The sequence below is a fragment of the Methylobacter sp. BBA5.1 genome, assembly GCF_000746145.1.
GTDB classification, from domain to species: Bacteria; Pseudomonadota; Gammaproteobacteria; order Methylococcales; family Methylomonadaceae; genus Methylobacter; species Methylobacter marinus.
Genome location: NZ_JQKS01000018.1, coordinates 56,870 through 114,540 on the forward strand (window position 1 = coordinate 56,870; position 57,671 = coordinate 114,540).

Consider the following 57,671-nt stretch of genomic DNA (forward strand, 5'->3'; position numbering starts at 1 on the left):
CCAGCCCCTGCAATTCAGTCGCATAACGGCCATCCAGGCGGTTTTTTTTGCCTTTTTCTATCGCCTCAAGATCCCTGACGATAACGCGCAGCGGTTTCAAACTCCAGCGCAATACGGCAAACTGGATAAAAATCAGGACCAATCCTATCGCCAGCAGCCAGAATCTCAAAGCCGCTTTAAAACGGTCCACCTGGCCGCTGACAAACTCGGCATCCTCAGCGACCGTGAAGGTAAATTCGCGCTCGACATGAGCCCGACTTTCCCAAATCACATCATAATGAAGCGCGTAGTAACGCCCCTGTTCATCCAATAAAAAAGCCGACTCACCCGCGCTTAACTCAGCTGGCGGCACAACGGGATCCAGGCCGATTGCCGAAGCCGAATGCCAAACCGGCGCGGGCTTTTTCTTTTTTATTTGATGAATAAATCCATAAAGACCCGAACCCGGATTGGTAAAGCGCGGTTCGGGCAAATCCGGCGGCATCACCAGTGCTCCGGAATTTTTAAGATCGGCAGCGGATAAAAGTGAATAAACCTGAACCTGTAACCTTTCTTTTAATACCTGTTCGGCGCTTTCGCGAAAGCTCTGTTCAAGGACGATAGCCACCAGTGCAAAGAAGGCGGCCAGCACCAATCCCGCGGAAACCAGCAATCGAAAGCTTAAAGATCTAGTTTGCACTCAATGCCTTTGAACAAAAAATAAGAGGCGAAAGCGCATTAGGCGCCTTTGCTGCAAGATGAAATCTAAGAGGAAATAACCGGCACGCGATAACCCCGTCCACGCAGGGTCTCAATGGGTTTTAACGTGCCGTCGGGATCGAGTTTTTTTCGCAAGCGGCCAATGAAGACTTCAATAACATTGCTGTCGCGTTCGAAGTCTTCATCATAAATATGCGCCGTCAGAACGGATTTCGAGACGACTTCGCCTTTACGGAACATCAAGTATTCCAGCACCTTGTACTCATAAGCCGTCAATTCCAGTTTTACCCCGGATACGGTGACTTCCTGGGCCACCGTATCCAGCTCGATATTGCCATGGGTTAAAACAGGATGCGCCAGCCCGGCGGAACGTCTGATCAAGGCATTGACCCTGGCAAGCAACTCCTCATAATGAAAAGGCTTGACCAGATAATCATCCGCGCCGGCCTCCAATCCTTCCACCTTCTCCTGCCATCGGCTTCTGGCCGTCAAGATCAGAATAGGGACCTTGATATGGCTTTTACGCAAACGCTTAATTAATTCAATACCGGAAAAATCGGGAAGCCCAAGATCAATCACAGCCGCGTCAAGCGGATATTCCTTGCCCATGTACAAGCCGTCGCTACCCGAATGGGCGATATCGACGGCAAAACCTTTATCCGCCAGGAACGCTTGGATTTGCTTGCAAAGCGTTACTTCATCTTCGACAACAAGAATACGCATATTTTTCTTCTTTTTACTTAACGTGCAATCAACCAACCAATTGACCGGTTTCGGCGTCGATCAGATAATGCTGAATACGTCCGTCAGGCGTTAAAACCTTAATCACATGCACTTCCCTTCCGTTGATTATTTCAGTTTGAGCCCCAAGCACTCTTTTATCGCCCTTTTTAATGATTTGTTTGGTAGCCTGGTCCAGACTGACGCGCGCCAGCATGACAGCGCTTTCCGCATAACAGATATTGGAAAACGACAAGACCAGTACAAGCAGTTTAATCAAATTTCTCATGGGCGATCCAGAGCTTAAGTTATTATTTAAACCATTGTTAAAAGTAACCGTGCCCGGACTTTTACAATCGGGAAAATATATAGAACGAAAATGAAGTTTAAATGACTATGCTGAATCCGAACTGAACCCGTTACTGTAATGATATTCCTTGAACCATACTGCCAATAGCCTGCCCGAAAGAAGCCCCCAGTTTACCCGCAATCCTGTCAAGCAAGCGATCCGGCTGCGTAAAATCAACCTTATGCTCGACACCGATAATTTCCTTGGCAACATAATCATCACTGCCAAATGCATCGACGACGCCCAGTCTGACGCCTTCCTCGCCAGTCCAGACCAGGCCAGAGAAAAGTTCAGGCGTATCTTTCAACCGGTCGCCGCGACCGGCTTTAACCGCGCTGATAAATTGCTGATGAACCTGATCCAACAAACTCTGCATATAGCGTGTCTCGTCTTCCTTGGGCGGCGAAAACGGATCAAGCATGGCTTTATGCGTGCCTGCCGTCAACAGTCGGCGCTCGACGCCCAGTTTCTCCATAACGTTAACAAACCCGAAGCCATCCATGAGCACACCTATGGAACCCACCAGGCTGGCCTGATTGACAAAAATCTTGTCGCTTGCGGAGGCGATATAGTAGCAACCCGAGGCGCAAATATCACTGACAACGGTATAAACCGGCAGGTCGGGATGATCTTTCTTTATCTTTCTGATTTCTTCGTAAACATAAGATGATTGCACCGGGCTGCCGCCAGGCGAATTGGCATGCAAAATAATGCCTTTGGTATTTTTATCTTTCACCGCATTTCTTAAACTTTTGATAATGCTCTCGGCATCGACGTCCTTACCTTCCGCAATGATGCCGACTACATCAATCACGGCCGTATGCTCCTTGCCGTCACCGCCCATATCCTGTTTGAGGTTCGGATACATGAACATGACTAATATGGCGCACAGATACAAAAACACCAGTGACTTGAAAAAAATACTCCAGCGTCTGGCTCTTGTTTGTTCCGTTACGGCAGCTAAAGCTACTTTTTCAAGGACTTCACGCTCCCAGCCGGCCTCTTGTTTAGCGCCCGTTTCAATTTCATTGACTTGTTGATTTTCCATTACTTTATTAACCTCCAATAATAGCTAGTAATTCCGCCGGCTGTCGTAAGCATGTCAACGGCTGATATTGTTGCAATATGGTTTTTGAATGCGCTCCGCACGATACGGCAATTGAAGAAATCCGCGCATTGAGCGCCATTTGCATATCGTGAATTGAATCGCCCACCATTAACGTCCGCTCATTGGCCGCTTCCATGTGCCGGATAATGTCCAGCACCATGGCAGGATCGGGTTTTGAAGCCGTTTCATCGGCACAGCGTGTGATATGGAACAAATCTTCGGTTCCTGTCGCCTGCAGCGCCCGCTCCAGCCCGGCGCGGCTTTTTCCGGTGGCCACGGCCAGTTGAAAGCCCATCCGTTTCAACTGCACCAGCATCTCGTAAACGCCTGCAAATAAATCATCGCGGCCGATCTGTCTGGTGAAAAACGCCTGACTGTAGCAGGCCATTAATTGATTGCGGGTTTGCTCATCGGTTCCCGGAAACAGGGTCTGTATTGCATTTTTAATGCTTAAGCCAATCACATCCCTTGCCGCTTGCCGTTCCGGAATAGTGCAATTACAACACTCCGCAGCCTTTTGCAGACAATTGACGATCCAATCAATGGAATCGACCAAAGTGCCATCCCAGTCAAATATAATCAAATCAAACCTGTTCTTCATGGCTTAACAATTCCTCCAGATTTTGCGGCAGAGGAGCAAAAATTTTGAGCAATTCACCACTGACCGGATGCTGGAATTTCAACTTTTGCGCATGAAGAAACAGACGCTTATAGCCCCTGCCTTTAAATGCCTTGTTCACATCATCCAGGCCATAACGCTCGTCACCGACAATAGGATGTCCCAACCAGACGGCATGAACCCGTATCTGATGAGTACGCCCCGTTTTCGGCGAGGCCTCAACCAATGTCGCATTTCGGAATAATTTCAGACGTTTGAAAACCGTTTCGGCCTGCTTGCCGGACTGACTGACGACTACCATGCGTTCGCCGCCTTTGTTGACATTTTTTTGCAAAGGCGCCGTAACCACGGCCTGTTTTTTGGCCCACTGGCCAGCCAATAACGCCACATAGGTTTTATGAACCTTATCATCACGAAAAAGTTCATGTAACTTACGCAAAGCACTACGTTTTTTCGCTATCAACAGGCAGCCGGAAGTATCCCTGTCCAGTCGATGCACCAACTCCAGAAAATGAGCCTCAGGCCTGATCTGCCTGAGACCTTCGATAATCCCCGAATTAACGCCGCTGCCACCATGAACGGCAAAGCCCGAGGGCTTGTTCAAGATTAAGAAGGCATCGTCTTCAAACAAGATATTTTTTTGCAAGGCACCCTTCAGATTCTGCCCGACAAACATTTCCTCGGCCTTTTCCGCGACCCGAACCGGCGGAATCCTGATGATATCGCCAGCTTCCAGGCGATACTTAACGTCCACGCGCCCTTTATTGACCCTGACTTCACCTTTACGAACAATCCGATAAATGCGGCTTTTAGGCACTCCTTTCAAGCGGGCAATTAAAAAATTATCCAATCGTTGATCGCTATTTTCTTCTGTAATTTCGACAAATTGAACTTTTGGCGCGCTTTGTTCTTCAGTATTCATGATATAGATGATACCAGCATCTCGTTATGATTGATTCTTTAAATTGATGTAGAACGATAAGGTTGCTATATTAAGCAAGTTTTAATATAAAAAACATACTTTTGCCAGGCGTATTTTTCAAAATGCAACTAAGCCGGCAACCCAAACTGAAGATTAAACAGCCGTTTACAATGCTGAGTCTTCGAATAAGATTTTCGGGTAGCGTTCGACCCATGACGAACGATTTATAACTCCTGTTTAAGACAGAATTTACAGCAAGACTGAAAAAAAGAATATTTGTTTGCTTAGTAGTTGTCCGTGCCAATTATCGTTGCCTTCACATCTTGAAGGTCAAGATACCAGTAGCAACGCCCAGATAACGGAAAACAAAACCGTAAAAAAACAAGTTTGACGCGTTATTGGCAGAATGATCACTCTAGTTTGACTTTACAAACCTACTTAGCGCTATGACCCGAACCCAGTCTGATCAGTAAAATCTGATAATGGAGCAGGAAACCACAAGGATAATTGAATGAAAAGAATGCTTATCAATGCCACGCAGGCAGAAGAACTGCGAGTTGCTTTGGTAGACGGTCAAAAACTCTATGATTTTGACATAGAAGTTCCTTCTAAAGAACAAAAAAAGTCCAATATTTACAAAGGTATCATTACTCGAGTAGAACCCAGCCTCGAAGCAGTATTTGTTAATTACGGCGCTGAAAAACACGGCTTTTTACCCTTTAAGGAAATTTCTCCCGCCTACCGACAACCCCGCGACGGCGCGGAAACCGAAGGTCGCCGCCCAGCCATTAAAGACTTGATTAAAGAAGGCCAGGAAATTCTGGTTCAGATTGAAAAAGAAGAACGCGGCAATAAAGGCGCCGCCCTGACAACCTATATCAGTCTGGCCGGCACCTATCTGGTACTGATGCCCAATAATCCGAAAGCCGGCGGCATTTCGCGCCGCATTGAAGGCGATACCCGCAGCGAACTGCGCGAAGTCATGGCGGCGCTGGACATTCCGGATGGCATGGGCCTGATCGTACGTACGGCCGGGTGCGGCAAAAATGCCGAAGAGCTGCAATGGGATTTAAATTACCTGTTGCAGTTATGGGAGGCCATAGAACGTACTTCCGGCGAACAAACGGCGCCGTTTCTGGTATTCCAGGAAAGCAATGTCATCATTCGCGCATTGCGTGATCATTTGCGCGGCAATATTGACGAAATCCTGATAGACAACGAATCCTCGTTCAAGCTGGTGCAGAAGTTCCTGAAACAGGTCATGCCGCACTTTTTGCCGAAAGCGAAACTGTATCAGGACTCTGTCCCCTTATTCAGCCGCTATCAGATCGAATCGCAGATCGAAATGGCCTACGGCCGCGAAGTACCTTTACCTTCCGGGGGCTCGCTGGTAATCGACCATACCGAAGCCCTGACCTCTATCGATATCAACTCGGCGCGCGCCACCAAGGGCAGCGATATTGAAGAAACCGCGCTCAACACCAACCTCGAGGCGGCTGATGAAATTGCCCGCCAGCTCAGATTGCGCGACCTGGGCGGTCTGTTCGTCATCGACTTCATCGACATGATGTCGAATAAAAATCAGAGATTAGTAGAAAACCGTCTGCGCGATGCGCTGAAAATTGATCGTGCGCGGATTCAGACCAGCCGTATCTCGCGCTTTGGCCTGTTGGAAATGTCCCGGCAGAGAATGCGCCCATCTCTGGGCGATTCCACGCAACTGCCCTGCCCCCGCTGTAAAGGCCAAGGCACTATCCGCAATGTGGAATCGGTAGCGCTGTCCGTGCTGCGTATTCTTGAAGAAGAAGCCATGAAAAAAGGCACGGAAAAAGTCATCGCTCACCTGCCGATCGAGTGCGCCACATTTCTGCTGAACGAAAAACGCCATGCCATTGAGCAAGTTGAATCGAGACTGAAAGTCGGCATTGTGATTCTGCCCAGCAAACATCTGGAAACACCGGCTTATGACATCGAGCGGATCAAGGAAAAAGATGCCCCCGAAGAAAAACCCAGCTATCAGCAGATAAAAGAAGAAGAAATCACGATTCCGGAATTTGCCCAGCAATTGAAGCCAAAGGTTGAGCGGGCGGCGATTAAAGAATTCCTGCCGGACTCACCCGCTCCGATGCAAAACAAAAATTCGTCCGCCAGCCTGATCAAGCGCTTCTGGTATAAACTGATTGGTCCAGGCATAGAACCCGAGAAAAAAGAAACCTCAACGGCAGCCCCTGAAAAAACCAGAGGTTCCGACGAAGCCCAGCCAAGTAGAAGCCGTGACGCCAGGCGCGCGCCCCGTCCCACCCGGAATGGACGCGCTGGACAAGGCAGAAACGGCAAGCGCGGTCCCGATACCGCACCGCCCTCGGTTGAGACAAAAATTGAACCGGTTAACAGCGAGTCTGTCGCCGAACCGGAAATCGCAGACCAGCCCGTTGAGGCCACTACGCCGGAACAGCAACCGCAAAAGCCATCCAATGGCAGAAGCAGGAGAGGCCCTAATCGCAGAAGGCCGCGCAATCCTAACTACAAACGACCTGAATCCAATGGCAATGGCGACGCCAGTGCCTCTTCAGACGAGATGCCTAAAGAAGCCAAAAGCGAGTCGCGGCCTTATGATCATGACTTTGCCGAGAGAAACGAGAAAGCAGAGCGTCCCGAATCTCAAACGCATAATGCTGAAAATCCCGCTAAACCGGTTTCAGAGACTCCGAAACCGGCCGCTGAACCGGCGGCAAAACCGGCCAAACCCGTAACGCAAGAGTCCGGAACCGACTCTTAATTCATTCCAGCAATATTACGCTGCCGTGGAGCTTAAACATTGAAGCTCCACGGCAGATACTATCTGTATTTCACCTCTACCGCGCTAGCGCATTGCAACCGCTTCAGGCGCAAAAGCAGTTCATCCGTTGCCTGCACGCGCCATTCGTCACCGAGGCGCAGCGTCGACTGAGCATAACGTGATCTATAATTGATCAGCACCGGACAGGCGCCGCCCTTGAAAGGCGTCAATACCTCTCCTAAGCTTCGGATGAAGACGCCATCATTTTCCTCTGCCTGCCATGTTAGCTGAATCCCTCTGGCGAAGGCATCCCTGGCCTGATCCATGCTGTAAAGTTTTTCTACTGTCAGGCGCAATGTTCCCAGATAATCATCAATCGCCAACGGGCCTTCGGCAACCAGCAGCGTATCGCGCGCAAAAATATCGCGGTATTTTTCGTAAATATCATTAAACGCGGCAATTTCGAGCCGGCCGGACCTGTCGTCAAGCGTCGCAAAGCCCATCATTTTCCCCTGCTTGGTCTGACGGGTTCTGATTTCCACGACCAACCCGGCGACACGCGCCTCCATCTTGCCTCTCATGCCTCGCTGGGAACCGGAACGTTCGACTTTCTCAACCAGACTGGCTATTTTCCCATGCGTGAACTCCCTCAATTCCGACTCATACTGATCAATCGGATGCCCTGTCAGGAACAGACCCAGGGTTAATTTTTCCGCAGCCAGCCGATCCTTTTCGGACCATGGCTCGACAGTGGTGGAATAAGCTTCGGTTTCCTCGACATTATCCTCGGCATTGACCATCAAACCGAATAGATCATTCTGACCCGTTTGCGCCATTTTGCCGTGCTGCTCGGCCACTCTTAAAGCCGTGGACAGTTCTGCCAGATGGCCGGCCCGGTTATCGTCGAACTCATCGAACGCCCCGGCGCGAATCAGCGCTTCCAGCACGCGCCGATTGACTTTTCTTAAATCGACGCGCTTGCATAGATCATACAGGCCGGTAAACGGGCCGTTTTCGTCCCGTTCCTTCAGCATATCGTCAATGGCCGCCTGGCCGACGCCCTTGATGGCGCCGATACCGTAGACGATGTGCCCCTTGTCGTTGACGGTAAAACGGAAATTGGACACGTTGATGTTAGGCGGACAGATGGTCAGCTTCATCTGCCGGCATTCTTCGATCAGCACCACCACCTTGTCGGTATTGTCCATATCCGAGGACAATACCGCCGCCATGAAAGCAGCCGGGTAATGCGCTTTCAGCCAGGCCGTCTGATACGCCACCAGCGCATAGGCGGCCGAGTGCGATTTGTTGAAACCGTAACCGGCGAATTTTTCCATCAAATCGAAGATATAGGTTGCGATACTTTCGTCGATCTGGTTAGCGACGGCGCCCTGCGTGAACACTTCGCGCTGCTTGGCCATCTCTTCGGGCTTTTTCTTACCCATCGCGCGCCGCAGCATATCGGCGCCGCCCAGAGTGTATTGCGCCATTTCCCGCGCAATCTGCATCACCTGCTCCTGATACAGGATAACGCCGTTGGTCGGCTTCAGGATCGGTATCAGCAAGGGATGCGCGTATTCGGCCTTGGCTCCGTGCTTGACGTTGATGTAATCGTCCACCATGCCCGATTCCAGAGGTCCCGGCCTAAACAGCGCCACCAGCGCGATAATGTCGTCGAAACAGTCCGGCTTGAGCTTCTTGATCAGCTCTTTCATACCTCGGGATTCGAGCTGGAACACGGCCGTCGTCTGGGCATTTTTCAACAACTCGTAGGATGCCGAATCATCCCTCGGAATGGTCGTGATATCGACCAACGGTTCGCCGGCCTGCTGTTTCTTCTGATTAATCGTCTGCAGCGCCCAGTCGATAATCGTCAGCGTGCGCAACCCCAGAAAGTCGAACTTAACCAGACCAACCGCTTCCACGTCATCCTTGTCAAACTGCGTGACCAGATTGCCGCCGCCCTGCTCGCAATACAGCGGCGTAAAATCGGTCAGCTTGGTCGGCGAGATCACCACGCCGCCCGCGTGCTTGCCCGCGTTTCTGGATGTTCCTTCCAGGGCGCGCGCCATGTCGATCAGCGTTTTGACTTCTTCTTCTGTGTCGTACAACTGCTTCAGGTCGGGGCTGTCTTTCAGCGCCTTTTCCAGCGTCATGCCGATCTCGAATGGGATCAGCTTGGCCAACCGGTCGACGAAGCCGTAGGAAAAGCCCAGCACGCGCCCGACATCGCGGATAACCGCCTTGGCCGCCATCGAACCGTAGGTAATGATCTGCGCGACGTGATCGCGGCCGTAATGACGCGCCACGTAATCGATCACCTCATCGCGCCGGTCCATGCAGAAATCGACGTCGAAGTCGGGCATGGAGATACGTTCCGGATTCAAGAAACGCTCGAACAGCAGATCGAACTCAATGGGATCGAGGTCGGTGATTTTAAGCGCGTACGCCACCAATGAGCCGGCCCCCGATCCACGACCCGGCCCGACCGGAATCTGATTGTTTTTCGCCCACTGGATAAAATCGGCAACGATCATGAAATAGCCAGGGAACCCCATCTGGACGATCACCTTCAGCTCAATGTCCAGGCGGTCGTAATAGACCTGGCGGTTTTCCTCATCCGTGCCCTTGCCGACGGCCGGGTATTGCACCAGGCGTTCCTCCAATCCCTTCTTGGCTGAATCGATCAGATGATCGCCCAGCGATACGCCGGCCGGTACCGGAAAATCGGGCAAAAAGTTCTTGCCCAGCGTCAGCTGCAAATTGCAGCGCTTGGCGATTTCGACCGTGTTTTCCAGCGCCTCGGGAATATCGGCAAACAGCGCCTGCATTTCCTCACTGCTGCGCAGGTATTGCTGATCGGTATAATCCCGAGGCCGGCGGGCATCATCGAGCACGCGCCCCTGGTTGATGCAGACCCTGACTTCATGTGCCTCGAAATCCTCCGGGTGTATGAATCTGACGTCATTGGTCGCCACGACCGGCAGATCGGCGGCCAGAGCCAGCTCGACGGCCGCGGCGATGTAACGCTCCTCATCGGGCTTGCCGACGCGCTGCAATTCCAGATAAAAGCACTGGTCGAACAACGCTCTCCATTGCTCGGCCAAGCGTCTGGCCAGATCCTTGTTTTCCGCCAGCAAGGCCTTGCCGATGTCGCCGCTCATGGCTCCCGACAAGGCAATCAAGCCGGCATGATTGGCTTCTATCCACTCCTGTCTCAGCATCGGCACGCCCTGGTGCTGCCCTTCCTGATAGGCTTTGGAAATGAGTTCGGTCAACGTGATGTAGCCTGCGTGATTGTTGACCAGCAAGGTCAGCCGGTAAGGCGTGGCAGGCTCTTCCGGATTGAATATCAGTACGTCCGAACCTGCAATCGGTTTGATTCCCTGCCCCAGCGCCGCCTTATAAAATTTGACCAGCGAGAACAGATTGGTGTGTTCGGTCACAGCGGCGGCCGGCATGTTCAATTCGGCCAGACGCTTGACCAATGGCTTGATTTTGACGATGCCGTCAACCAGGGAAAATTCGGTATGGAGCCTTAAATGAACAAATGCAGGTTGCATGGATGGTTTTGTCAGAATCAGGTGTAAGTAGAAAGTATGTCAAAGCCGTAAAGCGAGGCTAGACAGACAAAAATCTTGAACAGCAGAACATCATTTTTTGTTACCACGAAATGCGCGAAGTTGTTTAGCTGACTTAAAGCCGGCGGCAGGCATGCCTTTTTGCAGCCGGGTATTATACACTTTCGGGCCTATGGAAGCCTTCAGTTTCAGCAACAACCGGACAAAATAGCCGCACCGAGCATACTGCAGAGTTATTCACAAAACCTGTGGATAACTCTGTGGATTGATTGTTTTATTTGTCGCTTAATTACCGTTTTTATTACAGTTTTGTTAAATTGTATAAAAATAAAACAATGCGGTAATCTTATTTTTATCAATGACTTACAGATCAATTCCCCATATGCTGGTGCCTAGACAGGCACGCGCTAAGTCATTGATTCAGCCTGTGGGCAACTAATATTGACTCAAAACCATGCTGATGCTGATCAAGCGGTGCTCTGTATAAAGTGAATTCGGTTTTATTACAGCGTCTCAGGTAAGATGGGCGGATGCGGCCTTTCCTGGGCGAAACTCCGTCAGTCAACATCCGGTCGACCGCTTTTCCAGTTATTCACAAAACCTGTGGATAACTCTGTGGATTGATTGTTTTATTTGTCGCTTAATTACCGTTTTTATTACAGTTTTGTTAAATTGTACAAAAATAAAACAATCCGCTAATTTTATTGTTATCAATAACTTACAGGCCAATTCCAAACATGTTGAAATCTAGATAAGCGCAAGCTCTAAGTCATTGATTCAGCCTGTGGGCAACTAATGTTGAGTCCAAACCATTTTCATCATCGGCAGGTTTTACCCTCGTTCATCCCAAGCTTTGTCCATACGTTTTGCTGAAACGGGATAAGCCGTCTTGAGCTGCTGCGCAAACAGCGAAACCCTGAATTCTTCCAGCATCCAGCGGTAATTATCCTGCTCCGGAATGACGGGTTCTTTCTTGGCTTTCTTCTCGACGTCTTTCCAGTAACGCGTCCAGTAGCGGCTGATCTCCTGCAGCTTTTGCGCACTGTTATCACGTTTATCGATGCGATAGAGAATTGCCTTTAGATAGCGGGGCATGGCTTTAAGCTGCTGGAACGGCGTTTGACGGACAAAGCCCGCATAGATCATAAACCGCAATTGCTCATTGATATCCTGAACCATCGGATCATTGGCGTTGAAGCGTTTTAGCTGTGCTTTGACAGCACCGTACAACTCCATGATCTCCATAACGATTTTGCCGGCCTCATTGCCAAATCCGACCAGCTCGCCCTTGTGCTGTGTTAAGCTTTGCTCGAAAGCCTGCTGTGCGCGTATCGTCCTGCCTTCGACAAATGCCGTGTACAGGATCAGATAGAGCATATCGTCTTTATAGGAAGCCGCCGCCTCTGCCTCTACGATCGGATGCTTGGGCAACTGGTTATAAGTTAACTCCGCAGCCGCGGACTTGGGCAGGTTTTTGACGACATAAGTGCACTCCTTGCGCAGATAAAGCTGGAACAGGCGCATGAGCCCTGCCTGGTGCTGGCGCGCGGCTTTTGACTCGGTGTCGAAAATGCGTACGCCGACGGCATCGCCTTCATCGACAATGGCCGGATAGCCGACAAATGCCTGCCCTTTCTGCATGAATTGCCAGGTCTCGGGCAGATCGTCGAATGCCCATTGTATGCAGCCGGTATAATTCAGTTCGTCGGCGGCCAGCTGATCGAAGCTTTCGCCGGCCGTCTGCGTGTACTTGCCTTGCAATTTTTTCAGATCGCGGCCGTAGTCGAGCAGTTTGCCTTCCTCATCGATGACTCTGAAATTCATTTTCAGGTGCTCGGGCAACATGTCCGAATTCCAGGCATTGAGCGGTATCGCTTCGCCAGTCAGCTTTCTGAGCCGGGTACTCAGCCACTCATACAGCGAGCCTTTAAAATCGGGCTCGATTTCAAGGCACTGCTTGACGGTTTCCGGCACCGGCACGAAATGTTTTCTCAGGTTTTTAGGCAGCGATTTGATCAATGCGACCAGTTTTTCTTCCAGCATACCCGGCACCAGCCAGTCGAAAGGCGCCTGCGAAACCTGATTCAGCTGATGCACGGGGATGACGGCCGTGACGCCGTCTTCGTCATGACCCGGCTCAAACCGGTATTGCAGCGCAATCGTCAGGTTGCCCACTTTTTTACTGTCGGGAAAATCCCACTCGCTGACCTGATTGTCCTGCCCGCGGGTCAGGTCCTCCCGGGTCAGAAACAGGATTTTCGGATTCTCCCGTTCGACGGTTTTACGCCATTGATCGAGCGCAATGCCGCTGACGATATCGGGCGGCAGCTTCTTGTCGTAGAACTGATACAGCCATTCTTCATCCTCGATCAGATCGACGCGGCGGCCCTTATGCTGGATGTAACCGACCTCTTCGAGCAGTTTCTGGTTGGCGACAAAGAACGGCGCATTGCTATGGTAATCCTGGTCGACCAATGCCGAGCGGATAAAGATCTCGCGCGCGGCCTTGGGGTCGACGCGCTCGTACGGCACTTTGCGGCCGGCCTGCAAGGTCAGGCCGAACAACAGGGTACGCTCATAGACGGCGCTGCGCCCGGCTTTCTTTTCCCAGTGCGGATCGTAATAGTTACGCTTGATCAGATGCCCGGCGCACTGCTCTATCCATTCCGGCTCGATTTTGGCGACATTGCGCGCGTAGACCTTGCTGGTTTCGACCTGCTCGGCCGCCATGATCCACTTCGGCCGGGCTTTATGCAGGCCCGAACCGGGAAAAATGAAGAACTTGAGGCCTCTGGCGCCCAGATATTCGTATTGCTCGTGGCGGAAACCGATATTCGACAACAGTCCCGGCAATAACGCGCGATGAATTTCCTCATAGCTGGCTTCGACCATATTCGGCTTCATTTTCAGTTCGCCCTTGATCACCTGCATGATCTGCGCATGGATGTCGTACCATTCGCGCATGCGAATGTAGGACAGGAAGTTCTCGGTGCAGTATTTGCGCAATTTATTATTGGACAAATGCTTCTTCTGCTCTTCGAAGGTATTCCAGATATTCAGGATCGTCAGAAAGTCCGAATCCTCCTTGCGAAAGGCCGCGTGCTTGGCTTCGGCCTGATGCATTTTATCGGCCGGCTTTTCGCGCGGGTCCTGAATGCTGAGGGCCGACACGATAATGGCCACTTCGGTCAGACAATGCTGCTTTTCGGCCGCGATCAGCATGCGCGCCAGTTTCGGGTCGGTCGGGAATTTGGCCAGTTGCCTGCCGATCTCGGTCAGCTTGCCCTGCTTGTCGAGCGCGTTGACTTCATGCAGCGCATTCTTGCCGTCGCGGATCATTTTGTCTTCAGGCGGCTCGATGAACGGGAACTTCTCGATATCGCCCAGATTCAGCGACGTCATCTGCAGAATGACCGACGACAGGTTTGTGCGCATGATTTCCGGCTCAGTGAACAGGGGCCGAGCCAGATAATCGTCCTTCGAGTACAGCCGGATACAGATACCCTCGGCGACACGGCCGCAACGGCCCGCGCGCTGGTTGGCGCTGGCCTGCGAGACTTTCTCTATCGGCAGGCGCTGGATCTTGCTGCGGTGGCTGTAACGGCTGATGCGGGCATGGCCGGTGTCGATCACAGAGCGGATACCCGGCACGGTCAGCGACGTTTCGGCGACATTGGTCGCCAGCACGATGCGGATCTTGCCGCCTTTGGGCTTGAACACGCGCTCCTGTTCGCTGACGCTGAGCTTCGAATACAGCGGCAGGATTTCATACTGGGTCGGATGATGCTTTTTCAGTGAATCGGCCGTCTCGCGGATTTCGCGCTCGCCGCTCAGGAAGATCAAGATATCGCCGCGGATATCGCGCTGCAGTTCATCGACGGCATCGAGGATGGCCTGCTGCAGATCGTCGCTGGTTTCATCATCCTCTTCCCGCTGCTCGATCGGGCGGTAGCGAATCTCGACCGGATAGGTACGCCCCGATACTTCGATGATCGGCGCATTGTTGAAATGGTTGGCGAAACGCTGCGGATCGATCGTGGCCGAGGTAATGACCAGTTTCAGATCGGGGCGCTTGGGCAACAGCCATTTCATGTAGCCCAACAGGAAATCGATGTTCAGGCTGCGCTCGTGCGCTTCGTCGATGATGATCGTATCGTATTGAGTCAGGTAGGGATCGTTTTGCGATTCGGCCAGCAAAATACCGTCGGTCATGAGCTTGACCAATGACTCGGCATGGGTCTTGTCGTTGAAACGGACCTTGTAGCCGACGGATTTGCCGATCGGCTCGCCCAGCTCTTCGGCGATCCGGTCGGCGACGGTGCGCGCGGCAATGCGCCGGGGCTGCGTGTGGCCGATAAAGCCGGAAGCGCCGCGCCCGATCGACAGGCAGATCTTCGGCAATTGCGTGGTCTTGCCCGAGCCGGTTTCGCCGCAGACGATCACAACCTGATTGGCTTTGATCAACTCGGCGATATCGTCTTTCTTGCCCGTGACCGGCAGATCGGGAAAATTGATCGCCGGAATACTGGCCAGTCGCTTGTTGCTCAGGGCTATTGATCTGTCAATACGGTTTTTCAGCGCACTAACGGGTTCAAGCGGGTCCTTGCCTTTCTGGCAGTCACTGCGCAACCGGTCCAGTTGCCGCTTGAATCCATGCCTGTCCTGGCTCAGGCACTGAGGTAATCGGGAGATGAGTTGTTTAATCAGATCGAGAGTGGACATCCAGAGCAATCAAGGCAAATAAAGCTATTATATGATATCTGCCGTGTTTTGAATTTCAACAACAAACAGAACGCGGCCCGGGGCGGCCGCAAGCATTGGCAAAACAGAAACAAGGACTTAACTTTTCTTGCAGACCGTATTGTAGATCTTGAAGGACAGTATCGAGGCGGCCAGCAGCAGCGTTATCGCGTTAGCGAATATGATAGCCGAGTCGGCAATATAAACGCCGTAGATGAGCCAGCACAGCACGCCTAACGTAAAGATACTGTACATGCTCAAAGACAGCGACTCCGTGTCTCTGGTTCTTATCGTCAAAATGGCCTGCGGCAAAAATGAAGCCGTAGTCAGTGTTGCAGCAATATAGCCAATAATTTCAGGCATCACTATCATCGATGTGGTTCTCTAATTGATGTCAGGTTCTCTATAAATTTCTGGCGCGCCGTATTTGGCAATGCGTGACCGGATAACAGCCCACTCTATCGGGCGGTTTTAAATAACCACGGTCCTGTTCAAATCAAAATCCGGCACCGTTTTTTTTCCGGCATAACCTCTGGGGTTACATAATATTCTGGCGTCGGCTATTCGATAATCCGACGTACTGTGAACGTGCCCATGAATCCAGGCGGCAATCTCGTATTCATACAATAAGGGCTTTAAGTCATTGCAATAAGCCAGTTTTCTCACGGCATTCGGTGAATCATTCCAACTCCATTGGGACGGCGCATGATGCGTTATGATAACGGTTTTGCCTGAAAACGGCTTGGCTAATTCGCGCTCCAGCCAGGTTCTGGACTTTTGATGCAATTGCGTAAAAACGGTGCTGTCAAATGGTTTTTCAGTAAACCTGATTTTCCTGAAATCGTTGAGCGTTTCGCCTAAAAGCCCTGCTTTTTCCTCACCTTCGACAAACAGATCGGTCCACATTGTACAGCCTAAAAAACGCACGCCCTGAAATAAAAGCCGGTTATTCTCGAGAAACTGCACGTTGCTGCCCTGGCATTGCTCTTTAAGCATTTGCAGCGTTTCCTGATGATCATGACCATAAAATTCATGATTACCGGCAATGTAAATCACCGGTTTTTTGAAGGATTTCAGCCATTCCAGGCCTTGCGTATAAACTCCGATATCCCCCGCGGCAATGATAATATCGGCATCATTAACCGGCGCTCGTAATGCCCCGAATTCCAAATGTATATCAGAAAAATAATTTATCCTCACGATTTAATCTGCTCAATATCCTGTATAAGAGTATAATTTACGGTTATTCTTTCAGATAACCGTAACCTTTTCCATAAAGATTTTATATGTCTATTAGCCCTAGAAAAATCACCAAGCAAGTTTTAATCGGCAATGTTAAAGTCGGCGGCGGCGCGCCTATTGTGGTTCAATCGATGACCAATACCGATACGGCCGATGTTTCCTCTACCGTTAATCAAATTATCGAACTGGCCACGGCGGGTTCCGAACTGGTCCGCATTACGGTTAATTCAGAAGAAGCGGCTAAAGCCGTCGCTGAAATTCGCAATCAACTGGACCGGAAAGGCTGTGACGTACCGCTTATCGGGGATTTCCATTTCAACGGCCACAAATTACTGGAAAAGTACCCGGACTGCGCTGAAGCATTAAGCAAATACCGCATCAATCCCGGCAACGTCGGCCGCGGAAAAAGCCGCGACCCGCAATTCCAGCAAATGATCGAGTTTGCCTGCCGCTACAACAAACCGGTCCGCATCGGCGTCAACGGCGGCAGTCTCGACCAATCGGTCCTTACCCGCTTGCTGGATGAAAACAGAAACAAACCGAATCCGGAAGAATTGCCGGCCATCACTCGCGAAGCGATCATCATCTCGGCACTGGAAAGCGCGGCCAAGGCCGAAGAACTCGGCCTTGGCAAAGACAAAATCATCCTGTCCTGTAAAATCAGCAATGTGCAGGAATTGATCAGCATCTATCAGGAACTGTCCAAACGCTGCGATTACGCCCTGCATCTGGGCCTGACCGAAGCCGGCATGGGCTCGAAAGGCATCGTCTCTTCGTCCGCCGCGTTATCGGTGCTGATGCAGCAGGGTATCGGCGATACCATTCGCATCTCCCTGACACCTGAGCCCGGCTCGGCAAGAACCCAGGAAGTCATTGTCGCCCAGGAGATCCTGCAGACGATGGGCTTTCGCTCGTTTACGCCGCTGGTCATTTCCTGCCCCGGCTGCGGCCGCACCACCAGCGATTATTTTCAGAAGCTGGCGCTGGAAATTCAAACCTACCTGCGGGAAAGCATGCCGGTCTGGCGCAATCAATACCCGGGCGTTGAAACCATGGAAGTCGCGGTCATGGGCTGCGTGGTCAACGGTCCCGGCGAAAGCAAGAACGCCAATATCGGCATCAGCCTGCCCGGCACCGGCGAATCACCGGTAGCGCCTGTTTATGAGGACGGCGTAAAGACAGTCACCCTGAAAGGCGACCGGATTGCTGAAGAATTTCAGGAAATAGTGCAACGTTACATCGAATCGCATTACAGCGCCTGAGACGCGTCGTTCACCGGCTGAATAATAGGTTCAGCCGGTGTCATTAATCAACCTTCCTGACCGTCGATCCGGGCCGTAGTCAGGATCGGTGCGTAAACGAATACGAACAGCGAAAACGCCGCCAGCCAGGCTAGCGTCGATGCGTACACCAGGATGCCGTACCAATCCGGCAATGCTATCGGCAATAAAACCCTGAACAAGGCCGCCAGATTGATTAGCACAAATCCGATCGCCATGGCATTGGAAACGCGAAGCGCCCGGCCGGTATGACCTAGCGATACCCGCGCCATCATACCCAACGTCAATACCCCGATGCCACCGACGGTAAAGGCGTGCAAGGCCAAAGTCGACGCAACCAGCCCGTAAGCGGAAAACGCCATCAGCACAAAGCCTAAAATAATCCAGCCATAACCTATATAAAGCACCCACAATAACGGCACATACCAGATGCGCCGCACGTACCAGCCCGATACCCTGGCAATGTTGATAACCGCGGCCAGCACTGCTGTCGATGCCAATACCGCGCCCGAAATATTAAACAACTGCAAGCCGAATACCAGCGCCGCCATCCCAATCGACAGCGCATCCATTACCGGATTTCTTAAAGCCAACGTTCCCGGCAAGCCTCGCTCCGTGAAAAAAGGAAAAACGCGGCCGGCAATAACCAGAATCATGATAATGATAGTCGCGACGACTATCTGAATACCCAGCCATGCACTGCCGCTCATCAGACCAAGAACCTCCGCATGCATCAAGCCGTTACCCAGCGTCAACAGCAGCAAAAGCCCGATAAAAATCAGGTTCCTGTATTGCCCAACCTGCAGGATCGGCTTGCTGACCTGGTACGCGAGAGCCGGCAGAAAGGAAAAATCGATCAAGGCAATTAACGCATCCGGCAACAGGCCGGCATAAAACGGCACGATGCGCCCGTATAGCCACAACAGACACAAGCCGGCCAATTGGTCGCCGGTCGATGTCGGCCGGCCTGTCCAGTTTCTGACGGCCGTCAATAAAAACCCGGCAATCACGGCGACGGAATAACCGAGCAGCATTTCATGCGCATGCCAATAAGTGTTAGCAAAATAATTATCCAGCGTTAATTCGCCTTTGAAAATGGCATTCCAGAGCACGATCAGAAGCAGCGCCGATAAACCGGCCAAGCCGAAGAAAGCCCTAAATCCCAAGGCAAACAGGGGATAATCGAAGATAGCAGGTGATTTCATGTTGATCAATTTTCCAACCAGTCCAGTTCAGCATTCGAGAAACCCGCAATTATACGCATTTCTCGGTTAAATGGGCCTTTTGGTTTGCCACCTTTATAGTATTGACCGATTAATTCCCGATATTTCGCCTCGGGTTCAAAGCCCTGTTGCCGGCAGACAAACTTGAACCAGTAAGAACCCAACCGCACATGCCCCACTTCATCAGTTAGAATCCGCGTTAAAATCGCCACGCTGTTGTCATCCCCCATTTTATTGAACTTTTCGATGATGGCCGGGGTGACATCCAAGCCGCGCGCTTCCATGCAGCGAGGGACCATGGCCAGTCTGGCCAGTAAATTATCGGCCGTATCCGTGGCATGCTCCCATAGGCCGCTATGCGCCGGCAGATCGCCGTAATCGATGCGCATGTCCCGGAGATGAGCCCGAATCAACGCGAAGTGTTGCGCCTCCTCATCGGCAACGCGCAGCCAGTCCTGATAGAATTGTTCCGGCAAGCCACGGAAACGATAAAGCATATCCCAGGCCAGATAAATAGCGACGAATTCGACATGCGCGATGGCATGAAAAAAAGCCATAATGCCATCGGCATTAGTCAATTTTCGTTGTGGCATATTGCGTGGCGCCAGCAAACGCGGCCGTTCCGGAAATTTTACATTGGCTATAGGCAACACCGGCCGGTCCGGGCTGACACTTAATCGTCCTGCTTGTAATAATTGCCAGGCTTCATGCGTAAGCATTAACTTTTCGTCAATATTGGTCCGATGCAAGCATGCTTCGGCAAACTCAAATATGTTTCTCATTAAATGGCAGCGAAAGAATGATTAAAATTTTAGATTTCACTTTGTTGGTGGCGTATTGCCTGCTTATTTACTGGCTGTCCGATCGCCCCTCTCTGCACACGCCCCAGTGGTTTGCCCATCAGGATAAGCTCCATCATGCCGTCGCCTATTTCGTCATGTCCCTGCTGGCATGGCGCAGCCTCAGACACTGGGTCGGGCACCCTATTATACTGGCTGTTCTGGTAGTTGCCTTCTGCAGTTTGTACGGCCTACACGACGAGTGGCATCAGTCTTTTGTCAAAGGTCGAACGTCGGACATCGTGGACTGGATCGCCGATACCACTGGCGCGGCCATGGCTATATTTTTACTCTATAAACTACGCATACTGACATGAGTTCGGCTAAAATATTGATTTTTTATCCACGTTTATATTTCCATGTCTAAAAACATTCGCATTGAAAGATGTAGCGGCAAAGCCCTGGAACGCTATATTCCCGAACTGGCCCGGTTAAGAATTGAAGTGTTTCGGGATTTCCCCTATTTGTATGACGGTACTTACGAATATGAAGAAAAGTACCTGCAGACTTATATCAACTGCCCGGAGAGCGTCATCGTGATCGCATTTGACGGCGATAAAGTGGTCGGTGCATCTACCGCGATTCCGATGAAATACGAAACGGATGAACTTAAAAAACCGTTTATCGAGCATGGCTACAATCTGGACGAAGTGTTCTATTGCAGTGAATCAGTGCTGAACAAGAATTATCGCGGCCTCGGCATCGGCGTGCGCTTTTTCGAGGAAAGGGAGGCGCATGCACGGGAACTCGGCGGCTACAAGCATATCTGTTTTTGCTGCGTGGAACGGCCGGCCGACCATCCCCGCCGTCCGGCCGATCATGTGCCGCTTGATAAATTCTGGAACAAACGCGGCTATGTCAAACATCCGGAATTAACGACGACCTACAGATGGAAGGATCTGGACGACGTCGAAGAAACCCCTAAACCGATGACATTCTGGCTGAAACATGAAAGTTAAGATCGCTACCGCCCAATACGACATCAGTTTTCTGGAGAACTGGCGGAATTATCAAGCCAAGATTGAGCGCTGGGTGGCCGAAGCCGCCGGGCAAGGCGCGAAGATTCTGCTCTTCCCCGAGTATGGCAGCATGGAACTGGCATCGCTGTTTTCAAAGGAGATCTATTCATCGCTCAACAAGCAATTGGCATCCATGCAATCCTTGCTGGACGATTATATCGGCCTGTTTCGGACATTGGCCCAAAAGCATGGCTGCTATATCCAGTCCGGTACTTTTCCGGTGAGAATCGAATCAGGCGCTTATCGCAACCGGGCTTATCTGTTCATGCCCGACGGCCGGTTCGATTACCAGGACAAATTGATGATGACTCGCTTCGAAAACGAGCAATGGTTGATCAATAGCGGCGAAGAGCTAAAGTGTTTCGATACCGAGTACGGAAAAATCGCGATCAATGTCTGTTATGACAGCGAATTTCCGATGCTGGCGCGTAAACAGGTCGAAGCCGGAGCCAATCTGATACTGGTGCCCAGCTGCACGGACACGCTTGCCGGCTACCATCGAGTCAAAATCGGCTGCCAGGCAAGAGCCCTGGAAAATCAGTGCTATGTCGTGCAATCCCCGACAGTAGGCGAGGCGCCCTGGTCCGAGGCGGTCGATGTCAATATCGGCGCGGCGGCAGTTTATACTCCCGTGGACCGTGGTTTCCCTGATAATGGCATTCTGGCCATCGGTGAACTCAACAAACCCCAATGGGTCATGGCTGATATTTCTCTCAATGCCTGCGAGACCGTCCGGCAACAAGGTCAAGTCTTTAATTACCGGGACTGGCCATCGCAAAAAGCATTCAGCTGATTAAAAAATCGCTTCGAAAGAATAGCCGTTTAATTCCAGGATTTCTTTCAGCCTTTTCAAGGAATCCATTTGAATTTGTCTGACCCGCTCCCGTGTCACGCCCAGCTCTTGAGCGACCTGCTCAAGAGTTGCGTTTTCATAGCCGCAAAGGCCGTACCGGCGACAGATCACCTCACGCTGCTTTTCGGGCAGCTGGAACACCCAATGGGCAATATTCTGCTTGATGCCGTCTTCCTGTAATTTTTCGGTCGGCGACAGGCTTTCGGCATCTGAAATCGATTCCACCAAAGGTTTATCGAAATCCTTACCGTAAGGCATGTCCACCGAAGTCACCCGCTCATTGAGTTTGAGCATTTTTTTAACCAGACTGACCGGCTTGTCGAGGTGCTCGGCAATATCCTCGGCTCTCGGTTCATGATCCATCACCTGAGTCAAATGATGCTGTGCCTTGAGGTAAACATTCATTTCCTTAACGATATGAATCGGCAAGCGGATCGTGCGAGTCTGATTCATGATGGCCCGCTCGATGGTCTGCCGGATCCACCAGGTGGCGTATGTTGAGAATCTGAAGCCTCTGTCAGGATCAAATTTCTCAACGGCTCGGATTAGCCCCAGATTACCTTCCTCTATCAAGTCCAGTAACGGCAAACCTCTATTCAGATAGCGACGGGAGATTTTGACCACAAGGCGCAAATTGCTTTCGATCATGATATTGCGGGCTTGTTCATCCCCCCGCAACGCTTTCTTTCCATAGTATTTTTCTTGATCCGCGGTCAGTAATTGCGATTTACCCAGTTCATTCAAATAGAATCGCGTCGCATCGAAACTATTATCATTATGAGCCTCCATGGAAATGGATTCTTCATTCCCCATGACCTCGTCAAGCACTGGATCTGCCTCCAGCTCGTCTTCAAATGCTATACAGATTTCGTCGTCCAATACATCACACATTTCTTCCTGCATATACCCCCCTTTTTGGCTAGTCGACCTAAGCCGAAGTACCATTATTTTTTTGGTAAATAATTTAATGGATTTACGGATTTTCCATTTTTTCTTATTTCAAAATGCAGCGAAGCTTGCTCGGCTCCGGTTTTTCCGACATAGGCGATAGCCTGGCCTTTTTTTATGGCTTGTCCTTCCGAAACCAGCAAACGGCTATTATTGGCATAAGCACTTAAGTACATTTCATTGTGCTTGATAATCAGTAGATTACCATAGCCAATCAGGCCCTTTCCGCTATACACAACTTTTCCAGCTTCGGCAGCACTGACTTTCTGTCCTGTTTTTCCATTGATATCAATTCCTTTGTTACCCGACTGAGTAAAGTTCCTTATGATCCTTCCCTCAATCGGCCACTGCCAGTTCAACTTTAACACTATTTTCTTATCGTTTGAAAAAATAGGCTTTTTTTGTGAACTACGTCCTGTTTTTTTGACAGGTTTCTTATTCGACACCTTTTCAACCGGCACCTTATCTACCTGACCGGAATTGAATAGCTTTAGTTTTTGGCCAACCAGTATGGTATAGGGCGGCACCAAGTAATTCCAGCGCGCCAGACGTTGATAGCCATGGCCGGAACGCAAGCCGATCGAATACAGCGTATCGCCCTTTTGTACCACATAGTAATTTGTGCCGGCGGGGATGGATTTTACCTTAGCTTTCGCCTCGGCCTTGCTTGCCGCGGACTTGGTCTGGTTTTCAGAAGAATCGATACCATGGGATTTAACCGGCGCAAAATTTTCATATTCCGAACAGGCGCTCAATAAAGACACCAGCATCAGTTTTACGATATGAATCGGCCGGGTACGACGGGAATGCATGCGTTATCGGGCCAGCAAAATCTTTTTTGCCTGGTTTATTTTCGCCGCCAGGTAATCGGAACCGCCCCGATCGGGGTGCAGTTTCTGCATCAATTTGCGGTGAGCGGCGATGATTTCCTGCTTGGAGGCCCCCATTTTCAGGCCCAGCACTTCATAGGCCTCCTCAATCGACATTCTCCCGGGAGCGCTTGAAGGCCGCTGGCGTTGCGATGTGCCTTGCCTGGCGGCATTAAACTCGGCCCATAACCTGTGCATTTGAGGGGCATAATGCAGCAGCACCGGCATCAACCTGAACATGAAGGCAATGGCGACGCCTAACAACGCAAAAAGCCAGGTTAAACGACCGGTCGCGCCTAAATAAAGCAAGAACATGCCGATAACGCCGAGAGCGGAAAGCTTAATGTAACGGGCTGCTTGGGCGGGCGGCGTTTTTAAAAACTTACGCAGGACAAAAAATGAAATAATGATCAGCAATAAAACCAGATAAATTCGAATCAATGTTATCTCCGGGATTTATATCCGTTATCAAACCGCTATTTCTTAGTGGTTAAATGAATAATACCTTAGAATAGGCCTTCTCACGATAACAGCCTGACTATTTGATTTCATGCAGAATGCCAAAATTCCAATTCTAGGTTTCGCAGCTTTTAGCGGCACCGGCAAAACAACGTTACTGGCGCAATTGATCCCGATCCTTAAATTGCATGGCCTGCGCATAGGTTTAATCAAACACAGCCATCATAATTTTGAAATAGACAAACCGGGCAAGGACAGCTTCCGCTTGCGGGCAGCCGGCGCTTCGCCGGTCATGCTGATATCAAAGTCCCGACGCGCCATCATTACCGAAATCACGCCCGAGCAAGAACCACGGCTCGATGATCAGCTGAAAATATTTGATCAGTCCGGACTGGATCTCATTCTGGTTGAGGGCTTTAAGGCCGAAGCCTTTCCCAAAATTGAATTGCACCGCCCCGCGCTCAACAAACCGCTGCTTTATCCCGATGATCCGCACATCATCGCCATAGCCTCGGATTGCGCCCTGGAGACGCCGCCGCATCTGGCCCGGCTCGATATCAACCAGCCTGAAATGATTGCCGAGTTTATCCTGAACCAAGTCATGAGGAAAACCCCATGATTGACCCCTGCAGCGAAGACGCAACCTCTGTCCTCTCGCTCGAGGAAGCCCAGGCCAGAATTAAAGCCGCCCTGCTGCCTGTCGCCGGCACTGAAATAGTGGCGTTGAAAAGTGCCTTGGGCCGCGTGCTGGCGCAACCGGTATATTCTCCGGTCAATATACCGCATGATCGAAACGCTGCCATGGATGGCTACGCCCTGGCCGCCAGGGATATCGTGCCGGATCAGGCTTTTTCTCTGAATCTGGCGGGCACATCCTGGGCCGGAAGACCATTCCAGGGAAAGATGCAACCGGGCCAATGCATCCGGATCTTCACCGGCGCGATATTGCCGGAGCGGGCTGATACTGTCATTATGCAAGAGCACGTGCAAGCCGACGGACAAACCGTTCATTTTCCGGCACATGTACGTCCTTATCGGCATGTCCGTGAAATCGGCGAAGACATGCAGCAAGGTGCCTGCCTGATTTCGCCCCCCAAAAAACTGACTGCCGCGGATCTGGGATTGCTGGCCTCCGCCGGTATTCATGAGATTACCGTCAGGCGGCGCTTAAACATTGTTTTCTTTTCTACCGGCGATGAACTGGCGGCCATAGGCCAGACGCTGAAACCCGGCAAAATATATGACAGCAACCGCTATATACTGAATGGCTTGTTGAGCGGTCCGGGCTATGGCATAACGGATAAAGGCGTGATTGCCGATGACCGTGACAAGCTGGAAAACAGCCTGATCGAGGCCGCCGAAAACCACGATGTCATCATTACCACAGGCGGCGCTTCGGTGGGCGAAGCCGATTTCATCAAAGATATATTGACAAGCCGCGGCCAGGTCAATTTCTGGAAAATTGCCATGAAGCCCGGAAAACCGCTGATATTCGGTACAATCGGCCACTGTTATGTATTCGGCCTGCCCGGCAACCCGGTCTCCGTCATCGCGACCTTTGACCAGCTAGTCAAGCCGGCACTTCAACAGCTGACCGGCGAACCTGTTGCAAAACCTTTGCGGTTAACGGCTATCTGCACCAGTCCGTTGAAAAAAACGCCAGGCAGGCAGGAGTTCCAGCGCGGCATACTGACGCAAAACGACAACGGGGAATTGTTTGTAAGCTCATCGGGCAAACAGGGCTCGCATCTGCTCGGATCAATCAGCCGGGCCAACTGCTATATCGTATTACCAGCCGACTGCACGGGCGTGGAAGCCGGCGCGCCAGTGGTCGTCGAACCGTTCAGTCTGTTGCTACAGGACCGTTAATAGCGAGGCACCGAGCTGTCGCACTCGCGGGACCAGGCATCGATACCGCCTGTCAAATTGGAAATTTTTTTAAAGCCGCAATGGACCAGATAATTTGCGGCCTGCTGGCTGCGCACACCGTGATGGCAAATCACAACAATATTTTGCTGCGGGTCTAACTCACCGATTCTTTGAGGAATTTGATTGAGCGGCATTAACACGCTCTTATCGATACGGGCAAATTGAAATTCATTCGGCTCTCTGACATCCAGCAAAAATAAAGCCTCTTCATTTTGAATTTTATTGTTCAATTCTGTCGCTGAAATTTGTTTGACTGACATTGTTAACCTTTATTGATAAATCTTTCTAAACGCTGCATGGCGATAGCCATTCTATCTATGGAAGTCGTATAAGCAAAACGAATGTAATGATTTGATTCATATTCGCCAAAGTCCTTGCCCGGTGTGACTGCCACGCCTTCGGCCTCCAGAAAATCCAGCGCGAATTGATAGCTGTCATCGGTAAATTTTGCACAATTGGCATACACATAAAAAGCCCCTTCCGGCTTGCTCGGGATATCAAAACCTATTTGCAATAGCGTGTCGTAAAGAAAATCGCGCCGAGCGGCAAACTCCGCCCGCCTGAGTTCAAGCTCGTCAAGCGTACGTTCGTCAAAAGCGGCCAGTGCGGCATATTGAGAATGCGTGGGAGTGGAAATAAAAATATTCTGCGCCAGTTTCTCCGTGGCTTCAACAAACTCATCAGGTACAACCATCCATCCGACCCGCCAGCCGGTCATACCAAAGTATTTGGAAAAACTGTTGATGACGAACACATCATCGTTGAATACCAGAGCCGTCGGCGCTCTGCTGCCATAAACCAGGCCATGATAAATTTCATCGGAGTAAAAACACCCGCCCAGCTGACCAACGGTTTGAATGGCTGAGTTCAATACCGCCGGGTCGATAACCGTGCCGGTTGGATTGGATGGCGAGGCAATCAACGCGCCCTTGGTCGCTTCCGTCCAGTTCTCTCTTATCAATTCAGCGGTTAGCTGATAACGGGTGGTCGAATCCACGGGCACGGCTCGGGTTTTGCCCTCAAACACCTTGACGAAATTACGGTTACACGGATAACAAGGATCAGCCATCAGCAGTTCTTCGCCCGGATTCAAACTGGTGCCCAGCGCCAGTAGAAAAGCGCCGGAAGCGCCGGGCGTGATAAAAATTCGCTCTGGCGCTACGGATACCCCGTAACGCAGCCGGTAAAAATCGGCTATTCTTTCGCGTAATTCAGGCAGGCCCGCTGCCGGCGTATACTTAATCTCCCCGGTCTGAATGTGTTTGACAGCAGCTTCAATGATAGTCCGCGGCGTAGTAAAATCGGGTTCGCCAATTTCCATATGAATGATATCCCTGCCTTCGCCTTCCATTTGCCTGGCGCGCCGCAACAATTCCATGACATAAAACGGAGAAATAGTCTGAATCCGCGCTGCCAGCCTTTTGCCCATAATCTTAACCACCCGTTAAAATGTTTAATATTGCTGATAATCCTTGCCATCTTATTATGATTCTGCTAAAAATGCGCAGTTTTTTATTTATCTTGTCTTTAGGAGTTAACGGATGACCGATAGTTCTAAAACTGATGCATCACCTTTCAGTTTTACGCCTTACAAAGAAAAAGAAGGCGAGGAGTACATGAATGAGGCTCAATTAAAACATTTTGAGACCATTCTAAGAAACTGGAAAGCTGAATTAATGCAGGAAGTGGATCGTACCGTACATCACATGCAAGACGATGCAGCTAATTTCCCTGATCCTAATGACCGGGCCACCCAGGAGTCGGAATTCAGTCTGGAATTAAGAACCCGCGACCGCGAACGGAAACTGATCAAGAAAATTGATGAATCCCTGAAAGATATTGAATCAGGTGATTACGGTTATTGCGAATCGTGCGGCATCGAAATCGGCGTACGCCGCTTGGAAGCCAGGCCGACGGCTACCCTGTGCATAGACTGCAAAACCCTGGACGAAATTCGGGAAAAACAGATGGGGTGAGCCTGTCTCAGGACAAACAACCCTATATCGGCCGGTTTGCGCCTTCACCTACCGGCCCCCTTCATTTTGGATCTCTATATACGGCCCTGGCCGGTTTTCTTCAAGCCCGCTCGCAACAGGGAAAATGGCTGTTGCGCATCGACGATCTCGACACGCCGCGAAATGCCCAGGGTTCGATAGACCATATCCTGAAAACGCTGGAGATTTTCGGCCTGCATTGGGATGACACCGTTTACTATCAAAGCCAGCACCTCGACGTTTACAAAGATACGCTCCATGAGCTGATGGAAAACCGGCTTGTTTACGCCTGCACCTGCAGCCGAAAAACGCTGGCCGAAGCCAATCCGGCACAGACGCGGCCCGATATTTATCCCGGCATCTGCCGGGATAAAATGCCTCCGCCGCGCACACCGCATTCCTTGCGCATCAAAACCGACAATCGCATCATTTCGTTTCAGGATGAGTTGCAAGGCCTGATCTCGCAAAACCTGGCCGAGCAGCATGGCGATTTCATCCTGAAAAGAAAAGACGGCATTATCGCCTACCAGTTTGCTGTCGTGATTGACGATTGCAGGCAATACATCAATCACATCGTACGCGGCTTTGATCTGCTCGACTCGACGCCCAAGCAAATCTATCTGCAACAGCAGCTGGGACTGCCCTCCCTTCAATACATGCATGTACCGATCATTATCGATACCCAGGGCTATAAACTCAGCAAGCAAACCCTGGCTCAAGCAGTTGATTTAAAGGCTCCGCACAAACTGATTTTTGAGCTGTTGACTTTACTAAAGCAACAGCCCCCGGACGAGCTTAAGGGCGTCGAAGCCATCGAACTTCTTGACTGGGCCATAGCGCATTGGGACCCAACCCCTCTGGAGAAATTACGTGCAATCAGCCGATGAATTAATTAAGGTACTTCATTCTCCTCACACCAGTCGCCACTCGTTTGCCGGATAAGGATTAAAACATGACAGACGTTAAAATTTACGACATAAAACCGGAAATCGCCGCTCGCGCCCATATCTCCGCCGAAACGTACAAAACGCTTTATCAACGCTCTATTGATGACCCCGAAGCTTTCTGGGCCGAGCAGGCAGAGCTGTTTCTGGACTGGAATCAGCGCTGGGATAAGGTCATGGACTACAATTATCTTAAAGGCCATATACGCTGGTTCGAAGGCGGAAAGCTCAACGTCAGCGTCAACTGCCTGGACCGCCACCTGCCGACGCGCGGCGATCAGACAGCCATTATCTGGGAAGGCGACGATCCGGCTCAGGATAAAAAAATCACTTACCGCGAGCTTCATGAGCAGGTCTGTAAATTTGCCAATGTTTTAAAAGCGCAAGGCGTCAAGAAAGGTGACCGCATCTGCATTTATCTACCCATGATCGCCGAGGCGGCCACCGTCATGCTGGCCTGTACGCGCATCGGCGCCGTGCATTCGATCGTGTTCGGCGGTTTTTCCGCCGATGCATTGCGAGACCGCATACTCGATGCGAATTGCCAATACCTGGTCTGCGCCGACGAAGGCAACCGCGGCGGCAAGGCCACACCACTGAAAGTCAATGTCGATAACGCAGCCGCGCATTGCCCCGGGCTTAAAAAAGTCATCGTCATCAAAAATACCGGCGCCGCCATAGACTGGCATGAACACCGCGACCTCTGGTATCACGAAGCCATGACCGAGGCGTCACCCGAATGCCCGGCCGAATCCATGGACGCGGAAGATCCGCTGTTCATCCTGTACACCTCAGGCTCCACCGGCAAGCCTAAAGGTGTTCTGCATACGACCGGCGGTTACCTGCTGTATGCGGCCATGACCCACAAATATGTTTTCGATTACCAGGACGGCGATATTTACTGGTGCACGGCCGACATAGGCTGGGTAACCGGCCACTCCTACAGCATATACGGCCCTTTATGCAATGGCGCCACGACGCTGCTGTTCGAAGGCGTGCCGACTTATCCGGAAGCCGACCGCTTCTGGCGCGTCGTCGACAAGCATCAGGTCAGTATCTTTTATACCGCGCCGACCGCTATCCGCGCCCTGATGGCGCAGGGCGACGATTTTGTCACACGCACCGACCGCGGCAGCCTCAGAATTCTCGGCAGCGTCGGCGAACCGATCAATCCGGAAGCCTGGGAATGGTTTTATCATGTGGTCGGCAATGGCCGGTGCCCAATCATGGATACCTGGTGGCAAACCGAAACCGGGGGCATCATGATCACACCCCTGCCCGGCGCCATCGCACTAAAACCGGGCTCCGCCACCTTGCCGTTTTTCGGCGTCAAGCCCGAGATTCTGGATAATGAAGGCCGCCTGCAGGAAGGCGTCTCCGAAGGCATTCTGGTCATCAGCCGCTCATGGCCCGGCCAGGCCCGGACGATTTACGGCGATCACCAACGTTTTATCGATACCTATTTTAAAAATTATCCCGGCTATTACTTTGCCGGCGACGGCGCTCGCCGCGACCAGGACGGCTATTACTGGATTACCGGCCGCGTCGACGACGTCATCAATGTCTCCGGTCACCGGATGGGCACGGCGGAAATCGAAAGCGCGCTGGTGCTGCACGAAGACGTCGCCGAAGCGGCCGTGGTCGGTTATCCGCACGATATCAAGGGCCAGGGCATTTATGCTTATGTGACGTTAAATGTCGGCGTGGAACCAACGGAAGAACTCAGACAGGAACTGATCGAATTGGTCAGACAGGAAATCGGCGCCATTGCCCATCCTGATGTGATTCAATGGGCGCCGGGACTGCCGAAAACGCGTTCGGGCAAGATCATGCGCCGCATTTTACGCAAAGTGGCCTCTAACGACATCAGCAGCCTGGGCGATACGTCAACGCTGGCCGACCCCTCCGTCGTTACCGACATTATCGATCATCGGGCCAATAAATAAGACCGGCACCGATGGAAAACACACGAGCCATTAGCAGAAACGCATGTTTCAGCGAAGTGTTTATTGTTCAAACAACGGAATGGTCACGACTTGCATGTCCTTTCCGAACATGACGCCCAGGCGCAATGCCTTGGCCGACCGGGCTTCATCGCGGCCCGGAAAAAACAAATAACCGTAGGCCAGCTCGCCGGGCGATACGCGTTCGGTCCGCAGGGAATAGCGTGCCAGATCATTGAGAATTTGCTGGCCGTATTCGTCATGCGTAGTGGCTCCGCCGTACAACGCGCCGGCCGCGGCTCCTGCCATGGCGCCCTTGCCGGTCGTATCGCCGATATTGCTGCCGCTAATGATGCCGATTGCCAGTCCTGCCAGCGCGCCGGCCGCGCCCATCAAGACCGACGGTCTTATAGTACCCTTCAAGGTTTCGCCAAACTCTACATCCTCGCTAACCCGCCGGTAGGCCTGATCGATCGTCAACAACGGCCATGCCTGGCCCAGATTATCGATCAGAAAAGTTTGCTGCGGTTGTAAATTGACTTCTTCCCTGCTTTGGTTATCGATGACCAGACGGACGGGCAGCAAGCCCATCCCTCTGACGTCATACCCGAATACCGATTTAGCCTTTTTTTCATCGACATAGGAGGTTGCCGCAATCCTGGCGCCTCTGATATTGATATGGCCGACGGAAGCCGATGGCAAGAGCACAGGCGATACTCGTTCTTTATACGTGCTGCAGCCGGCCAGCAAACAGCCGGCCAATAACGCCAAAAGTCCGTAATTCCGAATTCCACGATAAGCCATGCCATCCCCTTCTTGCCAACAAACCGCAAACCAGCCGTTTACAATTTACGACACCGCTTTTGGTCGGAGGTTCTATTTCAAGCAGGCCTGACCGCTATCCGGCGCCCTTCAAAAAGCACGACGCTTAAAATATAAACCAGCATCAATCCTATGCCGGACAGCCATGCCGGCTGACCGGCATTGACCGGCAACCGGTCATGCGCCAGATACAGGGCAATGCCGAGGCCGGCATAGCCGATCACGCGCTTGACATCATAAGCCACCGGATAATATTTCCTGCCCAACAGATAAGAGATAACGACCATCATGCCATAACAGGCCAGAGTCGCCCATGCCGACCCCACATAACCCAGAGTCGGAATCCACCAGACGTTAAGCACGACCGTCAAGGCCGCGCCGGCAAACGAGACAAAAGCCCCCATCACGGTGCGATCAGTCAACTTGTACCAGATCGACAGATTGACATAAATGCCCAGGCACAGATTGGCCAGCAACAGAATCGGCACGACATCGAGCCCGGCGCGAAACTCCTCGCCGATAAAATATTTAAAGAAATCGATAAACAGCGTCACCATCAGAAAAATGAACACGCAGAAAATCACAAAAAACTTGAGCACATCGGCATAGACCTTGCGCGCATCCTTATTGTCCGCATAGGCGAAGAAAAACGGTTCGGCAGCATAACGGAAAGCCTGAATGAACAATGACATCAGAACAGAGAGCTTGTAGCAGGCGCTGTAAATGCCGAGCATTTTCAAATTAGTGACTTCGTCATAGGGCAGCAGGTATTTGAGCAGGGCGCGATCAAGCATTTCATTGACAATACCGGCGAAGCCAATCACGACCATCGGCAGCGAATAGCGCAGCATGCGCTTAAACAATTGCCAATCGAAGCCCCAGGCCAGTCCTTTCAGCTGCGGCGTCAACAGTAAAAACTTAAACAGGCTGGCCAGTAAATTGGCAATGAAGATATATCCTATGCCGACAGCCGGATCGTAAACCCGCCCTATCCAGGATTCGGGATTCTGTTCGAGCGCCTTGGGGCAATAAACGATGAAAAACAGGCTTAGCAAGATCGTTATCATGATCTCGATCACCTTGATGCTGGCGAAACGCAGCGCCTTGTTCTCGGCCCGCAATCGGGCGAACGGAATAGCCGTCATCGCATCCAGCGTCAGTATAGTCGCAAACCACAGCACGTACTCCGGATGATCGGCATAATGCAGTGCCGCCGACAGCGGAGCATTGAGCCACCGAATCAGCAGAAAAAAGCCCAGATTGACCAGGACGACAAAAATCAGCGCCGTTGAATAAGCCACATCGCGGCCGGGCGATTCCTTGTCGCGGAAACGAAAAAAGCCTGTTTCGAACCCGAACAGCAACAGCACGGAAAAAAATCCCGCATAGGCGTAAAACTCCGACACCACACCATATTCCGCCGCCGAAAAGTAATAGGTGTACAGCGGCACCAGCAAATAGTTGAGAAAGCGCCCGAAAATACTGCTCAAGCCATAGATTGCGGTTTGGGATGCCAGTTTTCTTATAATGCCCATTTGATCCTGTTGATCGATTAAAGAAATATTCGCAGGGAACGCGAGCCGACTGAGCCGCTCCGGAATCTAAGGAACGGGAATGAAATAAGACCCGCAAATGAGGCAGGATTTCTGTTCATATTCAAGGCGCGCAAACAGGCGCATGGCAAGCCATGTAACTGTTTGCGCAAAGCTTCCGCTCCTGCTCACGCCCCTTACCTACATCCCTGTAGGCAACGCCGAAGAGGGACGGAAAGACAAGTCATTTGCGGGAATTATAAAATTCACGTTCCTAAGATGCCAACGCGGTTGCGGTTAGCCAGCTCGGCATTATATAACCGATAGGATGCCGGTGAGATTTTTTATGGTTTACTGTGCCGGACAATCAGAAAAAATGAAAGTGCCTGTCAATGCCTGATTTTCATGAGGTCCGGCGGTAAAAGGCAAAAAAAAGAGAAAACTGAATTGATGTGTCGTTTGAAGCGATTGTTGTTTTCGTATAGGTTTTGACGAGGCTAATCCTCTTTTTCGACCCACTCATCGCCGCGCTTTTCGTATTTGTTTTTGACGGCCGCCCAAGCCACTTTATGGGCAACGGTCTCCCGGTCATCATCACCGTAACGATCCTCGGGATCCTTATACTCGTCCCAAGCATTGTTATAGGCCGCCAGATAGATCTCCTGGCCATGCGTGGGCAAATGATTCCTGACATTGTCCGGCAAATCACTTAAACGCTTGTAAGGCATGTTCTCCTCCCAAATCAAGAATTCGATGATAAATTCCGGCCACCGCTCCTTATTTAAACCTGGCCGTCGCCAGATTTACCGATTCGCCCAGACTATTCGAAGCGGCTTCGACATCAGCCTTTAAATTTTCCCAGGCTTCATCGCCGGCCTGCCGGAGTTCCTCCAGCTTGCTCCATGCGCTCTGCTGCTTTTGCCGTAACTCATCAATGTGCTTGTCATATTCAGCTTTGACATCGGCTTCGGCCTGATCCGCCCTGACTTTCAGCTGATCAATCGCGGCATTCCATTCATCCAGCTGTGTTTGCAATTTATGCACGTAGACTTCCCGCTGCTTCATGTTGGTCTCCTGCCATGGGTTAATCAGGATTTAGCAATAACCGTCGTCAAACCGTTGTCTCGAATCCATGACAAAATGACTTACGCCCGACCCGAGAAGTTCCTTGGAAGCCATTGGCCGTTTTCTGGTTTCGGACATAAAAAAAGGGCCAGGTCCGGCCCTTTATATTCGGTTACGCATCGTTTTTATGCGGCGTGTCGCAAGTCGGATCAATACCCTGGTTATCGATATCGCAGTTCGATTCCAGCCACATGGCATTAATGATGGCGAAAGTGGCCGCGAAACCGACGCCCAGTATCCAGGTGAAGTACCACATTTGTATCTCCCAATTAATAAAGTGTGTGTGAATCTTTCAGCACGATCGGCAAAAACACCACGGTAATCCAGAACCCCAGCAATAATGTGGCATGGCTGGCGCTGGCATCCCATAAGGTCAGGCTGGAACGCGGATCCGTGGTAGAAATCAGCAGAAACGGGAACAGTCCAAACCCCACCGTCAACAATACGCCGGCGATGCCGAGGCTGCTCATCAGAAAAGCTCCGGCCGTGGATCGCCCTTTGCCCAGCAGCCAGGCCAGGACCAGTCCGGCAAACCCCAGTATGGGCGCCAGCAGCATCCAGGGTTCGGCAAGAAAATGACTCAGCCAGCCGGCGCCAGCCGCGACAACGGTTTTGTTGAGCGGATTTGAAGCCGCGGACGTGCCCGCCATGTGCGTAATTTCAGGACGGTCGACTGCCGTCAACAGCCATGACATCGCCATTGCCAGGCTGACCAGCAGCAATGGGCCGAGCACGGCCACAGCCGTTCTGGCACGGTTATGGATGACACCTTCCGTGCGCCATTTCAGAAACAGCGCGCCATGAAATGTCGTGGCCAGCAAGCCGACCACTCCGCATAGCAAGGCGAACGGACTTAACAAGTCCCAGAACGAGCCGTCGTAAAAAGCGCGCAAATCCTGATCGAGGTGGAACGGCAGACCCAGCAGTAAATTGCCGATCAAAACGCCCAACAGCACCGGCGGCAGCGTTCCGCCGATAAACAGCCCCCAATCCCAGGCGTTGCGCCAGACCGGATTCTCGATTTTGCCGCGATAATCAAAGCCTGCCGGCCTGAAGAACAAGGAAAACAATACCAGCAGCATCGCAACATACAGCCCCGAGAACAGCGTCGCATACACGGCGGGCCAGATCGCGAAGATAGCCCCGCCCAGCAACACCAGCCAAACCTGATTGCCCTCCCAGGTGGCGCCTACCGTATTGATGATAACGCGGCGCTCGATATCGCTCTTGCCCAGCAGCGGCAGTAACGTACAAACGCCGAAATCGAAGCCTTCGGTCAGCGCAAAGGCGATGGCGACGACACCGATAAACAGCCACCAGATCAGGCGGATGGTTTCATAATCGAACATAATGTGACCCTTATTGAATGATTGAAGCTTGTCGTACTAGTGGGCTTGGCCGGCTTGCAGTTCATGGTAATACCGTCCGGTATGAAGACTGCTGGGGCCCAGGCGCACATACTTGAACATCAGGTATAGCTCGATAACCAATAGCACCGTGTAAAACAACGCGAAGCCGCCGATGCTGAACCAGAGCTGCTCGCTACTGAGACTGGAAACGCTCATATGGGTCGGCAAAATGCCGGAAATGGTCCATGGCTGACGGCCGTATTCAGCGACAAACCAGCCCGTTTCCGCGGCGATCCAGGGCAATGGGATGCCCCAAACCGCCATCCGCATCAACCAGGGTTTCTGGTCGGCATTGCGCACGGCGCAGTGGTAAAAGGCGATGGCGAAAATAAACAGCATGGTAAACCCGCTGGCCACCATGATGCGGAACGACCAAAACAGCAACGCCACCTTCGGAATCGTGTCATTGGCCGCTTTTTGAATCATCTCCGCATCGGCATCCACGACTCGGTCGGTATATTTCTTCAGCAGCAATCCATAGCCCAGGTCATTTTTATACGCATCAAAGCGCTGGCGGGTCTGCTCGCTGCTGTCGCCGCTGCGCAGTTTTTGCAGCTCGGCGTAAGCCACCATGCCGCGCTTGATGCGTTCGGCGCTCTCATTACGCAAATCTTTCAAGCCTTTCACATCTTCATCGACTGAACGGGTCGCTATCAACCCCAGCAGATAAGGCACTTTGATCGCGAAATCGGTTTTTTCATTGTCCTGATCGGGAAAACCGAATACCGTAAAACTGGCTGGCGCCGGCGTGGTTTCCCACTCCGCTTCGATTGCCGCCAGCTTGATCTTTTGCGTTTCGCCGGAGGTATAGCCGCTTTCGTCGCCGAGCACGATCACCGACAGGACCGAAGCCAGTCCGAACGCTGACGCGATCGAAAACGACCGGCGGGCAAAGCCGATATCGCGCTTGTTCAATAAGTACCAGGAGCTGATGCCCAACACGAACATCGAGCCGGTCACATAGCCCGCGGCGACGGTGTGAACAAACTTGACCTGGGCGACCGGATTGAAAAACACATCGGCAAAACTGGTCATTTCCATGCGCAGGGTTTCATAATTGAATTCAGCCCCCACGGGGTGCTGCATCCAGCCGTTGGCGATCAGAATCCATAACGCCGACAGGCTGGTGCCTACCGCCAGCAGCCAGGTCACGACCAAATGCTGCACCTTGGTGAGTTTGTCCCAGCCGAAAAAAAACAGCCCTACGAACGTTGATTCCAGGAAAAAGGCCATCCACCCTTCACTTGCCAGCAGCGGACCGAAAATATCACCAACGTAATGCGAATAATAGGCCCAATTGGTGCCGAATTGGAATTCCAGCGTCAAACCGGTGGTCACGCCCATGGCAAAGTTGATGCCGAACAGCTTGCCCCAGAATTTAGTCATGTCCTTGTAGACCTCGCGACCGGTCATGACATAGACCGATTCCATAATACCGAGGATAAATGTCATGCCCAGGGTTAGCGGCACGAACAGAAAGTGGTAAAGCGCCGTCAGACCGAATTGCATTCTCGACAGCATGACAACATCTTCACCGAACATGGCTGGACTCCTTATAAGATTGAGATGAAAGACCGGAGGTGATTGCCGCGTGTTTGGCGGGCAACGCAAAGTGCTGCGCAATATCGGGTTTTGCCGGCGCCGGTTGGCCTTCCCAGCGAAAAATCAGGAACCAAAGCCCCGTCAACAAAATGATTTTGATCAATAACGCAATGCCGATTTCCCATCGCAGCAATCCGGGATGCGGCAGAATCCGATTTATCTTGGCTGAGTTTGCCATTGAGGCTCCCCTAAATTAACCATTAAAGCAGAATACGGGACTTTATCAATCCTTAACCGATTCGCCGATTAGTGTTGAAAGCGAGGTTAAAAGCCCCAAGATTGCCTGGCAACAGACCCGGCTCTCTTTTTCATAGTATATTAGAATTTTATTATTTTCTAAAATATATTTTCCAACCGCTTTATGCGATAGTCTTTTTTTGCGTCATTTATGGAGATTGAAGAAAAAAGCCGGTGAGTACCGGTTTGATAATAAAACGCACAATGCCTTTACCAGTAATGACTCTGCCGAGGATTGAACTGAAGCTGGGGATTAGAAACTTGTCCGGGTTTTATAAAGATAGCGGCGGATGCACTTTTTCATCTCAGCGATATCGGTTCGCCTATAACGGCAAGCGTTCCCCAGAGCAGCAGGTAGCTCGATAGAGATGTATAAGGAAAAGCTAAAGATGGTCCCGTTTCGGGGCGGCCCGTCAGGATTAATTGGCACGCCAGCCTGGCCGGCATTTCGCCCAGGTAAAAAGCCTTAGTAATGGGCATGGAATAAATCAGGGAATTGTAGGTGCGAATGAATTCGCACCTACACCGGAAATTCGTCCGCGCACTTGAGGAAGTTATTTTATGCGCGTTCTTTAGGCAATCGCCAGCATACTAAGACCAAATATAAACAGAAGCAGCCATGACTGCCGTTTTCGGGCCAGTTGCCATAAAAGCATGGCGTTGAACGAGTCATGGCAATCCTTGACTACTTTACCCTGCCTCTATTAAAAGACTATTAATTTATTGCATACAAATAAGAAACAATTAATATAATTTTTGCGCTATTGTTACCTATAAAAGTCTAACGTATATTTAAGCTGCAATTTAAGCAACCTTTTTACTTGATTGAGGATTTACACATGAGTGACTTTTATAAAGATATTTTGACTGGCGTGGTATTTGTTACCGGCCTGCTGGGTTTTGTTTCAGGAGAATTTATCATCTCGTCCACCCTGTTCGCGGCGGCAGCCATTGCCAGCAACGTCAACCTGAACCGTAAACGGGCCCATGCAGGACACATGCAATGCGAATGACCATCTTGCCTGATATGCTGCCCGGATCAATTTTTCATGTAGCAACTTAATGACTTCCAAGGCTTCACGGCCTTGGAAGTTTTTTGTTTATAGGCTCTCCTTTTCCACAACACCTCATCCTTTCAGCATTTCCATCCGTTCTCCGGCACGGCTCAGCGCCACCTTTTCATTATCATCAAACGCCCTGACAAAAGCAGGCATCTCGTGATGTCGATAAAATAACTCGACCACTGCATAATGCCTCCGGCCTCGGTCAATGCTTGTCAACCATTTCAGTCCTTAAGACATCAAACGCGTCAAACGCAATATTCAAGCTGAGCTTCAGGTTGAAAATACAGGCGATGACAGTACTGGTGAAAATACAGATCATGATGGCGATCTGGTATTTCACGGCTATCCAGGGATCGCTACCGCCCAAAATCTGGCCGGTCATCATGCCGGGCAGTGATACCAGTCCCATGGTAGCCATACTGGCAATGGCCGGGTTGATTGCCGCTTTGATCGCGGCGCGATAGTAAGGGCGCACCGCCTCCCAACGAGTCGCTCCCAGCATCAGGAAGGTCTCATATTCCAGCTGGTTTTTTCGCAGGGCGTAATAAAACCGTTCCAAGGCGATAACGTTTCCTTGCAGACAGTTGCCGAGAATCATGCCGGCCAAAGGCACAATATACCGGGCATCGTAATAATGCTCCGGCTGAATGACCAGAACCACCAGATAGGCGGTGGAAAATATTATGCTGGAGGCCACAGCCATAAAGGTAGCGAGAAAAAAATAACGGGCTTTAAGCCCTGCCCGGCGCAGAATGCTCCAATCAGCGACCAGCAGCATCAGCAATATCCATAACCCATTCAGCCAGGGATTGTTAAGGTCGAACAGCGCTTTCAGATAGATGCCAACCAGCGCCAACTGGATACTCATGCGCAGGATGCCGATACCGATATCGCGGCTCAAACGCAGGCCCGTCAGCCAGAGCAGCAGCCAGGGTAACAAACAGAGTCCATACAGCATCGCCATCCGGGGTAGCGCGATATCGAGTGTTTCCATTGCCTTTTGCCTGTAATGAATCTAAAAGTTGCTATACACCGGTATCCTGCATATTGGACACTTTACCGGACCGCCCGCTGCGTTTTGTCAGACGCCCTTCTTCAAGCTCAAAAACGAGATCACACCGCGCCATCCAATCGGGGTCGTGGGCTACTGACAAAACCGTCAGACTGGAATCGGAAAAAACATCGAACACGGCTTGTTTGCTTGCCGTATCCAGCGCACTGGTAACCTCGTCCAGCAGATAGAGATTTTTGCCCAGCAGCAGGCTGCGTGCCAAGGCAATTCGCTGTTTTTCCCCGCCGGAAATACGGCTGCTTTCCTGATGCAGAATATCCGCCGGCAAGTGCAAGCGCCGCAATACCTCAATGATCTGATCTTCCCGGGGCTTATGGCTCTGATGCGCTTTGAACCCAAAGGGCAATAGCAGAGCTTCCCGCACGCTTTCAGCCCCCAGTATCGGCTCTTGCCCGACATAAGCGGTATGGTTTCGGATAGTCAAAATCGAAGCGGGGTCAAGAGGTTCCCCCTGAAAGTAAACCATGCCCCCGCTTAATGGATGCAGGCCTAGCAAAGTCCTTAGCACACTGCTCTTACCGGAACCGGACTTGCCGCATAGCACGGCTTTCTCGCCGGCGAAAAGATCAAAACTGACATCGGACAGCAACATTTTTTCATGGACGCTGACCGATACCTGGTCGAATCGGATAATAGGGGACATTGCGTGATTTTTCTGAATTTGAATTTGCCCGGCAAAGTAAGGGATTAAGTCTGTCGGTAATCAACACTGATCAAATTGGCTGGCATCCCTGTACGGATTTGTACCGGTTTAGCCTAGCATGAAATAGCCATCCCTGTTAATCATCAATGATCAAAACGGAATAATCAGTGAACTGTCAAAGAGTGCAGTTAATGCGTCTTCACGGCCGCAAGCGCGCCCGCTGGCAGTAAGATGGGATTGAGCGAAACGGAGATAAACTATTGCGTGCAAACCAATACGGCGGTACTTCTCTCAAATAAATTGGTAAAGCCCTGGCGCGACAGGATAATGTCTGATCGTTTTTGGTCGGCCGGTTTAGATAAAGTTGTGGGCCAGTGCCAAAGCCAATATACTCATCGACCGGCATCCTTGCATTGCTTGCCTTAATGAGCCCCAAACCTGTCGTTATGAAAAAATATTATCTCATCATCGCTTTGATTTTCCTCGTTACCGGCTGTACGTTTCAAAAGCCGGACTATGTGAAAGTTGTAACCCCGACGGAATTAAACCGGATCATGCAACAGCAGGACATATTTCTTGTTGATGTTCACACCCCCAAACAGCGGCATATAAAAGGAACCGACCTGTTTATTCCTTACGACGAAGTAGAGAAATACAAAGACTTGCTGCCCGAAGATAAAAATACCGCTATCTATCTCTATTGCGAAGGCGGTCCCATGGGCAATGCGGCGGCCAGGTCTTTTTATAAACTGGGTTACCATGACTTGACCAATCTTGAAGGCGGCGCAAACGCCTGGAGAAAAGCGGGACTTGATTTTGAATGATTACCGTTACCAGGTCTTCATTAGTACTTCCGAACAACCCGACTGATTGGCTTAAATAAGCAGCTTGCCCGTCAGGGTTATGTGCCTGATCTTCAGGCACACCGATTTAAACCGGCATGAATACTGAACTATCACATGGAGTCATTGCGCGGGCGATTAATCCTGCAAATTCCGCAAAATGCCCGCATTTACGCCCGCCAAGCATACGAAGCTGATTTTCAGTACCGCTAACGCGAATGCCGGATTCCATCCCAGGAATAATTCAGAAAAACCATCACGGCGTTAGAATCGCTCGTTCCCACAAATAAGTTCCGCGCCTGAAGGTCCGACTGAAAATCCTGATTGTCCTGCTGAAAATCCTGCCAACTGTAAATGTAGCTGCCTTTGAGCCGCCAGTTTTTCGCGAACTCCCAGGCAATACCTGCGGCTACGGAGAAATAACTGCGATCAAATTGACCGGTCAGATCTCTACTCGGCTGGCCTTCGATCGATTCACTACGGGTAAAATTACTCGTGAAATCCAGCACAAGATGCCGGGTCAAATGGTATGAATAATTAGCGAAGATTGAGTTGGTTTGCAGCGTTTGGCCGATGGCGCTTGGGTTAACAGCATTGGAGAAACCGGCGGAGAATTGGCTCAGCCGATCATCATAGCTTAAAGTGATATTAGCAGCGCTTCCCAAGGACAATGAAGGACTCTGTTCGGACGAAACATCAGCCGAGTTGCTTCTGGTTTCATCAATCCATATCGGCCCTCCAGCGGCACTCACTGTCCAGCTGCGATTGATTGTATAATTCGCGCCCAGTTGAAAGCCAAACAGGTTTTGAGCCGAGGCGTCCACCCCCCCGGTATATCGGATGTGAGAAAAATAAAATTTTCCATTTAAAGAAAGACGTCGACTCCATTCATGATTCCCACCCAGATTGACGGTATAGGTCTCATTGCCACTGAAATTCAAGAAATCATTACTAACACTTGCATCGATACCGTCAAGTGGAATGCTGTAACTTGTCCTGGAATACGAAGCATCCAGGATCAATTGATCACGAGGAGTCCACTGCCAGACCCATGAAGGTGCCAGCTGATAGTTATCAGTCTGGCTGTTGGGTAAAAGCAGTCCTGTATCCAGGATTTGTTGGGCATAGGTACAACTAACGGCGTACTCGCCTTTTAAACTGAAAACACTGCGTTTGGTCCGATAATCGCTGTTCAGTCTTAGATTGTATTTATCACAATCCCAAAGCGAATCATCATAGCGACGAATGTCCCCTTGCCCTTCGAAAGCGATATCCAATACCCTGGTTTTTCGGCTGGCTTGTAAGGTTGGCGTCAAAACGTATCCGACAACAGAATCATTACGAACAGGATTCATCGAAATGTTGTCATTGTATTCCACCTGTTGGCTCAAAGAACCTTTCAGCATCCATTCGACTGCTGCCGCGTCCTTCCCGAAACCAATGCAGGCCATAACAACTAATATGATTTTCCGGCCGCGACACATGTTTTTTGAAAAAAAACTCAAGGCACAACGATAGTGTCGCCGCTTTGCAACAATATATTCGATTCTATATTCTCACCATCCTCAACTTCACCGTACTTGAAAGGCAAGGATTTGAGCCGACCGTCTGCTTCACGCCTCAGGACCAGTATGCTGTTTTTTTCAGCGAACTCCGTTAAACCGCCGGCCATGCCCAAAGCTTGCATCACATCCGTAGGTCTTGCCATCACAAACGCCCCCGGATGGGCAACCTCGCCAGTGACATAAATCATATTGCCGTCCGCGGCAAGCAGCCTGACGTTTACTTCAGAGTCAGGAATATACTGACTAAGACGCTTTCGCAGCAAGCTGGCCAGATCCTCGGTCGTTTTGCCGGCGGCGGCCACGTGTCCGATCAGGGGAAAAGAGATGGTGCCATCCGGCAGCACCACAACATCCTGTTTTAGCTTATCCTCTTCCCAAACGGTAATTTCCAGTTTATCGCCTGGATTGAGGTGGTAAATCGCGTTTGCCAGGGCAAAAGGCTGAGCTGACAACCAAAGTAAGCAGCCGAGGAACAGCACTAAATGACGGCCTTTAAAATACGGGAGTGTCAATCTCTTCAAGATGAATGTATTCATTCGCTAGTTATCCGGAACCGTCGCGTTAATTCATTAATATATTCACCAACAAGCTGAATATGAAAGATGTCGATTTCTACTGATTCAAGATGAAAAAAAATCGATGCTTCAAGCCCGCATCCTAAAGAACGCTATCGAGGGGCGGCATCGCTGGCTTTGGTTGTGGAACGGAGCAAATTTCTCAACATGATTTTTAATCACGGCCTTATTCTTATCATAGATTTATTCTTATTGAAAGAAGGCCGTAAAACAGGACTTATACTTATTAACTAACTATCACCTTGCATCCTTGGTCATGACCATAAAGACCATCGCGCCTGCGCCAAAACCCAAATAGCAATCAATGCGTTAGTCGTCATATGCGCAATGACGGCATCGGCCAGCCGCCCTTGGCGGTAAAGAGCCAGGGCATACCCCATTCCCGCTAAAGTCCCCGCAATCCAGCGTTCATGCAATAGCCCGAACAATATAGATGAAAGTATGAACGAAAACCATGAGAACCGCCCGAGTGGTACATTTTCGAAATCTTTCGCAATCAACTTGCGGATCAAGTAACCGCGGAAGGCCAGTTCCTCGGCCAGAGGCACGATGATGACCGACCCGAATACACGGAACAGCAGCCAGACCGCCGCCATCTCATCGGCAAGTGCCGCCAAACCTTGTGATAACGCCGTCTTGCTGCTGTCGACATTTGGCTCCAGCAGCATCCAGATCATGAACACCGCGCCCCCGATGGCCGGAGCCTGCCAGGTCCATCGCCAACCCAGGCCATTATACGCCTTGCGGAAATACCAAAGCACGGCAGCGACAGCCACAATACGCATGGGATAGAGGACGTCAAAGCCGCTGGAGGAAGCCGAGGTCATCATCGTGGCTGCCATCATAACCAATAAGGGCACGAGCAAGGCGGCGGCGAGAGATTTACCGGTTGTAGCAACCGGCAAGTCTGGCCCGGCAACGGCAAAAAACCGCATCTTATTCGACAGGGCAATTACGCTTAGCGCAATTACGGTAAACGCTATCCAGCCGGCTTGCGCATGAAAGCCTTGCAAGGCTATTTCGGGCGACATGGACGTGCCGATCGCGATCAAAAGGGCGATGCGCACGGCGTTGGCTAACCAAATCACGGTTATACCGAGCGGAAAAAGCCAGAAGGAATGCGGAAAACGTAATTCTTTACGAAACAGCCAAAGATAAACGGCAAGAAATATAGTGATCAGGGAAATACCTTCGATACCCGAACAAAAATGCGTGATTTCAACCTGGAAAACAGCCGTGCCTAACAGGAATTCTTCTGGCTGGTAGACAAGGTCGGAATATACCCAGCCAAGCATGGAATAGACGAGCTGCAAAGTAGGCACGGCCAGGAAATTCCAAAAATTTTCCTGACCCAACAGAGAGGTGTCGTAACGGCTAAGGGTCGCTACGAGTATCCAGGCGCCTAATCCTAACAAGCAGCCCATGAATAATGCCGCATATTCCTGGCGAATCAATCGCAACCAGAAATATCCTGGGGCTAAAGCCAGCAGCCATGACAACAATTTTGTGCCGGCCAGCACAATCCAGCTGATAAACCAGGGCCCCGAAAGACGCGAGGGATTGAGGGGGTCTTCAAATATGAGCTCCGTGGCAAACGCGAATACGGCGAAAGCGAGTACGTGAACCGCCAACCAAACCAACCAGTGGTATTCTTTTGACTGTTCACGTGCCTTGACAAGAATAGCCTTAAGCCGCGGACTGAGCATCAGGAGACAAGCGCAGGCAACCCAAAGGCCCGCATGCCAAATCCCCTTCGAAGAATGAAACAGCTTCGCTGACCAGTCGGCATCCTCTGCCAGGAAACGCGGTGCCTCATAGCGGGCTGTTATCGCCACGAGCTCAAATGCCATGAGTGCTAACAGCAATAACCAGCGAACCGCTAACTGCTTTGCGGCGACGGACCGGATTTGAAGCGGCGGACCGGCGAAATTACACCACATATTCAAGCATTATCCGCTCAACAAAAAAAACCGAATCAGAAAACAGTGTTCTGCTCCGGTTTTAATGGTCAACGCCAGGGAATGCTAAGAGCGTCGAGACCGGGACCTTTCGCCTGCCAGCAGTAAAGCGCCCACCAGCAGAACTATCGCACTGGTTCCAGATGCGGCATCAATTTCGGGAACGACATCACGAACTCCACCCGGTACAGGTCCGGAACCCACACCTGTCCGGTCAGGATCAATTTGCGATAATTGATAACGCCAAACAGCCAACTGCTCCCTCCACGCATTCAACTGCTCCCTCCAGGCGTCTAGCTGATCTAACCATGACTGTATAGGTATTGTTTGAGATATCTGACCTGACGTTGATTGAGAGGATGAAACCGACGTATTTGGGCTGTTTTCGCTATCTTCGGCCCAAACGTTGCCTGTTGTGGCCAGGAACATAATTATTACACTCGCCAATATCAGTTGCTGAATATTCATTGGTCCTCCTTACGCATCCTCTTCGTTTACAGATAAAAGCCTAACCACTAAACGCAATTTAACGCCATGGTGGTTAGCTTTCGCCTATCTTATCCTGTGTTTTTTAGATAAATTCTTCTGATTATCGTTCACACACTGCCTGCATTTATTTTCACTATCCCAAAAACACTAATCGCGCGGCTTAGCCGCTGTTTCCCGCAGATGACCTGAAGGTCAATTTTTTCATTCCAGCAGTTCTGATTGGAATTGCATTCCATGGCCCGTACCAAGGGAATTGACTGCCAGAACGCCTGTTTAGGATCCACTGCTTAAGTCCAATCATAATCGCTTGATTAATCCTTACTCAATCTAAGTAATTTTACGTAGTTAAGACGTTTTTAATTAATGCGCCTTACCATGGCTGTGCTTTAGTTTTACGGGGGAATACGTACTTCAAGGTCTTTTTAATTTATTCAGTGCTTTTAACAAACGGTTTTTACATGCTGGATTCACTGGAGTTCGTGGTCAGTTGAGATTGAGTGCGTAAACTTTTGATCAATCCCAGCTAGCTAATGTATTGCGCCATAAGAAGAAAAGAATTTTGCCCAATTATCTTGCTGTTTAATGCAAATGCCTATTAGCACGAATACTTATGATGTGTCTGATGCTCATTAAATTGACAGGCGCTTTTGAATAGCTCACTGGAAATTGTGCTATTTCAATTTTCCACCTCAATCTCCAAGCGCAAAACAATACTAGCCCACCTTCTGTTTGATGAACTTCATCACAACCTTTTGCAAAGTCATCTACTACTCTTAAGCCCAATTCCTACAATATAAGAGGGCCATAAAAATTATTATGAACAACTATTTTACACATACTTCCTTGAGCGGATTGTGCATGCGCTTTGGGTCGATCGGGCTTGCCCTGTTTTCATTCAGTGGTCATTCATTCGCAGGAAGCACAAACCTCGCCTGGGACGCCAGCACTTCACCCAATGTCGGCGGTTATATAGTGTCTTACGGTCAAAGCAGCGGCCATTACGACTCAAGCATCGATGTCGGTAACAAAAACACCCTCACGGTATCGGGACTGCAAGAGGGTACTCAATATTTTTTCGGAGTGAAGGCCTACGATTCGGCCCGATCCACCGAAAGCGGCTATTCCAATGAAGTCAGTATGACGGTGCCGGTCACCACAACGACCGGCGGAACCGACAATGAAAATGAAGACGGAACCGGCGGAGGAACAGATGGAAGAACCGACGGAGGAACTGGCGTTGGAACGGGCGGCACTACCGAAAGCCCCGGCGGGTCTACTGGCGAAAATGCCGGTACAGATTCCGGCAATGATGGCTTGGTGGCAGCCTATGGATTTGAGGAAACCAATGGCAAAACTGTTGTCGATGCCTCGGGCAATGGCAACCACGGCACTATCAAGGAGGCCGTCAGAATCTTCAGCGGCCGGTATGGGAAAGCCCTGAAGTTTGATGGCGTAAACGATTGGGTCACTGTCAAAAACAGCGCATCGCTGGCACTTTCAACCGGCATGACCCTCGAAGCATGGGTATACCCGCAGTCGCTGACAATTGGCGGAAAAACGGTATTCTTTAAAGAAATAGCTGGCGGTAGCGATGATTACAGCCTCTATGCCAATGAAGATGCCAATCTACCTGTTTCTTATATCAATAATGGAGATTACCGTATTATCTCCGGCCCCAACCAGTTGCCGGCGAATCAGTGGACGCATCTTGTGGCGACCTACGACGGCCAATATCAACGGCTTTATGTGAACGGCGCCGAAGTGGCCCAGCAGGAACAAAAAGGCCTGATTCGCCAATCCGGCGGCGTGTTACGCATTGGTGGAAACAGCATCTGGGGCGAGTACTTCAAAGGCTATATTGATGAGATGCGGATTTACAATCGCGCCTTGACCGCAACGGAAATCAATAGCAACAAAACAACCGCAATCAGCGTTTCCAATCCGCCTCAGTTTGTCATGGGCGACCGGAATGAAGAACCTTGGGTCGAAAACAGACCGCAAGGCGTTGCACAAGCTTACCAAACGGTACCTGAAAAGGCCGGCATGGTAACGGATGTGCAGGTCTATCTGGATGCCAGCACAACCGCGACACAGTTGGCTGCCGGTATTTATTCCGATAATAACGGCCACCCCGGAAAGCTTATCGGCAGAGGTACATTGAAAACGCTTAAACCTGATGCATGGAACTCAGTATCCATTGCCAGCGCCTCTGTTACCGCGAACCAGCCTTATTGGATTGCGATACTGGGACTGAATGGAGAAATCGGATTTCTGAACCAAGTGGGTTCAGGAACAGGCGTGATAGAGCAGAGTTCCGGCCGCAGTCTGAGAGACTTGCCCGGCACATGGACTGGTTCGGGCGATGGCTATAAAGCCAATGCGTCGATGTCGGTCTATGGGAATGGCTATTGACTGAATCACTGACGGCTTAAGTGGCATAATGATGGAACGTGCATCGCCCGGTGCGATGTCCGTTCCGTCTGCCGCCCCAAGGCGGATGCATGCTGGTTTAATGTTTAGTCAGCATTCTCTGTCTCAGCGTCATTGACACGCACACCAAGGAAAGCGCGATGATCCTGCATTATCAACTCCCTAACTTTCAATCAACTACCGACGTGATCATGAATAGCGCATTATTGCCGTTTCATGATCAACCGTTGTAAGTAATAAACAAACGAGCTCGTGCAACAAAGAGCCAGGAAAAATTCTGTGAATATGTCAATCTTTCGAATCCGCTGCCTTACCGTATTAGCAATAGGTATGGCAGGCATAACCAATCAATCATGGGCGGCAACTGTCAGTGCCGAAAGTTGCTCGCAAACCCATGTATCCAGTGCAATTTCATCGGCGACTGCCGGCGACACGGTGCAAGTACCCGCCGGTTCGTGCTCATGGTCCGGTTTGTCGATCAGCAAGGCAATCCATCTTAAAGGGGCTGGCGTTGGCCAGACAAAAATCACATTGACCGGCAACAATACAATTACCAAACAGGCCGCGGGGACTATCCGTGTTTCCGGATTCAGCTTTTCAAAAAGCGGCGGCGGCAATGGGAGCAAGGGCTGGACGATCGGCGGTTCATGGCAAAATACTGAACCCGTGGTCATCCAGGACAATGCCTTTACGATAAGCAACTCCGGTTTGTTCAGCCTGAATGTGGCCGGCGGGGTCATTATCGCCGGAAACTCATTTACCGGCGAGCAGGATGATTCTTTTATTCAGCCCAAAGACTCCCAGGATTCCGGAAATTCGTGGGGCACGGCCGATACCATGGGGAGTAAGGATACGACAGGAAAGCGGAATCACTATATCGAAAACAATACTTTTTATGGCGGCGCAAACCAAGGCATTGATTGCGATGATTCCACTCGCTGCGTTTATAGATACAACACCCTGACGTATTCATCGTTTAACAGCCACGGGTTGGCAACATCTTCTCAAGGCGTCAGGCATTTCGAGGTTTATAACAATACCTGGAAACATGACGGCGGCACCAGCCAGATCGCCAATCAGAACTGGGCTGTCTGGATTCGCGGCGGGACCGGCGTTATTTTTAATAATCAGATAGCAAATCTTGCCGGGTCTTACTGGGGCAATAAAGCAGAGCTTCACTTCTCTATTCGCGGAGCGGAAGATGCCAGGCCGCAAGGCAGTTGCGAGAATGTAAAATATCCGGTTCCACGGCAGCTTGGCCAGAATTATGATGGAACCAAGTATTTTACCGACCCTATTTATATATGGGGTAATACGGGAACGGTAGCAATTCAGGACGGATGGAGATGGGGAAACCCTTGCGGACACAACTGGGAGACCTATTTCAAGTGGGGACGCGATGCCGTCAATGGCTCGAGCAAGCCCGGCTACACTCCTTACACCTACCCTCATCCGTTGACCCAGACAACGGGCTCGACAACAGGTCCGACAACAGGACCGACGAACGAAATGCAACCTCCGTCCAATCTGCGCATCCAATAAGCGTTTAGGATTTGGCCGTCAATCAGTTCCTGTTTAAACATAGGCTGTGCCGCCTGGAGCGACTGCTCCTGGCCGGCACAACCTATGCAAGGCTCTCATTTCAGGAAGCCGCTCTAGCCAGATCCTTATAAATTCCAGCCTTTAGGAGCCAGGAAAGCCGGCGGCTTCCCTGGCCCGGATTTTCTGTACCTGCCGGGCTTAGCCGATTCAGCGCGTTACGCCCTGAATTGGAGGGATCGACAAAATGACCGCATCCAAAACCTTATTGGCATTCATACTGTTAACCTATGATCCAGCCGCCAATGCCGCTGTTTACTATATTGATCAGACAGGCGGAAACGACGGCAATAGCGGCACCAGCCCAAGCAGTCCCTGGAAGCATTCTCCGGGAATGGCGGCATACACCGGGTCAGGCCAGTTAAAAGCGGGCGATACTGTCTACTTTGACAGGGACGACAACTGGACGGTTGCCGGCAGTCCCCAGGGACTTTTTCTGGCAGGCGGCGTCAGTTATATCGGCGACCAATGGGAAGCCGATTCCGGGACGACCGGATACAGGGCAAAAATAACGGCGGGCCAAGATTTCAACGATAATGGCGTTATCAGATTTACAGATCATCCCACTAATCAAACCCTCTTCAAGGGATTTGAAGTGGACGTGAATAATATGTCCGCGAACGGTATCGACATCAATCATGGTTTTTGGCGCTTGATGAACGGAGCGACAAAGAAGGTTGAAAACGTCGAAGTCCATCATGTTTTCACTGAGCAGTCGAAAGGAGAATATAAATATGGCATCGCGATGAGTAATTTCGGCGGCAGCGGCGGCATTCTCGAGAATGTCGAAATCATCAATTGCTCGGTTCATGATATCGGTAGAGACGCCATCGTCCTGTATCCTAACGACGATCCGAATTCAAGAATAGGAAACATTACCGTCCGGGGATGTAACGTATATAACACCGGACTAGACCGGGATTATGCCGCGGGAAATGGAGGCCATGGATTCGTCATCAAGGGCTGGGTCTATAACTCGACGATAGAGAACAACTATGTCCACAATGTGAACTCGTCGGCCATATTTGTCAGCGGACCTGAAAATAACGGCAAACAGCGTGGTGCTGATAATGTTACCGTCAAAAACAATATTCTTACGACCCCGTCCAATAACGGCATTGTCCGGCTCTATAAAAATGGCGCCAAGCAGCTGAAATTTCATGGCAATATCCTATACGACAACAACACCAGCGGCGCCTTCAATTTAAGCGGAAATGCCGGAACCCTCGACCTCCTCGTCTACAACAACACGTTCGTCAATACCTTCATCGAACTGGGCAGACATTCGTCAACAGTGAACACCTTCGAGTTCAGGAATAACATTGTGCAATATACAGGCAACCCGCTACGGAATGCGAGCGCCATACAGAGCCGGTCGAACAACTTACTGGTCAGCGCCGACCCCGGCTTTAAGGATACGAGCAAAAAACCCACCGGCTTCATCGGCGATTACGGGACAGATCTTCGCCCCAACACCGATGGCTTGTCATTGAATGCCGGAAGCAGCGCGATAGACGGAGGAACAGCCCTTGCCGGCGCCTTCGCTGACAGCATCAATAGCATTCCACGCCCGCAAGGGACGGCCTGGGATATAGGGGCTTATGAATACAGTTCTGCCGGGGCAATGCCGATGGCTCCGCCACCGAATCTTCGAATTATTCCCTAACCGATTTAATGTCATCCAGCCAATAGGCACCCATCAGAGACAGCGGGTAGGCTGGGTTGGCGCTTTGCGGAAACCCGGCACAAGAGGCTAACATCCCCGCTTGCCAGACAAAGCAAATAGCCTACTGCTCTTTGTCACGACGTTTTTTTATAGCGGAATTGACTGTAGCGGAATCGTCTCTGATGCTGAACGACTTGCTCGGTACGCGTTTTTAGCGGCCTTGGGTACTCAATGGCGATTATATGGAAAACCGTCCAGACAATGGAAACGCCTTTAAAAGTGGCTTCGGTATAGTTATAGAAAATAATGGCAAACAAAAAGGCGAGCCGCAGGCGGGCAAAGTCGAAATCACTCAACAGATCGATACGGATCTTGCGGAAAGTCGATATGAGCAGTCCGACCAATAGAAACACCCCGATGATTCCCGTATTCAGATACGTTTCAATATAGCCGTTATGCGCCTGATTTGGCTGCCACCACCATTTCGCCCAGAGAATATCGAGTCGCTCACCCAACCAGAAGCTTTCAAACCCCTCGCCGAACAGGGGATGACTAGCCAGGGCCAGGCAATCCTCCCAAACCTCGGTCCGGTCGGTCAACGTCGGATTCTTCCCTAGCAACTTCACGACAGTATCATATACATCGAAGGTAAACTCAGCCCAGACAGCCACGAGGCCCGCGACAACCACATAGGTTCCAATAAATCGCTTGTTGATGATCGGCATGCCTATCATACTGATCGTGGCCGCCCCGATCAGGAGGGTGACGAGAGAAGTTGAACTTTGGGCCATGTGCAACAGCCATCCGATTATGCAGAGAAATCCGGTGCTGAGAAGGAGTTCCTCTCGCCTGATACGGGAATCCTCAATGCGTCGCGCCGTTAACAGGTTCCACAAGAAGAACAAGCCAAACAACATGCACCCCAAGCCGAGTTCGCTCTTGGTAAGCATGGCCCCGTTGTTGGTGGCCCCGCCCACCCAGGCGTCAAAGCCTCTGCCGTACTGAGGGTAATATTTGATGAGCAGAACCGAGAGTGGCATGATGATATAAGCGCATCGCTTCATAACCGTCCTGAATGCATTAACAGGATCGGGATCGGAGAGAATGATCAAGGCCATCACCGGATGGCCGAGGATTTTGATATAGCGCTTGAAGGCGACAAACGGAAAATCAGACCATGCGATGGCAAGAAAACTATAAATAAAAAATGCCGCCATCCAGGGATTGTTTCGCAGGATATCGCCGACGACCACACGCCGGAGAGCGAGGATGCGCATGCCCGCCATGATCAGTATTGAAAAATAGAGCGCATCGACAGGACTTCCTTCGGCCATGCTGACGCTTTGCCCTGACCCGAGGTTGATCCACTGAGAAACGAACCGCGTTGTCGTAATCGTCATCCATGACACCGGCAGCCACAGTGCCGCACTGACTTCGCCCTGCCTGTGAAAATCCCGGCGAAAGAGAACGAAAATGAATGAGAATGTCAATAAAGTGGCTAAGGATGGCGGCATAATCTATGAATATGAAGTTCAATAATCCCAATGCAAAGGCGTCCTGTTTTTTCAATTGCCCCTTTCAGCGGCTGTTCCGGAAGGCTCCGAAGAACCCCGAATCAGAAGGCGCTCGGTCGCTTCCAGCGTCAGTATGGCATGAATCTCCCTGATGTAGTTTTTTCGCCCGCCGCTATGGTCCGCGGCAATCGATGCCAGGAATTGAGCATTCCAGTAAGGCGACTGCCGCGTCTGAGCAGCGTTTAATACCTCACCGATATAGGCGGCCAACTCTCGCCTAAACCAGCTTCTGTAAGGCAGAAACTTATGCAGCCCGAGCAGCCCGAATTTCGAAAGAGCGCCAATGAGCGGGTCCAATGGCGAGAGAGTATGCGGCAGCCCTTCCTTGTGCAGATAATCGAGTTTGAAGGTAAATTCGGAAAAAAGCCGCCTTGCCATGAAAGAAGGACCGCGGCCGCCCCATATTACCCCCCGATCAGTGGGGATTCCGCCAAGCGCCGGGTTGTTCTCATGCACGAAGCGCAGGGCGGACCGGGGAGACAGGCGGGCGCTTGCCGGCGCTCGAAACGCGAGCGCGACGACTTCGTTATCAAGATAAGGAGTGCGAAAAGTCACTTGAGACCTGCCGGCGGCAAGCGTGCCGAACAGGTTCCAGGGGATTTCCTGAAAAGCCGCAAAGGCGACCGGATGCGCTTTTTGCTTATCAAACACGCGCTGCACGGATGACTCAATGAGTCGGTTAAAGTCCGCATCGATCAGTGCCGCCGGAAAACTGGCCGGCTTGAACGTCGACATGCTTCTGAGAATTTCGCTGCCGAAATTTCCGGTCAGGCGAATCGGAGACAGCGCCCGGCCCTGTTCATTGAAGTAGATTTCGTGAGCCGTCAAAGCGCCGGCACAGCCGTCCGTCACGAACACCGTCCGGTCGACATGGCGCCCGAAGTCGGTTAAAAAATCCGTGCCGATGCGCAGAACGCGGTGTTCGAGACCGCAAACCTGAGCCACGCGGGCCGCCAGCCGAACATCCAGCGTGTCTTCCGTTAAGCCTGAAAACGTGTAACAGGTCGGCTTGAACGCATTCCCGTGGATGCCGGCCATGATCATTCGCGTATCCAGCCCGCCGGTGAGCGATATGCCGGTCAGGGAATCGGAGGACAGGTATTGAGGCAGTATCCGGGCGAAGGTCTCCATAAACTCCCGTTCGAAAGCCTCCTCAGTTAAAGTCGCTTGCGACTCCCATTGTTCGGGGCGGAAATATTGCTCTTTACGATTGCCGGTATGTTTGCCAAAAGTCCAAACGGAACCGCCGGGCAGAAAGCGCAGATCGCGAAACAACGTTCGTCCGGCGAGGGTGCAGCCAAACGTCAGGAACTGTGCCACCCCTTCATCGTCGAAGGCCCGCAGCTCCGGCACAACCCGCAGCAGCGCCTTCGCCTCGCTGGCGAAAAAAACCGTGCCGTCGCCGTCTTCATAAACGTATATCCGTTCGATGCCGAAGCGATCATTGAAAAGCAAGGCACGCTTCCGTTGACGGTCTATCAGCAAACCGCTGAAAAGCCCGTTGAGCTGCTCGACAAAGCGCTCACCCTCGGCCTCATACCGGCGCGGCAACCGATCCACATCGGCCCCGGCCCGCGTGTCCGGAGAGGGAAAGAAGCACTCGCCGGAAAACAGCAGGGTTACAGCGTCGCGATCACCGTGCGCGGACTGACGGGCAGCGAAGGAACCGTCATGCGCCACCCAGCCGCCATAGACGCCGATTTCCGGCGCGAAGCAGGTCCCCGATGCGTAAAACGGCTCATATTTCATGCTTTTGATCATCGCGTCCACAAGGCGCTGACACTCCTCGGCGGGTCGGCGACTGACTATTCCGGCTATTCCAGGCATTGTATTCCCCGTGCTTGTTTAATTAAAAAACCAAAGGTTGGGTCTCGCGAAGCCGGCCGGATACAAAATCGCGCAGCCTGCTCATTTCTGCCGCAATCCGTTCCATATTCCTCTGAGCTGCTTGAGCGGTTTTTTGACGGATTGCGGCAACATCGCCCGCCATCCGCGATGCGCGCCGCACTTCAACACGAACTCACCCTTCCAGGTCAACGGAATGTAGTAGCGAGGCATGCTCACTTTTTGAAAACCGCAGCGCCGCTTGAATTCGGCGAGCGAATCATCACTCCAGAAAACATAGATCAAATAATCCAGCTTTCGCGCCGCGCATACTTCCACAGCTTTGGCAATCAGAGCGTTATTGGGGGATTTGTCGCGATGCTTGAGGCTGGAGATGATTTGCCCCGTAAGGCCGAACCGGCCGGCATCGCCCAGCATCATGAACCCGATCATTTCACCTTGATAATAGGCGCCGATCATGTGTTCCCGGAACAGGTAGCGGGAAAACTGGCGCTTGACCGTTTCGAAGTCCTTGCCGTAATGCCAGAATTTCCGGCCTTGACGGATTGGCGCTTCGTTAAAGATAGCGGTCATGCCATACACGAAGTCGTCGTCATACACTGTTTCCCTGACCACCACGCCATCCTTTTCGGCTTTTCTGATCTGACTGCGCACTCGCGACTTGATTTGATGGCTCCACCAGTGGTCATAAGTCGTAATCGGGATCACGGCCAAATCTTCCGATTCCTGATAATAGGCGTACCTGGGCTCGACATCCGGCATCCGTTGCCAAAAAGTGAAAAGATCGGGTTTGAAGCCGGGATTTTCCTGTAACGCCCTGGCCACTGCTTGCGGCTCGTCAATATCCTCATACCACTCATCCTCGAGACGGACGACAGTGAGCAGGCCTCGCTCGATCGAAAACGTCTGCTTGCCGATTTTAATGTGCTCAGTCTGAGCGGGTCTGCCGTTTATCAGCGTCTCTTTGGTGAAAATCCGGCTTGCGGACGGCAGGGATGCGGCCATGTTTTTTGACATTCAATCCTCCTGTTAAACCGTGAAAAACGCAGCCCTGGCTGCGCAACGATCACCTGCCGCGCAGGTTCAAGGGCGCCGAGAGAAGCTGCCGGAGTCTGCCGAGCTGCTCTTGTCGATGGAATTTCATGAGTTCCTCGGAAACCGGTCTTTCAAAGCGGGTCAGCCAACACCAGAAATAGCCGCACAGCAACGCCATGCCGCCGACCAGGTAGGGTTTCTTAAGCGTTTGAAAAGCCCCCCGAAAGAGTTCCCAAAGCGGATGGCCGCCGAGAAAATAATCTTTTTTCCCGTAATTAAAGCGGGACATAAGCTCGTTGCTGCCGGCTGTTCCCATTTTTCGATGGTGATGGAAGACCCGGTCCGCGAAGGAGTAAGTCATCCACCCCTTCATGCGCGCCGTCGTTACCGCCACCCAATCGATACCGCCGCCTTTTATCGGCACGTAGCCGCCGATATCCTCGAAACAGGCCCTGCGGAAAAGCTGACACTGCCCGTTGACATGATGAACATTGATATAGCTGTCCGCATAGGAATGAAAACCGCCTTCGATGTAATGGGTTCCGGCGACGCCCAGGTTGGGCATCTCCTCAAACTTCCCCAGGAGATAGGCAAAGAAGTCATTGTCGAAGGAAATGTCCGCATCAATGTTGCCGATGACATCGAATGACAGGTCTTTGACCCGTTCATAGCCGGCATTGAACGCCTGCACTTTGGCGGCGAAGTTGCGCTCCTTCCGCTCCGGAAGCCTGACCAGTTCCAGCCATTTTCTGCCGTCCAGGTATTTTTTGACGATCTCATCCGTAGCGTCCGTGGAACCGTCGCTCACGATCACCCAGCGCTTGGGCGGCACCGTCTGCTGAATGACGGATTGGATTGTCTTTTCGATAAAAGCGGCTTCATTGTGGGCCGGTGTAATCAGTACATATTCAATCGTCATAAATGTTGCCTCCTGTTCCAGCCATTAGGGTATCGTCGGCTTTGCCGCAGTGCCTTTTATGCCACGAACATGACAGTCCGCCGTTTAATTCGCGCGCAGCCATTCCTCGAAAACCACCAGGCTGAAAAGCATCTTGTGATTGTCTGACCTGCCCGAGCGGTGGTCGTCCAGAAGACCGCGCACGGCCTGCGGGCTCAAAAACTGAAACATCAGCGAACTGTCGTCCAGCAAATGACCTTCCATATTATGGCTGAGAGAATGATGGAACCACTCGTCAACGACATTCACAGCAAAGCCCCGCTTCTTCCTGTTCAGGATCGCATGCGGCAGAAAACCTTCGCTGACCTTGCGGTGCAGCCACTTTCTCTGTCCATGCCGGACTTTGAAAACGGCAGGCAGCCGCTCGGCGTACTCGACGATTTCCCGGTCGAGAAAAGGCACGCGCACTTCAAGGCCGTGCGCCATGGACAGTTTGTCCGCGTACATGAGCAGTTCATCGGGCAGGGATGATCTGACCTCCAGAACCTGGAAGCCGCCGAGTTCATCGAGACCCTCCATTTCCGGCTCCAGATCTTTCCAGAATCCGCGGATACTGTCCCCTGCCCTGTC

General features: G+C 51.2%; 52 protein-coding genes (2 of these 52 running past the window's edge). 15 read left to right on the top strand and 37 right to left on the bottom strand.

Going from position 1 to position 57,671, the window contains the following annotated elements:
- The 6 genes from EK22_RS12320 to rluC all read right to left on the bottom strand — a co-directional run.
- Window positions 1-679, bottom strand: partial view of an ATP-binding protein gene (locus tag EK22_RS12320; protein WP_027146983.1) — the start only. The gene continues 680 nt to the left of window position 1, outside the view; only the first 679 of its 1,359 coding nucleotides appear in the window; the start codon lies at window positions 677-679; its stop codon lies off the left edge, out of view.
- Window positions 680-744: 65 nt separating this feature from the next.
- Window positions 745-1,422, bottom strand: a complete 678-nt coding sequence (locus EK22_RS12325; RefSeq protein ID WP_036251336.1) for a response regulator transcription factor — start codon at window positions 1,420-1,422, stop codon at window positions 745-747.
- A gap of 28 nt (window positions 1,423-1,450) precedes the next feature.
- Entirely contained in the window at window positions 1,451-1,708 is a 258-nt protein-coding gene (locus tag EK22_RS12330; protein WP_020157480.1) for a PepSY domain-containing protein, read from the bottom strand.
- A 130-nt stretch (window positions 1,709-1,838) separates the two neighbouring features.
- The gene (sppA, locus tag EK22_RS12335) at window positions 1,839-2,816 is read right to left on the bottom strand and encodes a signal peptide peptidase SppA (protein ID WP_036251338.1); all 978 of its coding nucleotides are present in this window, start codon (window positions 2,814-2,816) and stop codon (window positions 1,839-1,841) included.
- A gap of 7 nt (window positions 2,817-2,823) precedes the next feature.
- Window positions 2,824-3,477 (bottom strand): HAD family hydrolase, encoded by a 654-nt coding sequence (locus EK22_RS12340; protein ID WP_036251341.1) that lies wholly within the window; start codon window positions 3,475-3,477, stop codon window positions 2,824-2,826.
- Complete coding sequence (gene rluC, locus EK22_RS12345) at window positions 3,461-4,417, bottom strand: 23S rRNA pseudouridine(955/2504/2580) synthase RluC (protein ID WP_036251344.1); 957 nt, start codon at window positions 4,415-4,417, stop codon at window positions 3,461-3,463. The genes EK22_RS12340 and rluC overlap by 17 nt, the downstream gene beginning before the upstream one ends.
- 511 nt (window positions 4,418-4,928) lie before the next feature.
- On the opposite strand from rluC, the gene EK22_RS12350 reads away from it, so the two are divergent.
- Window positions 4,929-7,196 (top strand): Rne/Rng family ribonuclease, encoded by a 2,268-nt coding sequence (locus EK22_RS12350; protein WP_036251347.1) that lies wholly within the window; start codon window positions 4,929-4,931, stop codon window positions 7,194-7,196.
- A gap of 59 nt (window positions 7,197-7,255) precedes the next feature.
- On the opposite strand, the gene dnaE is transcribed toward EK22_RS12350, so the two are convergent.
- The 4 genes from dnaE to EK22_RS12370 all read right to left on the bottom strand — a co-directional run bounded on the left by dnaE (window position 7,256) and on the right by EK22_RS12370 (window position 16,717).
- Window positions 7,256-10,759, bottom strand: a complete 3,504-nt coding sequence (gene dnaE / locus EK22_RS12355) for a DNA polymerase III subunit alpha (protein ID WP_020157485.1) — start codon at window positions 10,757-10,759, stop codon at window positions 7,256-7,258.
- Between the two features lie 849 nt (window positions 10,760-11,608).
- The gene (gene hrpA / locus EK22_RS12360; protein ID WP_036251349.1) at window positions 11,609-15,499 is read right to left on the bottom strand and encodes an ATP-dependent RNA helicase HrpA; all 3,891 of its coding nucleotides are present in this window, start codon (window positions 15,497-15,499) and stop codon (window positions 11,609-11,611) included.
- Between the two features lie 117 nt (window positions 15,500-15,616).
- Window positions 15,617-15,889 carry a SemiSWEET transporter gene (locus EK22_RS12365; protein ID WP_020157487.1) on the bottom strand — a complete coding sequence of 91 codons (273 nt, stop codon included), beginning with the start codon at window positions 15,887-15,889 and terminating at the stop codon, window positions 15,617-15,619.
- Between the two features lie 99 nt (window positions 15,890-15,988).
- Window positions 15,989-16,717 (bottom strand): metallophosphoesterase, encoded by a 729-nt coding sequence (locus EK22_RS12370; protein WP_020157488.1) that lies wholly within the window; start codon window positions 16,715-16,717, stop codon window positions 15,989-15,991.
- 86 nt (window positions 16,718-16,803) lie between these two features.
- On the opposite strand from EK22_RS12370, the gene ispG reads away from it, so the two are divergent.
- On the top strand, window positions 16,804-18,021 hold the full coding sequence (gene ispG, locus EK22_RS12375; protein WP_020157489.1) for a flavodoxin-dependent (E)-4-hydroxy-3-methylbut-2-enyl-diphosphate synthase: 1,218 nt from the start codon (window positions 16,804-16,806) through the stop codon (window positions 18,019-18,021).
- 47 nt (window positions 18,022-18,068) lie between these two features.
- Here the strand turns inward: ispG and EK22_RS12380 are convergent, their stop codons facing one another.
- Together EK22_RS12380 and EK22_RS12385 are read right to left on the bottom strand one after the other, a co-directional pair.
- Window positions 18,069-19,244: an NnrS family protein gene (locus EK22_RS12380; RefSeq protein ID WP_036251427.1), complete on the bottom strand. Its 1,176-nt coding sequence runs from the start codon at window positions 19,242-19,244 to the stop codon at window positions 18,069-18,071.
- 5 nt (window positions 19,245-19,249) lie between these two features.
- Window positions 19,250-20,044 carry a ferritin-like domain-containing protein gene (locus EK22_RS12385; RefSeq protein WP_020157491.1) on the bottom strand — a complete coding sequence of 265 codons (795 nt, stop codon included), beginning with the start codon at window positions 20,042-20,044 and terminating at the stop codon, window positions 19,250-19,252.
- 17 nt (window positions 20,045-20,061) lie between these two features.
- On the opposite strand from EK22_RS12385, the gene EK22_RS12390 reads away from it, so the two are divergent.
- The 3 genes from EK22_RS12390 to EK22_RS12400 are packed head-to-tail and all read left to right on the top strand — an operon-like array spanning window position 20,062 to window position 21,913.
- On the top strand, window positions 20,062-20,418 hold the full coding sequence (locus EK22_RS12390; protein WP_020157492.1) for a VanZ family protein: 357 nt from the start codon (window positions 20,062-20,064) through the stop codon (window positions 20,416-20,418).
- Between the two features lie 42 nt (window positions 20,419-20,460).
- Window positions 20,461-21,060 (top strand): GNAT family N-acetyltransferase, encoded by a 600-nt coding sequence (locus EK22_RS12395; protein WP_036251351.1) that lies wholly within the window; start codon window positions 20,461-20,463, stop codon window positions 21,058-21,060.
- Window positions 21,050-21,913: a carbon-nitrogen hydrolase family protein gene (locus tag EK22_RS12400; protein WP_036251354.1), complete on the top strand. Its 864-nt coding sequence runs from the start codon at window positions 21,050-21,052 to the stop codon at window positions 21,911-21,913. The genes EK22_RS12395 and EK22_RS12400 overlap by 11 nt, the downstream gene beginning before the upstream one ends.
- Here EK22_RS12400 and rpoS read toward each other — a convergent pair whose 3' ends face one another.
- Genes rpoS through EK22_RS25510 form a run of 3 tightly spaced genes read right to left on the bottom strand, consistent with a single transcriptional unit; the run spans window position 21,914 to window position 24,231 of the window.
- A complete protein-coding gene (gene rpoS / locus EK22_RS12405; protein WP_020157495.1) occupies window positions 21,914-22,876 on the bottom strand; it encodes an RNA polymerase sigma factor RpoS in 963 nt (320 codons plus the stop codon). It abuts the gene before it with no gap.
- A 41-nt stretch (window positions 22,877-22,917) separates the two neighbouring features.
- On the bottom strand, window positions 22,918-23,733 hold the full coding sequence (locus EK22_RS12410) for a peptidoglycan DD-metalloendopeptidase family protein (protein ID WP_036251356.1): 816 nt from the start codon (window positions 23,731-23,733) through the stop codon (window positions 22,918-22,920).
- A gap of 3 nt (window positions 23,734-23,736) precedes the next feature.
- The gene (locus EK22_RS25510) at window positions 23,737-24,231 is read right to left on the bottom strand and encodes a DnaJ domain-containing protein (RefSeq protein ID WP_036251358.1); all 495 of its coding nucleotides are present in this window, start codon (window positions 24,229-24,231) and stop codon (window positions 23,737-23,739) included.
- Window positions 24,232-24,340: 109 nt separating this feature from the next.
- On the opposite strand from EK22_RS25510, the gene mobB reads away from it, so the two are divergent.
- The gene (mobB, locus tag EK22_RS12420; RefSeq protein WP_020157498.1) at window positions 24,341-24,868 is read left to right on the top strand and encodes a molybdopterin-guanine dinucleotide biosynthesis protein B; all 528 of its coding nucleotides are present in this window, start codon (window positions 24,341-24,343) and stop codon (window positions 24,866-24,868) included.
- Complete coding sequence (gene glp, locus EK22_RS12425) at window positions 24,865-26,118, top strand: molybdopterin molybdotransferase MoeA (RefSeq protein WP_020157499.1); 1,254 nt, start codon at window positions 24,865-24,867, stop codon at window positions 26,116-26,118. The genes mobB and glp overlap by 4 nt, the downstream gene beginning before the upstream one ends.
- Here glp and EK22_RS12430 read toward each other — a convergent pair.
- Together EK22_RS12430 and EK22_RS12435 are read right to left on the bottom strand one after the other, a co-directional pair.
- Window positions 26,115-26,438, bottom strand: a complete 324-nt coding sequence (locus tag EK22_RS12430) for a rhodanese-like domain-containing protein (protein WP_036251361.1) — start codon at window positions 26,436-26,438, stop codon at window positions 26,115-26,117. The genes glp and EK22_RS12430 overlap by 4 nt on opposite strands.
- 2 nt (window positions 26,439-26,440) lie before the next feature.
- Window positions 26,441-27,607 carry a pyridoxal phosphate-dependent aminotransferase gene (locus EK22_RS12435; RefSeq protein ID WP_020157501.1) on the bottom strand — a complete coding sequence of 389 codons (1,167 nt, stop codon included), beginning with the start codon at window positions 27,605-27,607 and terminating at the stop codon, window positions 26,441-26,443.
- A gap of 112 nt (window positions 27,608-27,719) precedes the next feature.
- On the opposite strand from EK22_RS12435, the gene dksA reads away from it, so the two are divergent.
- The 3 genes from dksA (at window position 27,720) to acs (ending at window position 31,062) form a co-directional block, all read left to right on the top strand.
- Complete coding sequence (dksA, locus tag EK22_RS12440) at window positions 27,720-28,154, top strand: RNA polymerase-binding protein DksA (RefSeq protein ID WP_020157502.1); 435 nt, start codon at window positions 27,720-27,722, stop codon at window positions 28,152-28,154.
- Window positions 28,151-29,059, top strand: coding sequence for a tRNA glutamyl-Q(34) synthetase GluQRS (gene gluQRS, locus EK22_RS12445; RefSeq protein ID WP_081917875.1), 909 nt, complete (start codon window positions 28,151-28,153; stop codon window positions 29,057-29,059). The genes dksA and gluQRS overlap by 4 nt, the downstream gene beginning before the upstream one ends.
- Before the next feature lie 65 nt (window positions 29,060-29,124).
- Window positions 29,125-31,062 (top strand): acetate--CoA ligase, encoded by a 1,938-nt coding sequence (gene acs, locus EK22_RS12450; RefSeq protein WP_036251364.1) that lies wholly within the window; start codon window positions 29,125-29,127, stop codon window positions 31,060-31,062.
- A 60-nt stretch (window positions 31,063-31,122) separates the two neighbouring features.
- On the opposite strand, the gene EK22_RS12455 is transcribed toward acs, so the two are convergent.
- The 9 genes from EK22_RS12455 to EK22_RS24275 all read right to left on the bottom strand — a co-directional run bounded on the left by EK22_RS12455 (window position 31,123) and on the right by EK22_RS24275 (window position 38,266).
- Window positions 31,123-31,863 carry a hypothetical protein gene (locus EK22_RS12455; protein WP_020157505.1) on the bottom strand — a complete coding sequence of 247 codons (741 nt, stop codon included), beginning with the start codon at window positions 31,861-31,863 and terminating at the stop codon, window positions 31,123-31,125.
- A 77-nt stretch (window positions 31,864-31,940) separates the two neighbouring features.
- Window positions 31,941-33,416: a lipopolysaccharide biosynthesis protein gene (locus tag EK22_RS12460; protein ID WP_020157506.1), complete on the bottom strand. Its 1,476-nt coding sequence runs from the start codon at window positions 33,414-33,416 to the stop codon at window positions 31,941-31,943.
- Window positions 33,417-33,910: 494 nt separating this feature from the next.
- Window positions 33,911-34,141, bottom strand: a complete 231-nt coding sequence (locus EK22_RS12465; protein WP_020157507.1) for a ChaB family protein — start codon at window positions 34,139-34,141, stop codon at window positions 33,911-33,913.
- Window positions 34,142-34,190: 49 nt separating this feature from the next.
- The gene (locus EK22_RS12470) at window positions 34,191-34,478 is read right to left on the bottom strand and encodes a sll1863 family stress response protein (protein WP_036251367.1); all 288 of its coding nucleotides are present in this window, start codon (window positions 34,476-34,478) and stop codon (window positions 34,191-34,193) included.
- A gap of 172 nt (window positions 34,479-34,650) precedes the next feature.
- Complete coding sequence (gene cydX, locus EK22_RS23690; RefSeq protein ID WP_020157509.1) at window positions 34,651-34,794, bottom strand: cytochrome bd-I oxidase subunit CydX; 144 nt, start codon at window positions 34,792-34,794, stop codon at window positions 34,651-34,653.
- A gap of 13 nt (window positions 34,795-34,807) precedes the next feature.
- Complete coding sequence (gene cydB, locus EK22_RS12480; protein ID WP_051961878.1) at window positions 34,808-35,887, bottom strand: cytochrome d ubiquinol oxidase subunit II; 1,080 nt, start codon at window positions 35,885-35,887, stop codon at window positions 34,808-34,810.
- A gap of 36 nt (window positions 35,888-35,923) precedes the next feature.
- Window positions 35,924-37,489, bottom strand: a complete 1,566-nt coding sequence (locus EK22_RS12485; RefSeq protein ID WP_036251370.1) for a cytochrome ubiquinol oxidase subunit I — start codon at window positions 37,487-37,489, stop codon at window positions 35,924-35,926.
- Window positions 37,479-37,727, bottom strand: a complete 249-nt coding sequence (locus EK22_RS12490) for a hypothetical protein (RefSeq protein ID WP_020157512.1) — start codon at window positions 37,725-37,727, stop codon at window positions 37,479-37,481. The genes EK22_RS12485 and EK22_RS12490 overlap by 11 nt, the downstream gene beginning before the upstream one ends.
- A gap of 359 nt (window positions 37,728-38,086) precedes the next feature.
- Window positions 38,087-38,266 (bottom strand): hypothetical protein, encoded by a 180-nt coding sequence (locus EK22_RS24275; RefSeq protein WP_152565095.1) that lies wholly within the window; start codon window positions 38,264-38,266, stop codon window positions 38,087-38,089.
- Between the two features lie 359 nt (window positions 38,267-38,625).
- On the opposite strand from EK22_RS24275, the gene EK22_RS24935 reads away from it, so the two are divergent.
- Complete coding sequence (locus EK22_RS24935; RefSeq protein WP_020157513.1) at window positions 38,626-38,799, top strand: hypothetical protein; 174 nt, start codon at window positions 38,626-38,628, stop codon at window positions 38,797-38,799.
- A 253-nt stretch (window positions 38,800-39,052) separates the two neighbouring features.
- On the opposite strand, the gene EK22_RS12495 is transcribed toward EK22_RS24935, so the two are convergent.
- On the bottom strand, window positions 39,053-39,844 hold the full coding sequence (locus EK22_RS12495) for an ABC transporter permease (RefSeq protein ID WP_036251373.1): 792 nt from the start codon (window positions 39,842-39,844) through the stop codon (window positions 39,053-39,055).
- Window positions 39,845-39,875: 31 nt separating this feature from the next.
- Window positions 39,876-40,565, bottom strand: a complete 690-nt coding sequence (locus EK22_RS12500) for an ABC transporter ATP-binding protein (RefSeq protein WP_020157516.1) — start codon at window positions 40,563-40,565, stop codon at window positions 39,876-39,878.
- 446 nt (window positions 40,566-41,011) lie between these two features.
- Between EK22_RS12500 and EK22_RS12505 the strand changes: the two genes are divergently transcribed.
- A complete protein-coding gene (locus EK22_RS12505; protein ID WP_036251376.1) occupies window positions 41,012-41,389 on the top strand; it encodes a rhodanese-like domain-containing protein in 378 nt (125 codons plus the stop codon).
- Window positions 41,390-41,616: 227 nt separating this feature from the next.
- Here EK22_RS12505 and EK22_RS12510 read toward each other — a convergent pair whose 3' ends face one another.
- From EK22_RS12510 to EK22_RS23695, 4 genes are all read right to left on the bottom strand, one after another.
- Window positions 41,617-42,813, bottom strand: a complete 1,197-nt coding sequence (locus EK22_RS12510; protein WP_235209331.1) for a hypothetical protein — start codon at window positions 42,811-42,813, stop codon at window positions 41,617-41,619.
- Window positions 42,814-42,908: 95 nt separating this feature from the next.
- Complete coding sequence (locus EK22_RS12515; protein ID WP_020157519.1) at window positions 42,909-43,508, bottom strand: polysaccharide biosynthesis/export family protein; 600 nt, start codon at window positions 43,506-43,508, stop codon at window positions 42,909-42,911.
- A gap of 293 nt (window positions 43,509-43,801) precedes the next feature.
- A complete protein-coding gene (xrtE, locus tag EK22_RS12520) occupies window positions 43,802-45,487 on the bottom strand; it encodes an exosortase E/protease, VPEID-CTERM system (protein ID WP_036251379.1) in 1,686 nt (561 codons plus the stop codon).
- Between the two features lie 84 nt (window positions 45,488-45,571).
- The gene (locus tag EK22_RS23695) at window positions 45,572-45,973 is read right to left on the bottom strand and encodes a VPEID-CTERM sorting domain-containing protein (RefSeq protein WP_036297567.1); all 402 of its coding nucleotides are present in this window, start codon (window positions 45,971-45,973) and stop codon (window positions 45,572-45,574) included.
- An 879-nt stretch (window positions 45,974-46,852) separates the two neighbouring features.
- On the opposite strand from EK22_RS23695, the gene EK22_RS12525 reads away from it, so the two are divergent.
- From EK22_RS12525 to EK22_RS12535, 3 genes are all read left to right on the top strand, one after another.
- Complete coding sequence (locus EK22_RS12525) at window positions 46,853-48,406, top strand: LamG-like jellyroll fold domain-containing protein (RefSeq protein ID WP_255360588.1); 1,554 nt, start codon at window positions 46,853-46,855, stop codon at window positions 48,404-48,406.
- Window positions 48,407-48,754: 348 nt separating this feature from the next.
- Entirely contained in the window at window positions 48,755-49,966 is a 1,212-nt protein-coding gene (locus EK22_RS12530; RefSeq protein ID WP_036251383.1) for a right-handed parallel beta-helix repeat-containing protein, read from the top strand.
- Window positions 49,967-50,210: 244 nt separating this feature from the next.
- The gene (locus EK22_RS12535; RefSeq protein ID WP_036251386.1) at window positions 50,211-51,689 is read left to right on the top strand and encodes a right-handed parallel beta-helix repeat-containing protein; all 1,479 of its coding nucleotides are present in this window, start codon (window positions 50,211-50,213) and stop codon (window positions 51,687-51,689) included.
- 134 nt (window positions 51,690-51,823) lie between these two features.
- On the opposite strand, the gene EK22_RS12540 is transcribed toward EK22_RS12535, so the two are convergent.
- From EK22_RS12540 to asnB, 5 genes are all read right to left on the bottom strand, one after another.
- Window positions 51,824-53,089 (bottom strand): O-antigen ligase family protein, encoded by a 1,266-nt coding sequence (locus tag EK22_RS12540; RefSeq protein WP_161786433.1) that lies wholly within the window; start codon window positions 53,087-53,089, stop codon window positions 51,824-51,826.
- A gap of 165 nt (window positions 53,090-53,254) precedes the next feature.
- Complete coding sequence (locus EK22_RS12545; protein WP_081917878.1) at window positions 53,255-55,090, bottom strand: asparagine synthetase B family protein; 1,836 nt, start codon at window positions 55,088-55,090, stop codon at window positions 53,255-53,257.
- Window positions 55,091-55,171: 81 nt separating this feature from the next.
- Window positions 55,172-56,125, bottom strand: coding sequence for an N-acetyltransferase (locus EK22_RS12550; RefSeq protein ID WP_036251392.1), 954 nt, complete (start codon window positions 56,123-56,125; stop codon window positions 55,172-55,174).
- 49 nt (window positions 56,126-56,174) lie between these two features.
- A complete protein-coding gene (locus EK22_RS12555) occupies window positions 56,175-57,062 on the bottom strand; it encodes a glycosyltransferase family 2 protein (protein WP_020157529.1) in 888 nt (295 codons plus the stop codon).
- Window positions 57,063-57,146: 84 nt separating this feature from the next.
- On the bottom strand, window positions 57,147-57,671 hold the 3' end of the coding sequence (gene asnB, locus EK22_RS12560) for an asparagine synthase (glutamine-hydrolyzing) (protein ID WP_036251438.1). 1,344 nt of this gene lie beyond the right edge of the window; only the last 525 of its 1,869 coding nucleotides appear in the window; the start codon falls outside the window, past its right edge — the gene reads right to left on this strand; its stop codon occupies window positions 57,147-57,149.

What these genes read in the sequence shown, in the direction of transcription:
- EK22_RS12325 (WP_036251336.1), bottom strand. Translation starts at nt 1,422, where the DNA reads ATGCGTATTCTTGTTGTCGAAGATGAAGTAACGCTTTGCAAGCAAATC.
- EK22_RS12330 (WP_020157480.1), bottom strand. Translation starts at nt 1,708, where the DNA reads ATGAGAAATTTGATTAAACTGCTTGTACTGGTCTTGTCGTTTTCCAAT.
- sppA (WP_036251338.1), bottom strand. Translation starts at nt 2,816, where the DNA reads ATGGAAAATCAACAAGTCAATGAAATTGAAACGGGCGCTAAACAAGAG.
- EK22_RS12340 (WP_036251341.1), bottom strand. Translation starts at nt 3,477, where the DNA reads ATGAAGAACAGGTTTGATTTGATTATATTTGACTGGGATGGCACTTTG.
- rluC (WP_036251344.1), bottom strand. Translation starts at nt 4,417, where the DNA reads ATGAATACTGAAGAACAAAGCGCGCCAAAAGTTCAATTTGTCGAAATT.
- EK22_RS12350 (WP_036251347.1), top strand. Translation starts at nt 4,929, where the DNA reads ATGAAAAGAATGCTTATCAATGCCACGCAGGCAGAAGAACTGCGAGTT.
- dnaE (WP_020157485.1), bottom strand. Translation starts at nt 10,759, where the DNA reads ATGCAACCTGCATTTGTTCATTTAAGGCTCCATACCGAATTTTCCCTG.
- hrpA (WP_036251349.1), bottom strand. Translation starts at nt 15,499, where the DNA reads ATGTCCACTCTCGATCTGATTAAACAACTCATCTCCCGATTACCTCAG.
- EK22_RS12365 (WP_020157487.1), bottom strand. Translation starts at nt 15,889, where the DNA reads ATGATAGTGATGCCTGAAATTATTGGCTATATTGCTGCAACACTGACT.
- ispG (WP_020157489.1), top strand. Translation starts at nt 16,804, where the DNA reads ATGTCTATTAGCCCTAGAAAAATCACCAAGCAAGTTTTAATCGGCAAT.
- EK22_RS12380 (WP_036251427.1), bottom strand. Translation starts at nt 19,244, where the DNA reads ATGAAATCACCTGCTATCTTCGATTATCCCCTGTTTGCCTTGGGATTT.
- EK22_RS12385 (WP_020157491.1), bottom strand. Translation starts at nt 20,044, where the DNA reads ATGAGAAACATATTTGAGTTTGCCGAAGCATGCTTGCATCGGACCAAT.
- EK22_RS12390 (WP_020157492.1), top strand. Translation starts at nt 20,062, where the DNA reads ATGATTAAAATTTTAGATTTCACTTTGTTGGTGGCGTATTGCCTGCTT.
- EK22_RS12395 (WP_036251351.1), top strand. Translation starts at nt 20,461, where the DNA reads ATGTCTAAAAACATTCGCATTGAAAGATGTAGCGGCAAAGCCCTGGAA.
- EK22_RS12400 (WP_036251354.1), top strand. Translation starts at nt 21,050, where the DNA reads ATGAAAGTTAAGATCGCTACCGCCCAATACGACATCAGTTTTCTGGAG.
- rpoS (WP_020157495.1), bottom strand. Translation starts at nt 22,876, where the DNA reads ATGCAGGAAGAAATGTGTGATGTATTGGACGACGAAATCTGTATAGCA.
- EK22_RS12410 (WP_036251356.1), bottom strand. Translation starts at nt 23,733, where the DNA reads ATGCATTCCCGTCGTACCCGGCCGATTCATATCGTAAAACTGATGCTG.
- mobB (WP_020157498.1), top strand. Translation starts at nt 24,341, where the DNA reads ATGCAGAATGCCAAAATTCCAATTCTAGGTTTCGCAGCTTTTAGCGGC.
- glp (WP_020157499.1), top strand. Translation starts at nt 24,865, where the DNA reads ATGATTGACCCCTGCAGCGAAGACGCAACCTCTGTCCTCTCGCTCGAG.
- EK22_RS12430 (WP_036251361.1), bottom strand. Translation starts at nt 26,438, where the DNA reads ATGTCAGTCAAACAAATTTCAGCGACAGAATTGAACAATAAAATTCAA.
- EK22_RS12435 (WP_020157501.1), bottom strand. Translation starts at nt 27,607, where the DNA reads ATGGGCAAAAGGCTGGCAGCGCGGATTCAGACTATTTCTCCGTTTTAT.
- dksA (WP_020157502.1), top strand. Translation starts at nt 27,720, where the DNA reads ATGACCGATAGTTCTAAAACTGATGCATCACCTTTCAGTTTTACGCCT.
- acs (WP_036251364.1), top strand. Translation starts at nt 29,125, where the DNA reads ATGACAGACGTTAAAATTTACGACATAAAACCGGAAATCGCCGCTCGC.
- EK22_RS12455 (WP_020157505.1), bottom strand. Translation starts at nt 31,863, where the DNA reads ATGGCTTATCGTGGAATTCGGAATTACGGACTTTTGGCGTTATTGGCC.
- EK22_RS12460 (WP_020157506.1), bottom strand. Translation starts at nt 33,416, where the DNA reads ATGGGCATTATAAGAAAACTGGCATCCCAAACCGCAATCTATGGCTTG.
- EK22_RS12465 (WP_020157507.1), bottom strand. Translation starts at nt 34,141, where the DNA reads ATGCCTTACAAGCGTTTAAGTGATTTGCCGGACAATGTCAGGAATCAT.
- EK22_RS12470 (WP_036251367.1), bottom strand. Translation starts at nt 34,478, where the DNA reads ATGAAGCAGCGGGAAGTCTACGTGCATAAATTGCAAACACAGCTGGAT.
- cydX (WP_020157509.1), bottom strand. Translation starts at nt 34,794, where the DNA reads ATGTGGTACTTCACCTGGATACTGGGCGTCGGTTTCGCGGCCACTTTC.
- cydB (WP_051961878.1), bottom strand. Translation starts at nt 35,887, where the DNA reads ATGTTCGATTATGAAACCATCCGCCTGATCTGGTGGCTGTTTATCGGT.
- EK22_RS12485 (WP_036251370.1), bottom strand. Translation starts at nt 37,489, where the DNA reads ATGTTCGGTGAAGATGTTGTCATGCTGTCGAGAATGCAATTCGGTCTG.
- EK22_RS12490 (WP_020157512.1), bottom strand. Translation starts at nt 37,727, where the DNA reads ATGGCAAACTCAGCCAAGATAAATCGGATTCTGCCGCATCCCGGATTG.
- EK22_RS24275 (WP_152565095.1), bottom strand. Translation starts at nt 38,266, where the DNA reads ATGCCCATTACTAAGGCTTTTTACCTGGGCGAAATGCCGGCCAGGCTG.
- EK22_RS24935 (WP_020157513.1), top strand. Translation starts at nt 38,626, where the DNA reads ATGAGTGACTTTTATAAAGATATTTTGACTGGCGTGGTATTTGTTACC.
- EK22_RS12495 (WP_036251373.1), bottom strand. Translation starts at nt 39,844, where the DNA reads ATGGAAACACTCGATATCGCGCTACCCCGGATGGCGATGCTGTATGGA.
- EK22_RS12500 (WP_020157516.1), bottom strand. Translation starts at nt 40,565, where the DNA reads ATGTCCCCTATTATCCGATTCGACCAGGTATCGGTCAGCGTCCATGAA.
- EK22_RS12505 (WP_036251376.1), top strand. Translation starts at nt 41,012, where the DNA reads ATGAAAAAATATTATCTCATCATCGCTTTGATTTTCCTCGTTACCGGC.
- EK22_RS12510 (WP_235209331.1), bottom strand. Translation starts at nt 42,813, where the DNA reads ATGCTGAAAGGTTCTTTGAGCCAACAGGTGGAATACAATGACAACATT.
- EK22_RS12515 (WP_020157519.1), bottom strand. Translation starts at nt 43,508, where the DNA reads ATGAATACATTCATCTTGAAGAGATTGACACTCCCGTATTTTAAAGGC.
- xrtE (WP_036251379.1), bottom strand. Translation starts at nt 45,487, where the DNA reads ATGTGGTGTAATTTCGCCGGTCCGCCGCTTCAAATCCGGTCCGTCGCC.
- EK22_RS23695 (WP_036297567.1), bottom strand. Translation starts at nt 45,973, where the DNA reads ATGAATATTCAGCAACTGATATTGGCGAGTGTAATAATTATGTTCCTG.
- EK22_RS12525 (WP_255360588.1), top strand. Translation starts at nt 46,853, where the DNA reads ATGCGCTTTGGGTCGATCGGGCTTGCCCTGTTTTCATTCAGTGGTCAT.
- EK22_RS12530 (WP_036251383.1), top strand. Translation starts at nt 48,755, where the DNA reads ATGGCAGGCATAACCAATCAATCATGGGCGGCAACTGTCAGTGCCGAA.
- EK22_RS12535 (WP_036251386.1), top strand. Translation starts at nt 50,211, where the DNA reads ATGACCGCATCCAAAACCTTATTGGCATTCATACTGTTAACCTATGAT.
- EK22_RS12540 (WP_161786433.1), bottom strand. Translation starts at nt 53,089, where the DNA reads ATGACGATTACGACAACGCGGTTCGTTTCTCAGTGGATCAACCTCGGG.
- EK22_RS12545 (WP_081917878.1), bottom strand. Translation starts at nt 55,090, where the DNA reads ATGCCTGGAATAGCCGGAATAGTCAGTCGCCGACCCGCCGAGGAGTGT.
- EK22_RS12550 (WP_036251392.1), bottom strand. Translation starts at nt 56,125, where the DNA reads ATGTCAAAAAACATGGCCGCATCCCTGCCGTCCGCAAGCCGGATTTTC.
- EK22_RS12555 (WP_020157529.1), bottom strand. Translation starts at nt 57,062, where the DNA reads ATGACGATTGAATATGTACTGATTACACCGGCCCACAATGAAGCCGCT.